At 60.1% G+C, this 57265-nt stretch carries 50 protein-coding genes (2 of these 50 running past the window's edge); 32 read left to right on the top strand and 18 right to left on the bottom strand.

Going from position 1 to position 57265, the window contains the following annotated elements:
- Positions 1-607 carry the 3' portion of an enoyl-CoA hydratase/isomerase family protein gene (locus E2F43_RS17180; protein ID WP_133214965.1) on the top strand. The gene continues 182 nt to the left of window position 1, outside the view, so only the last 607 of its 789 coding nucleotides appear in the window; the start codon falls outside the window, past its left edge; it ends in the stop codon at positions 605-607.
- A 62-nt stretch (positions 608-669) separates the two neighbouring features.
- Positions 670-2529, top strand: a complete 1860-nt coding sequence (locus E2F43_RS17175) for a DUF3604 domain-containing protein (protein ID WP_133214963.1) — start codon at positions 670-672, stop codon at positions 2527-2529.
- Here the strand turns inward: E2F43_RS17175 and E2F43_RS17170 are convergent, their stop codons facing one another.
- Positions 2530-5793 carry a mechanosensitive ion channel domain-containing protein gene (locus E2F43_RS17170; protein WP_165954374.1) on the bottom strand — a complete coding sequence of 1088 codons (3264 nt, stop codon included), beginning with the start codon at positions 5791-5793 and terminating at the stop codon, positions 2530-2532.
- Positions 5794-5880: 87 nt separating this feature from the next.
- Here E2F43_RS17170 and E2F43_RS17165 point away from each other — a divergent pair, with 87 nt between their 5' ends.
- Genes E2F43_RS17165 through E2F43_RS17150 form a run of 4 tightly spaced genes read left to right on the top strand, consistent with a single transcriptional unit; the run spans position 5881 to position 10155 of the window.
- Positions 5881-6822: an MBL fold metallo-hydrolase gene (locus E2F43_RS17165; protein WP_133214959.1), complete on the top strand. Its 942-nt coding sequence runs from the start codon at positions 5881-5883 to the stop codon at positions 6820-6822.
- Positions 6819-7568 (top strand): alpha/beta hydrolase, encoded by a 750-nt coding sequence (locus E2F43_RS17160; protein ID WP_133214957.1) that lies wholly within the window; start codon positions 6819-6821, stop codon positions 7566-7568. The genes E2F43_RS17165 and E2F43_RS17160 overlap by 4 nt, the downstream gene beginning before the upstream one ends.
- Entirely contained in the window at positions 7565-9442 is a 1878-nt protein-coding gene (locus tag E2F43_RS17155) for a TIGR00341 family protein (RefSeq protein ID WP_133214955.1), read from the top strand. The genes E2F43_RS17160 and E2F43_RS17155 overlap by 4 nt, the downstream gene beginning before the upstream one ends.
- A 44-nt stretch (positions 9443-9486) precedes the next feature.
- Complete coding sequence (locus tag E2F43_RS17150; RefSeq protein WP_238946995.1) at positions 9487-10155, top strand: hypothetical protein; 669 nt, start codon at positions 9487-9489, stop codon at positions 10153-10155.
- A 24-nt stretch (positions 10156-10179) separates the two neighbouring features.
- Here E2F43_RS17150 and rapA read toward each other — a convergent pair whose 3' ends face one another.
- The 4 genes from rapA to E2F43_RS17130 form a co-directional block, all read right to left on the bottom strand.
- Positions 10180-12942: an RNA polymerase-associated protein RapA gene (gene rapA, locus E2F43_RS17145; RefSeq protein ID WP_133214953.1), complete on the bottom strand. Its 2763-nt coding sequence runs from the start codon at positions 12940-12942 to the stop codon at positions 10180-10182.
- Positions 12942-13757, bottom strand: coding sequence for a TatD family hydrolase (locus E2F43_RS17140; RefSeq protein WP_133214951.1), 816 nt, complete (start codon positions 13755-13757; stop codon positions 12942-12944). Before E2F43_RS17140 ends, rapA begins: the two co-directional genes overlap by 1 nt.
- A gap of 21 nt (positions 13758-13778) precedes the next feature.
- Entirely contained in the window at positions 13779-14762 is a 984-nt protein-coding gene (locus E2F43_RS17135; RefSeq protein WP_133214949.1) for a LysR family transcriptional regulator, read from the bottom strand.
- A 369-nt stretch (positions 14763-15131) separates the two neighbouring features.
- Positions 15132-16856 carry a WS/DGAT/MGAT family O-acyltransferase gene (locus E2F43_RS17130; RefSeq protein WP_133214947.1) on the bottom strand — a complete coding sequence of 575 codons (1725 nt, stop codon included), beginning with the start codon at positions 16854-16856 and terminating at the stop codon, positions 15132-15134.
- Between the two features lie 110 nt (positions 16857-16966).
- Here E2F43_RS17130 and E2F43_RS17125 point away from each other — a divergent pair, with 110 nt between their 5' ends.
- The gene (locus E2F43_RS17125) at positions 16967-18247 is read left to right on the top strand and encodes a tetratricopeptide repeat protein (RefSeq protein ID WP_133214945.1); all 1281 of its coding nucleotides are present in this window, start codon (positions 16967-16969) and stop codon (positions 18245-18247) included.
- 2 nt (positions 18248-18249) lie between these two features.
- Here E2F43_RS17125 and E2F43_RS17120 read toward each other — a convergent pair whose 3' ends face one another.
- Complete coding sequence (locus tag E2F43_RS17120; RefSeq protein ID WP_238946994.1) at positions 18250-18870, bottom strand: class I SAM-dependent methyltransferase; 621 nt, start codon at positions 18868-18870, stop codon at positions 18250-18252.
- 2 nt (positions 18871-18872) lie between these two features.
- Entirely contained in the window at positions 18873-20894 is a 2022-nt protein-coding gene (locus E2F43_RS17115) for a DUF3604 domain-containing protein (protein WP_238946993.1), read from the bottom strand.
- A gap of 299 nt (positions 20895-21193) precedes the next feature.
- Between E2F43_RS17115 and E2F43_RS17110 the strand changes: the two genes are divergently transcribed.
- The 3 genes from E2F43_RS17110 to E2F43_RS17100 all read left to right on the top strand — a co-directional run bounded on the left by E2F43_RS17110 (position 21194) and on the right by E2F43_RS17100 (position 25028).
- Complete coding sequence (locus tag E2F43_RS17110) at positions 21194-22831, top strand: DUF1302 domain-containing protein (RefSeq protein ID WP_133214943.1); 1638 nt, start codon at positions 21194-21196, stop codon at positions 22829-22831.
- A 29-nt stretch (positions 22832-22860) separates the two neighbouring features.
- The gene (locus tag E2F43_RS17105) at positions 22861-24240 is read left to right on the top strand and encodes a DUF1329 domain-containing protein (protein WP_165954373.1); all 1380 of its coding nucleotides are present in this window, start codon (positions 22861-22863) and stop codon (positions 24238-24240) included.
- Between the two features lie 125 nt (positions 24241-24365).
- Entirely contained in the window at positions 24366-25028 is a 663-nt protein-coding gene (locus E2F43_RS17100; RefSeq protein WP_133214939.1) for a TetR/AcrR family transcriptional regulator, read from the top strand.
- Here the strand turns inward: E2F43_RS17100 and E2F43_RS19620 are convergent.
- From E2F43_RS19620 to E2F43_RS17075, 5 genes are all read right to left on the bottom strand, one after another.
- Entirely contained in the window at positions 25025-25441 is a 417-nt protein-coding gene (locus E2F43_RS19620) for a cold-shock protein (RefSeq protein ID WP_133214937.1), read from the bottom strand. The two genes, E2F43_RS17100 and E2F43_RS19620, sit on opposite strands and share 4 nt — an antisense overlap.
- Before the next feature lie 161 nt (positions 25442-25602).
- Positions 25603-25815: a cold-shock protein gene (locus E2F43_RS17090; protein ID WP_133214935.1), complete on the bottom strand. Its 213-nt coding sequence runs from the start codon at positions 25813-25815 to the stop codon at positions 25603-25605.
- A 114-nt stretch (positions 25816-25929) separates the two neighbouring features.
- Positions 25930-28698 (bottom strand): valine--tRNA ligase, encoded by a 2769-nt coding sequence (locus E2F43_RS17085; RefSeq protein ID WP_133214933.1) that lies wholly within the window; start codon positions 28696-28698, stop codon positions 25930-25932.
- Positions 28699-28792: 94 nt separating this feature from the next.
- On the bottom strand, positions 28793-29212 hold the full coding sequence (locus tag E2F43_RS17080; protein ID WP_133214931.1) for a DNA polymerase III subunit chi: 420 nt from the start codon (positions 29210-29212) through the stop codon (positions 28793-28795).
- Positions 29209-30696 carry a leucyl aminopeptidase gene (locus tag E2F43_RS17075; RefSeq protein ID WP_133214929.1) on the bottom strand — a complete coding sequence of 496 codons (1488 nt, stop codon included), beginning with the start codon at positions 30694-30696 and terminating at the stop codon, positions 29209-29211. Before E2F43_RS17075 ends, E2F43_RS17080 begins: the two co-directional genes overlap by 4 nt.
- A 92-nt stretch (positions 30697-30788) precedes the next feature.
- Here E2F43_RS17075 and lptF point away from each other — a divergent pair, with 92 nt between their 5' ends.
- Positions 30789-31898, top strand: coding sequence for an LPS export ABC transporter permease LptF (lptF, locus tag E2F43_RS17070; RefSeq protein WP_133214927.1), 1110 nt, complete (start codon positions 30789-30791; stop codon positions 31896-31898).
- Complete coding sequence (gene lptG / locus E2F43_RS17065; RefSeq protein WP_133214925.1) at positions 31885-32946, top strand: LPS export ABC transporter permease LptG; 1062 nt, start codon at positions 31885-31887, stop codon at positions 32944-32946. The genes lptF and lptG overlap by 14 nt, the downstream gene beginning before the upstream one ends.
- On the opposite strand, the gene E2F43_RS17060 is transcribed toward lptG, so the two are convergent.
- Entirely contained in the window at positions 32947-33402 is a 456-nt protein-coding gene (locus E2F43_RS17060) for an RDD family protein (RefSeq protein ID WP_133214923.1), read from the bottom strand.
- A 122-nt stretch (positions 33403-33524) separates the two neighbouring features.
- On the opposite strand from E2F43_RS17060, the gene E2F43_RS17055 reads away from it, so the two are divergent.
- Positions 33525-34208 carry a response regulator transcription factor gene (locus tag E2F43_RS17055; RefSeq protein ID WP_133214921.1) on the top strand — a complete coding sequence of 228 codons (684 nt, stop codon included), beginning with the start codon at positions 33525-33527 and terminating at the stop codon, positions 34206-34208.
- A complete protein-coding gene (locus E2F43_RS17050; RefSeq protein WP_133214919.1) occupies positions 34208-35578 on the top strand; it encodes a sensor histidine kinase in 1371 nt (456 codons plus the stop codon). The genes E2F43_RS17055 and E2F43_RS17050 overlap by 1 nt, the downstream gene beginning before the upstream one ends.
- Before the next feature lie 18 nt (positions 35579-35596).
- Here the strand turns inward: E2F43_RS17050 and E2F43_RS17045 are convergent, their stop codons facing one another.
- On the bottom strand, positions 35597-36400 hold the full coding sequence (locus tag E2F43_RS17045) for a hypothetical protein (protein WP_133214917.1): 804 nt from the start codon (positions 36398-36400) through the stop codon (positions 35597-35599).
- A 108-nt stretch (positions 36401-36508) separates the two neighbouring features.
- On the opposite strand from E2F43_RS17045, the gene E2F43_RS17040 reads away from it, so the two are divergent.
- From E2F43_RS17040 to trhO, 4 genes are all read left to right on the top strand, one after another.
- Entirely contained in the window at positions 36509-37579 is a 1071-nt protein-coding gene (locus E2F43_RS17040) for an AraC family transcriptional regulator (RefSeq protein WP_238946992.1), read from the top strand.
- Positions 37580-37603: 24 nt separating this feature from the next.
- Positions 37604-37873, top strand: coding sequence for a hypothetical protein (locus E2F43_RS17035; RefSeq protein ID WP_165954372.1), 270 nt, complete (start codon positions 37604-37606; stop codon positions 37871-37873).
- A gap of 84 nt (positions 37874-37957) precedes the next feature.
- Complete coding sequence (locus E2F43_RS17030; RefSeq protein WP_133214913.1) at positions 37958-38281, top strand: BolA family protein; 324 nt, start codon at positions 37958-37960, stop codon at positions 38279-38281.
- Between the two features lie 3 nt (positions 38282-38284).
- Positions 38285-39220, top strand: coding sequence for an oxygen-dependent tRNA uridine(34) hydroxylase TrhO (gene trhO, locus E2F43_RS17025; protein WP_133214911.1), 936 nt, complete (start codon positions 38285-38287; stop codon positions 39218-39220).
- Here the strand turns inward: trhO and E2F43_RS17020 are convergent.
- Positions 39217-39972 carry a trypsin-like serine peptidase gene (locus E2F43_RS17020; protein ID WP_133214909.1) on the bottom strand — a complete coding sequence of 252 codons (756 nt, stop codon included), beginning with the start codon at positions 39970-39972 and terminating at the stop codon, positions 39217-39219. The two genes, trhO and E2F43_RS17020, sit on opposite strands and share 4 nt — an antisense overlap.
- Before the next feature lie 94 nt (positions 39973-40066).
- Here E2F43_RS17020 and E2F43_RS17015 point away from each other — a divergent pair, with 94 nt between their 5' ends.
- From E2F43_RS17015 to E2F43_RS16960, 12 genes are all read left to right on the top strand, one after another.
- Positions 40067-40927 (top strand): SDR family NAD(P)-dependent oxidoreductase, encoded by an 861-nt coding sequence (locus E2F43_RS17015; RefSeq protein WP_133214907.1) that lies wholly within the window; start codon positions 40067-40069, stop codon positions 40925-40927.
- Positions 40928-41036: 109 nt separating this feature from the next.
- On the top strand, positions 41037-42227 hold the full coding sequence (locus tag E2F43_RS17010; protein WP_133214905.1) for an acyl-CoA dehydrogenase family protein: 1191 nt from the start codon (positions 41037-41039) through the stop codon (positions 42225-42227).
- 102 nt (positions 42228-42329) lie between these two features.
- Positions 42330-43163: an alpha/beta fold hydrolase gene (locus E2F43_RS17005; RefSeq protein WP_133214903.1), complete on the top strand. Its 834-nt coding sequence runs from the start codon at positions 42330-42332 to the stop codon at positions 43161-43163.
- A gap of 77 nt (positions 43164-43240) precedes the next feature.
- Positions 43241-44032 carry a fumarylacetoacetate hydrolase family protein gene (locus E2F43_RS17000; RefSeq protein WP_476707504.1) on the top strand — a complete coding sequence of 264 codons (792 nt, stop codon included), beginning with the start codon at positions 43241-43243 and terminating at the stop codon, positions 44030-44032.
- A gap of 67 nt (positions 44033-44099) precedes the next feature.
- A complete protein-coding gene (locus E2F43_RS16995) occupies positions 44100-45008 on the top strand; it encodes an acetaldehyde dehydrogenase (acetylating) (protein WP_133214901.1) in 909 nt (302 codons plus the stop codon).
- Positions 45009-45122: 114 nt separating this feature from the next.
- Positions 45123-46154 carry a 4-hydroxy-2-oxovalerate aldolase gene (gene dmpG / locus E2F43_RS16990; RefSeq protein WP_133214899.1) on the top strand — a complete coding sequence of 344 codons (1032 nt, stop codon included), beginning with the start codon at positions 45123-45125 and terminating at the stop codon, positions 46152-46154.
- 115 nt (positions 46155-46269) lie between these two features.
- Positions 46270-47391 carry an AI-2E family transporter gene (locus E2F43_RS16985; protein WP_238946991.1) on the top strand — a complete coding sequence of 374 codons (1122 nt, stop codon included), beginning with the start codon at positions 46270-46272 and terminating at the stop codon, positions 47389-47391.
- A complete protein-coding gene (locus tag E2F43_RS16980) occupies positions 47388-48917 on the top strand; it encodes an efflux transporter outer membrane subunit (RefSeq protein WP_133214897.1) in 1530 nt (509 codons plus the stop codon). Before E2F43_RS16985 ends, E2F43_RS16980 begins: the two co-directional genes overlap by 4 nt.
- 11 nt (positions 48918-48928) lie before the next feature.
- Entirely contained in the window at positions 48929-50065 is a 1137-nt protein-coding gene (locus E2F43_RS16975) for an HlyD family secretion protein (RefSeq protein WP_238946990.1), read from the top strand.
- A 16-nt stretch (positions 50066-50081) separates the two neighbouring features.
- Positions 50082-51101 carry a DUF2955 domain-containing protein gene (locus tag E2F43_RS16970; RefSeq protein WP_133214893.1) on the top strand — a complete coding sequence of 340 codons (1020 nt, stop codon included), beginning with the start codon at positions 50082-50084 and terminating at the stop codon, positions 51099-51101.
- Positions 51102-51115: 14 nt separating this feature from the next.
- A complete protein-coding gene (locus E2F43_RS16965; protein WP_133214891.1) occupies positions 51116-51565 on the top strand; it encodes an ion channel in 450 nt (149 codons plus the stop codon).
- 76 nt (positions 51566-51641) lie between these two features.
- Positions 51642-51914, top strand: coding sequence for a TMEM165/GDT1 family protein (locus E2F43_RS16960; RefSeq protein ID WP_133214889.1), 273 nt, complete (start codon positions 51642-51644; stop codon positions 51912-51914).
- A 23-nt stretch (positions 51915-51937) separates the two neighbouring features.
- On the opposite strand, the gene E2F43_RS16955 is transcribed toward E2F43_RS16960, so the two are convergent.
- The 3 genes from E2F43_RS16955 to E2F43_RS16945 all read right to left on the bottom strand — a co-directional run bounded on the left by E2F43_RS16955 (position 51938) and on the right by E2F43_RS16945 (position 54419).
- Entirely contained in the window at positions 51938-52960 is a 1023-nt protein-coding gene (locus E2F43_RS16955) for an AraC family transcriptional regulator (RefSeq protein WP_133214887.1), read from the bottom strand.
- A 168-nt stretch (positions 52961-53128) separates the two neighbouring features.
- Positions 53129-54109 carry an LLM class flavin-dependent oxidoreductase gene (locus E2F43_RS16950; RefSeq protein ID WP_133214885.1) on the bottom strand — a complete coding sequence of 327 codons (981 nt, stop codon included), beginning with the start codon at positions 54107-54109 and terminating at the stop codon, positions 53129-53131.
- Between the two features lies 1 nt (position 54110).
- Entirely contained in the window at positions 54111-54419 is a 309-nt protein-coding gene (locus E2F43_RS16945) for an antibiotic biosynthesis monooxygenase family protein (protein ID WP_133214883.1), read from the bottom strand.
- Positions 54420-54539: 120 nt separating this feature from the next.
- Here E2F43_RS16945 and E2F43_RS16940 point away from each other — a divergent pair, with 120 nt between their 5' ends.
- Together E2F43_RS16940 and E2F43_RS16935 are read left to right on the top strand one after the other, a co-directional pair.
- Positions 54540-57011, top strand: coding sequence for a penicillin acylase family protein (locus E2F43_RS16940; RefSeq protein ID WP_133214881.1), 2472 nt, complete (start codon positions 54540-54542; stop codon positions 57009-57011).
- Between the two features lie 18 nt (positions 57012-57029).
- Positions 57030-57265: the beginning of a glucose 1-dehydrogenase gene (locus E2F43_RS16935; RefSeq protein ID WP_133214879.1), read on the top strand. 562 nt of this gene lie beyond the right edge of the window; 236 of the gene's 798 nt are visible here — the first part of the coding sequence; the start codon lies at positions 57030-57032; its stop codon lies off the right edge, out of view.

Here is a 57265-nt window from a genome sequence, read left to right as displayed (position 1 = left end):
TTTCGGCGCCGGGGCGGATTTGTCGGAAATGCCGATGGCTGACCCTAACTGGCGTGTAGAAGACCAGCTGAATCTGGAATACAAACCGGTAATGCTCGAGATCTACAATGCACCCAAGCCGTGGATCAGTGCGGTACATGGACCCGCAGCGGGAGTTTCCAGCGCTTTCGCCATGGTTTGTGACCTCACTGTGATGGCAGAGAGCGCCTATATTTACCAGGCCTTCGCCGCCATAGGCCTGGTGCCCGACGGCGGTGCAACCTGGCACCTCGTGCGCTCTATCGGACGCAAGCGCGCCTACGAGATCATCGCCACCGGAGAAAAGCTGTCTGCCAGAAAGTGCCTTGACTGGGGACTCTGCAATCGCGTGGTAGCCGACGAGCAACTGCTGGACGAGACCCTGGCCTGGGCCGGGGAACTGGCAGCAAGGGCGCCGCTTTCCCTGCGTTATGCCAAGCAGGCTGTGGCCCAGGCCTGTGAAGCAGACCTGGCGCAGACGATATCCGACGAGGCCGTACTGCAGGGGATCTGTAGCAGCAGTGAAGACGCAGCGGAGGGGACTGCCTCCTTTCTGGAAAAGCGTCCACCGGTCTGGAAAGGGCGTTAGTTGGGGCAGGCAGGGGCGCATGTTAGTATCCGCTGAAGCTGAAAATGATAAAGAGAGCGGATATGCGCAAGCTGCTACTGGCGGTCGTTCTGCTGGCGGCGTCGACAGCCGTGACTGCAGAAAAGCAGTTATTCTGGGGTGATACCCACCTTCATACCAATAATTCCTTTGATGCCATAACGATCGGTAACAAGAGTATCGGTCCCGCCCAGGCCTATCGTTATGCGCGAGGGCTGCCGGTCGTGCATCCTTACCACGGTGCCCGGGTGCAGATCGGCACACCGCTGGACTTCCTCGTTGTTTCTGACCACGCGGAATTTCTCGGCCTGGTACGCTATGTCTACGAACAGGGCGCACCCACCGACGGGCTGGGCCCCGTGGACACCCTTTACGCCTGGCTATCCTCCCTGGCAATCAGGGTCGGTATCGATAGCCGCTGGGGATCTCTGCTCTTCGCGTCCCGGCTGCCTGATGCCGAGGACCCCAAAACCGCTGGAGAACGGGTGGCGGAACAGGGCTTGAAACTGGGTGGGATAGCGGCAAATCCGGAAATTTCACGAAAGGTCTGGGCAGAGATTACTGCCGCGGCGGACGCCTATAACACGCCGGGAGAATTTACCGCATTTATCGGCTGGGAGTGGAGTTCCAACGGCGGCGGTGCCAACCTGCACCGGATTGTGATTACCGACGGTGATGCAGCCAGTGCCAGCCAGTACCTGCCTTACAGTTTTCTCGACAGTTCCTTTCCGGTGGACCTCTGGGCCTGGCTGGATGCGACCAGTGCCGGCACCGGGGCTGATTTTATCGCAATTCCACACAACTCCAATATCTCCAAGGGCTATATGTTCGGGACCCGAAGCCTGCGAGGAAACGCCTTCAGCGATGAATATATCGCCGCCCGCAGTCGCTGGGAAAAAGTCGTTGAAGTCACCCAGATCAAGGGTGATTCCGAAACTCATCCCCAGCTTTCACCCCGGGATGAGTTCGCGGATTTCGAAACTTTCGATTTTTACATTCAGCGAGACGAGAGCTCCTACACGGTGTCCGCCGGCGATTACATCCGCTCTGCGCTGCGTACCGGGCTGGCGCTGGAGGCGCAGCAGGGCGAGAATCCCTACCGGTTTGGGCTGATTGGATCCAGTGATGCCCACTCGGGCCTGGCCGGTGCTGAAGAAGACAATTTTCACGGCAAGTTCGCGGCCGACAGTATTCCGGCCAACAAGCAGGGCCTGGTCGATGTCAGCGACAGGAGAACGCCTCGGGGTTGGGATATGTCCGCCTCCGGGCTGGCGGCGGTATGGGCAGAAGAAAATACCCGGGAGGCGCTACTCGCCGCACTGAAACGGCGCGAGGTCTATGCCACCACGGGACCCCGGATAGCGCTTCAATTTTTCGCCGGAGAGGCCTGGCCCGAGGACATTCTCGACAGCGCGTCCCTGTACCAGGATGCAGTGGCCAGTGGTGTTCCCATGGGCGGTGTCCTGGAAGGCCGCCGGTCGGTCTCGCCGGAATTCTTCGTGATTGCGGAGCGTGATGCTAGAGGCGCCAATCTCGACAGGATCCAAATCGTCAAGGGCTGGCTGGACGAAGACGGCCAGACGCGGGAGAAAGTCTACGATGTTGCCTGGTCGGGCGAGCGTAGTCCCGATGCTGCCGGCAGGCTGCCCCCGGTGGGTGACAGCGTGGATCGGGCCAGCGCCGGTTACCAGAACAGCATTGGTGCTCCAGCCCTCCGGGTACGCTGGCAGGACCCGGACTTCGATCCGCGGCAATCGGCATTTTACTACGTGAGGGTTCTGCAAATTCCGACGCCTCGGCATTCTCTCTATGATGCGGTTGCGCTGGAACTGGATAGCGCCGAGGGCTATCCCGACGTGATCCAGGAGCGCGCCTACAGTTCTCCCATATGGTATCGCCCCTGATCAGTCGCCCCGGATCTGGTCCAGGTTGCGGATTTCCAGCTGCAGCGGCTCGAGCGTGTCCAGGTGTACATCCCGTTGCGGGAAGGAGATAACAATGCCGGCATCGTTGAACTTGTCGTTGATGCGGGTGCGCAATTCCGTCCAGGTGCCGATGCGGTCCTCGCTGACATAGCAGCGCAACCACAGTATCAGCGAGTTGTCGCCAAAGTCTTCAAAGGTGGCCCTGGGTTCCGGGTCAGGTAGCACGTTGGCGACTTCCCCGGCGGCCTCCAGTATCAGCGCCAGGGCCTCGCGCACGTCCGATCCGTAGGCGATGCCGACAGGAATGATAACTCTCACCGCCGCGTCTGAAAGTGTCCAGTTCACCACCTGGCCGGTAATCAGTTCCTTGTTGGGAATCAGGTGTTCCTTGCGGTCAAAGGTTTCGATAATGGTGGCCCGGGGATTGATTTTTTTCACCACGCCCTCCGCCCCACCGGCGCTGATGATGTCGCCCACACGCACCGGCCTCTCGAAAAGAATAATGATGCCGCTGATAAAGTTGGCGACGATTTCCTGCAGGCCGAAGCCGATGCCCACCCCCATAGCGGCCACCAGCCACTGCACCTTGCTCCATTCCCAGCCGATTGAGGTGAGGAAAATGGAACCGCCGATGGCGATCACCAGGTACTGCATCAGGATGCTGCTGGCGTAACGCGCGCCGGCGCTCATGTTAAACCACTCACGCATGAATACTTCGCTCAGTGAGGGCAGGTGCCGGGTCAGTAGCGCGGTAACAATCAGCACCAGTGCACTGTAGCAAAGGTCGAACAGGGTGATGTCCCGCAGCGTGCCGGTGCTGGTGCTGACCGTCCACAGGGTGATCGATTGCAACAGGTTGAGGGCTGGCAGGCTCGGTGACCAGATCCACCAGAGGACTGTCAGTGTTGCCACAATGCGGGCCATGTTAAGCAGCTTGGTGTGCGCCTCGGACAGTGACATCACGTCGAGAGCCGCTTCCTGGGCGCTCTCCGCCGGCTCTTCCGGCTGCGCTTTCATTGACTCCCTGGCTTCGCGCTCCATGCGAGCGCGCAGAATCAGCAACCAGCGTTCCATGACGTCGCCGGTCGTCTTGATGATGATAATCCAGGCAATGCTGCGCGCCAGGGCTGCCATGTAGATATCGGCAGCGTACATCAGCCCCATGGCCTGCAGGATGAGGGTGACTGCGGCGATAAATACGCCCAGGCGAAGGCTGAAACGAACCACTTTTGACTCCCCGGCCATCCCCCTGCGCAGCAGTCGGATAAAAAAGATACTCACGGTAACGGCGGCCGCGGCTGTGCTGATAGCCCCCAGGGGGCCGCCGCTGGTGAAGGGGTCCAGTTCATAGGCGAATATGTCCAGCAGAATGGCGCTGCACATGACCGGTCCGACCCAGTTGAGCTCTTCGCGAAGGCAGTCAAGGCGTCGTCCGTCCCATTTGAGATAGCGCCTGCCCACGCCCTTGCGATTGGCGATCATCCTCGTTAGCAGCAGCAGATACAGGATGCGCGAGGTGAACATAAGTGCGGGAGCCAGGGACTGGGAAAACTGGTTGCCGTTTTCAGCCTGTTGCAGGAAGTGGCCCAACAGATAGAGGCACACTGGCCAGGGCAGGACCAGGAACAGCGACAGCCCCAGGGCGGCGAGAATATTCCACAACGTTGCAGTGCTCAGCAGCATCGGCCTCGTGATCAGGCTATCGTACACCGGCATCAACAGCCGGCGGCCGATAAACAACAGCAGTGCCAGCACCAAAATTGACGCCGACCAATCGGCCTCGTTATAGCCGGAGGCAAGTTGCGCGGGCAGTTGCAACCAGTTCCCGGGGCTCGCAAGCATACCGAGCTGTCTTCCGAGTTCGACCAGGTCCAGGTGGTTGAAGTTGCGTATCCACAGCAGGTTCCCCAGCAGGAAGCGGTGAAACTCCTCGCTGGCAGCGATCAATTCGCCAGCCCGGTCATTATTGTCCAGCAACAGGCGCAGCAGCGAACCCAGGCTGTTCAGGTTTTTTTCCAGCAGATCCAGGCGCTGTTGCACCAATTGCCGGACCAGGGAGGCGGTGTCGTCATTGCGCTGGTCCAGGTCAGCGATCAGGCGCTCTATGTAGACACTGCCCTCGTTGAGAGCGCGAAAGTCCTCCTCAACATCTATCTGCGCCATGGACGTATCGGCAATCAACGCATTGCGCCGTTCGATCTCCTGTTTGATTGTCCTGGTCTCAGGAAGACTGTCGAGGCGGGTGATCATCACTTGCCCGAGAATCTCCTTGCGCCCCGCAACCTCCAGTCGTCGGTGCATCAACTGTGAGTCCTGTCTGATGCTCTCCAGTTGTTCAGTGGTCAGGTGGCCTTCGCGGCGTGCGCGGTCGCTCAGGTTGGCGGTATCCTGCAGTTGGCGCGCCAGTTGTCGGTTCTTCTCGGCGAACTGCTGCAATTTAGGATCCTGGCTTTGCAGCTTTTGCTGTAACTCGGCGGTGACTTGCAACTGCTCACGGGTTGCACTCGCCCTGGCGCTTTCCAGTCCCCGGCTGAGTGCTTCGAGCCGGGCTTCGGCCTCAGACACCGCCTGGCCCAGCCAGGCCCGCTCCGCGGCGTTGACCTGGGTGATGGCCGGCTCCCCCGTTATCCGCGTTTCCAGGTATTGCTTTTCCGCTTCTGCGGCTTTCAGACGGGCCTGGGATAGAACCCAGGCGGTATTGAGGTCACTGGATGAGCTCGCGGGGGCTTGCGCCTCGCTCTCACTGTTGATGATATTCTGGACCGTTGTCAGGCGCTGTCTGGTCTCCGCACGCAGTTGGGGGAGTTCATCGACGGCCTGGATCAATTCGTTACGCCGCTCTGTGAGTGCCCTGAGTTGGGCGGTTTCCAGGGTGATCTGGCTCTCGACTTCAGCGACGCTGCTGTCGTCAGTGACCAGATCGCTGTAGTCTTCGTCGCTGGCCTTGGCCTGCCGCAGCTGCTCTTCGAAGCGGGCCGCCTGCCCCGGCGCGCCCTCTATCTCGGCCTTGAGGTTAGCGGTGCGACTGCGAAATTCTGCGGCGGCCTGTAACTGGCTCTGGGCGCGGTCCAGTTGTTCGTCAAGCTGTGCCCGGGACTCATCGTCCAGGGTAGTGTCATTGCTCACTGCGTTGCGCTGGTTCTCGATGTCTGCCAAAGTCACGGCAAGCGCCGGATGCGCCAGCAAAAGACCCAGCAGGCACAGCAGGGCGACGATAGACGGAGGTACTGGGTAATCTTTCATGAGCCCTGAGTTCTGTTCCCGGTGGCTGTAGGTGATAATTCGGTTACCCTGATGATGCGCAGGTAACTTACAGCAGGAGATTAGCACATGGAGCCGCCAGTCACAGAGTCTCTGGGCTTCGGCATTACCCGCATAGACGCCGGTTATATTGAACCGGGCACCGCCAGCTTTTACCTGTTGCAAGCAGGGACGGAGTGCGCGGTGATAGACACCGGCACAGTTCATGGTCTGCCGCCCCTGTTGCGCCTGTTACAGGACCGTGAAATTTCTCCGGGGCGTGTGCGCTATGTCATCCCGACACACGTGCACCTCGATCACGCCGGAGGTGCAGGGCTGATGATGCAGCACTTCCCGGAGGCGAAGCTGGTGGTGCATCCGCGGGGCGCACGTCACCTGATAGACCCGCAAAAGCTGGTGTCGGCATCGCGCCAGGTTTTCGGCGAGGCCCGTTTCGACCGCCTGTACGGCGATATAGTCCCGGTGCCGGAGGGGCGGGTCATCGCCGCCGAAGACGGTCATCCCCTGGACCTGGGCGGCAGGGAACTGGTGTTGCGGCACACGCCCGGTCATGCCGATCATCATCTGTGTGTGTGGGACAAGGTCAGTCGCGGCTGGTTCAGTGGTGACGTGTTCGGACTCTCCTACCAGTGGTTCCGCACCGCCAGGGCTGACTATTGTATGCCTACCACCACACCCAGCCAGTTTCGCCCCGAGGCTTTAAAGAAGTCCATTGATCTGTTGGCCGCCGCTTCCCCGGAGCGTATTTTCCTCACTCACTACAGTGAACTGGCATATAGCGACAGATTGCGGCAGTCTCTGCAGGAGCAGATCGATCACTATGTCGTCCTTGCCGCAGAACACGGCGGACAGGTACCACAGCTTGAGGAGGCCATTATCGACTATTCCCTCGAATGTTTCAGCGCACTGAACCCCGGCATGGAGGTCGCCGAACTGCGAGAACGGTTCCGCCATGACGCACAGTTGAACGCCCAGGGTCTGGCGTACTGGCACAACAGGCAGTTGGCATGAATCTTCAGCGGGAGGGTGGGGAGTATCTTGCCTATCATCACCTCGAGGGGGATGGCCCGGGGATTCTTTTTCTGAGTGGCTTCAACTCCAACATGCAGGGCGACAAGGCATTGGCGCTGGAAGCCTGGTGTCAGGGTATGGGCAGGCAGTACACCCGGTTCGACTACCAGGGGCACGGTGAATCCAGCGGGCGGTTTGAGGACGGCACAATCGGGCGCTGGATCAACGACGCGCAGGCAATACTGGACGAGGTGACAAGCGGGCCACAACTGCTGGTTGGCTCATCCATGGGGGGGTGGCTCATGCTGCACCTGGCCCTTGCGCGGCCCGACCGGGTGTGTGGCCTGGTCGGTATTGCGGCGGCGCCGGACTTCACCGAGGCCCTGGCCAGCGGCAGGCTGTCACCGGAGCAGCTGTTACAGTTGGAACTCTCGGGCTTTTGCGCCATTGACAACTGCTATGACGACGGCGAGCCCTATCACATCGCCAAGGCTTTGTTGGAGGAGGGCAGCCAGCATTGTCTGCTACAGCAGGATCGAATTGCCATTGCCCAACCGGTGCGGCTGTTGCACGGGCAGCGTGATGACGATGTGCCCTGGGAACGGTCCCTGCTGCTGGCGGAGAAGCTGGCCAGCGAGGACGTGGAGATACAGCTGGTGAAGGACGGTGATCATCGCCTGTCGCGACCGCGTGACCTGCAGCGCCTGCAGCGCACCATTGCTGCCCTGCTGGAGTCGATCGCTTGACTACCCGGGAACCCTGTTACCTGGTGCACGACTCCACCTTTGATCCGGAGCGCGCCGCCGAATGGCTGCAGAGCAATGAGATCACTCTGGTACCCTACGCTGATCGGGAGAGTGTCGATTCCGGGGCGCGCGTGCTTTTGTGGTTGGGTGATGAGCAGGTAAGAGATCTTGCGCCCCTGGGTGTCGAGCGCCAGTGGCGAATTGGCCTGCTGGCTCACCCCGAAGCCAGGGAAGCCTGTACCGCGCTCGGGGTAAAGGGCGAGCCCGGGCAGTTGGCGGCGCACTACCGCGACATTGAACCGGTGGCCGCGGACGCCCTGAGTTGCAACGGCGAGCTGGTTTTTTCTTCTGTGGTGATTGGCTCGGTCCTCAGCCTCAGGCCGCAGGACATCAATCGACGCTCCACCAACTGGAGCCTGTTTCGGGGGGCGCTGCGCGGACTCGGGAAACTCAGCCTGCGCAGTTTCCGGCTGGTTACCGCCAAGGAGCAGACGGTGGATTTCGCCGCGCTGGGCATGGTCGCGGTAGCGCATACCCGCAGCTCTCTGGTCAGTCGCCGTTTTGATGACAACCTCAGCATTGCCGATGGCCGTGTCTCGCTGCTGGCCACGGCTCCACGCAGTATTCTCGGCTATCTCTGGTTTGTGTTTCGTTTGTTGCTGCCGGGCAAGATAAGCCTTTCCCGGCTACCCGAATCCCTGGCTCTCGTCCAGAGTGAACACCTGCATCTTGAGGCTGCTGGCGGCTTCGAGTACCTGTTGGACAACAAGCCGGTATATGCCCAGGCGCTGGAGCTCGAGGTCAAGGCCCAGGCCCTGTCGCTGCTTCCGGGGCCGGCCTTGCAGGGCACAGCAACAACCAGCGTGAGTACCAAGGAAACCGTACGCCTCAATCATGTACCGGTGAACGATGCAGCCACCGCCATGAGCGGAAAACACCTGCCCCTGTTTAACCACGCCACTGAGGATGAATACCGGGACCTGTTTGTGGCCTTGCGGGACAACGCTCGTGCATCGTCGTCTTTCCAGGTGCTCATGGTGCTGTCAGTGATGCTGTCCCTGGCCGGTCTGTACGCCAACTCCGCCCCGGTGATCATTGGCGCCATGATCCTGGCCCCGCTGATGGCGCCTATTATCTCCTTTTCAATGGGGCTGGCGCGCTCCCATGCTGGCCTCATTCGTGGATCACTGAAAACCCTGACTATCGGGATTGCCTGGGGACTGGGTTGTGCAGTGTTGCTGGCATGGGTGATGCCTTTTGATATCGCTACGGAGGAAATGCGTTCGCGGATGTCGCCGACGCTGCTGGATCTTTACATTGCGGTGATATCCGGCATAGCCGGCGCCTACGCCCACGCCAAGGAGGAAATCGCCAAGAGCCTGGCGGGCGTTGCCATTGCCGTTGCCCTGGTGCCGCCGCTGAGCGTTGCCGGCATAGGCCTGGGATGGGGCGACTGGCCCATGGCGCGGGGCGCGCTGCTACTGTTGACCACCAACCTGGTGGGTATTTCCCTGGCGGCGAGTGCGACTTTCCTGGTACTGGGCTTCGCCCCGCTAACCCGGGCTCGCAAGGGTCTGCTTATTTCACTGTTGCCGCTGGCGGTGATCAGTATTCCGCTTTACATTGCCTACGATCATCTGGTGGAACAGGGCAGGTTGGAGGAGCGGGTTCCGGCGGGCGAACTGCGGCTGCTGGACCAGCGTGTGCAGGTATCCACCGTCAGGGTCGCCCTGGATGAGCCACCGCTGGTGTCAGTGGTGGTCAGTTCCGCGGAGCGGCTGGAAAACCGGCATATCGACGAGCTAAAGCGCATCATCGGTGAACAGGTGGGGCGCGAGATACAGCTGGAAGCACAGCTTAATATCCGGCGATGACCGTCATCTGGCGACCATCTCGGTTAATTGGTTAGACTGTTGCCATGCGTTACCTTTGTTGTCTTCTGCTGTGTTCGTTGCTCGCTGGCTGTGGCGGTTATGAGCTGAAGAATCTGGCCAAGTCCGATGTGGATCTGGTCACCGACGAGTTTATCGATGAAACCCGGCGGCTGGTGCGGGAACTCACCGTGAAGTTGTACCGACGCAACCCTGCGGAGTTGTCCAAGATCCCCGGCATGACAATTGAGGGGCGGCTGGCTCAGTTGCGGGCTGCCAGCGGACAGCTGGATTTTGTCGAGCTGGCCGGCAGGCAGGAAACCGATGCCCTGGAACTTGTCTTCAACCCGCACTTCGACGGCGACCGGGTATTCGCCCTGGTGGTGGGCCTGGGGGGAATGCTGCGTCACGCCTATGGTTACAACGAGGAGTCTTTCCTGTTCGACTCGCTGCGGCCAGAGCCGCTGTGGGCCAGCGCCCACAATGTGGAAGTGCTGGCCTGGAAATTGCGCAATAACCGCAGGGTCAACGGCGATCCTTGGCTGGTCACCAGCGAATATCGCGGAGTGACCGACAACCTCAGCTTCGAGCGTTTGTTTGGCAAACTCATCGTGTTGCAGGAAATGATGGCGCGAATTGCCGGTGATGCTGATGACCGCCGGCTGACCAAGGCGGTCCACACCGCCGGCTCGGTCTTTATTCCCCTGCCGATCTGACCCGCTGCCCCGATTGCGCCTCGCTCAGGTGGTGATGATCAAGCGCAGGGCCTGTAACTGCAGATTGGCGTGCTGGATATGGATCGCGCATTCCTCGATGCGGTAGCGCAGGTGTTCCAGTTCTTCCTCGCGGATCGCAGGGTTGAGTTCCCGCAATGCCTCCAGACGGCTGAGCTCCGCGCCCAGGTCATTGCGCATGTCCTGTTCAGCCGCAGTCAGGATTTCTTCCAGCCTGGCCTCGGCCTGCTGGTTGGCGATGGCCATCTTGGCATCAACCTCCTGGTGCACCTGTTTGATGATCGCCAGCGCGGTCGGTTTTTTAACCCGTTCCACCAGGCTGTTGAGGCGGGCGTGGGGAACCAGGTCTGCCAGTTGCTTACCGCGCGCATCCACCAGCAGGCGGATGGGTGACAGCGGCAGGAAGCGTTCGACCTGAAGCGCCCGCGGAGCCACGCAGTTGACCGTATACAGGGCTTCGAGCAGCATGGTGCCAGGAGGTACACCCTTGAGCTTGAGGGTTCCCAGGGCTGCATTGCCGAGCTCCGTTGAGAGCACCATGTCCATGGCCTCCTGGATCATGGGGTGCTCCCAGGTGATGAATTCCATGTCTTCGCGGCTGAGGCCTTTTTCCCGCTCAAAGGTCACGGTCGTGCCTTCTTCCGAAACTCCGGGGAAGTGCCCGGTCAGCATATGTTCCGAAGGCCTGAGGATCAGCGTGTGCTCGGAATGAAATTCCTGGTCCACGCCGAAAGCGTCACACAGGGCCTCGAGATAGTGCTCCAGAGTTTCGCCGGACTCCAGCGAACGGATTTCCTCTACCAGTTTATCGGCGACTTCCCGCTTGCAGGAGTTGCGTTCCAGCAGCCGATCCCGGCCCTCGCGCAGCTCGTCACGGGTACGCAGGGTGAATTCGGCAGAATCGGTCAGCAGGGTTTCGAATTGTTCGGTCCGCTGTTCCAGCTCCGGCAGCAGGCGCTCGCGAAAGTTCTGGAAAATCATGTAGCCCGCCGAGCAGGAGTCGCGGAACAGGTCCAGGCCCCGGTCGTACCAGTCCAGCAGTGTCTCCTGGGCGCTGTCCTCCAGGTAGGGCACGTGGATTTCCACATCCTGCTGTTGGCCGATACGGTCCAGGCGGCCTATGCGCTGTTCCAGCAGGTCCGGGTTGAGGGGCAGGTCGAACAGGATCAGGTGATGGGCAAACTGGAAGTTGCGGCCCTCGCTGCCGATTTCCGAGCACACCAGGGTCTGGGCGCCGCCGGTCTCGTCCGCGAAGTAGGCAGCGGCCCGATCCCGCTCGATGATGGACAAACCCTCATAGAAAGCTGCGGATCGTATTCCCGCGCGCATGTGCAGATGGTGTTCCAGGGCGACAGCGGTAGCGGCGTGGGCGCAGATGACCAGCACCTTGGCGGGGCGCAGGGTTTTCAGGGTTCGCTCCAGCCATTCCACCCGGGGGTCGAAATCGAGCCAGCTGTCATCCACGTAGGGCAGTTCCGGATGCAGGCGCTCTGCCAGATCCACCTGGGCCAGGGCGTAGGGTTCGGGCTGGGGCAGGGGGTAGCGATGCAGGATGCGCTGCGGAAATCCGGCTACCGCGTCCCGGGTGTTGCGAAACAACACACGGCCTGTCCCGTGGCGGTCCAGCAACTGCTCAATCAGTTCCTCCGGCGGGTCGTTGGGGTCCAGGTCGGCGGGTAGTTCGGCGGGAATCTTGCCCCGTTCCAGGCTGTCAGCCATGGCACTGAGGGCCCGGTATTGCTGTTCTTCCGCCTTGAAGGTTGCCAGGTCGTGGAAACGTGACGGATCCAGCAACCTGAGCCGGGCAAAGTGGCTGGCCTGGCCGATTTGTTCCGGGGTGGCGGTGAGCAGCAGCAGACCCGCGCTGCAGGCGGACAGGGACTCAACAAAACGGTAATCCTCACCCACTGCATCCTCCGACCAGTGCAGGTGGTGTGCTTCGTCGATCACCACCAGGTCCCAGCCTGCAGCCAGTGCCAGCTGTTGCAGCTCCTGGCGCCCCTCGAACAGTTCCCGACTGCAGAGCACCAGCTGTTCCGCCTCAAAGGGGTTGCCATCTGGCATCTCTGCCAGCCGGTCGGCGTCGAACAGGGAAAAGTGCAGGTTGAAGCGACGCAGCATCTCCACCAGCCACTGGTGCAGCAGGCTGGGCGGTACCAGTATCAGGACACGACTGGCCCGGCCGGTGAGCAACTGCTGATGGATGATCATGCCCGCTTCAATGGTCTTGCCGAGGCCGACCTCGTCCGCCAGCAACACCCGGGGCGCAAAGCGTTGCCCGACTTCATTGGCGATGTAGAGCTGGTGGTGCAACAGGCTGGTGCGCGAGCCCATCAGGCCGCGAGCAGGGCTGCCCTGCAGGCGACTGGCGTGTTCCAGGGTGGCCACCCGTAGGGCAAAATCCTCGTTTTTGTCAAAGTGGCCGTTGAGCAGACGCTGCTGGGGTGTGGTCAGCTGGACAAAGGCATCCAGTTCCAGTTCGGATACTGTGACTGAAGCCTCGTGGTGGTCGGTACCGGTATACATCAGCAGGCCATGGTGTTCCTCGATGTCGGTGACCAGCAGTTCGACACCGTCCACCGTGCTGATATGGTCGCCAATCTTGAACCTGAGGCGGGTGAGGGGCGCACTATCGATTGCGTAGGTGCGCTCTTCGCCGACGGCGGGAAAACTGAGGGTGATGCGACGGGGTTCGATTTCCACCACCACCCCCAGTCCTAACTGCGCATCAGCGTGACTCACCCAGCGCTGGCCAACGAGGTATTCCATCAAGCGTCCCTGAAAAATAAAGCCTGGCTATTACGGTAGACCTGTCGCAACAGTTCTTCCACCTCCAGCTGCATGGTTGCGGCGACCTGCTCGGCAATAAACGGCAGATAGTAGGAAGCATTGGGTCGGCCGCGGTAGGGCACCGGCGTCAGGTAGGGCGCGTCGGTTTCAAGCAGGGTCTGGGTGAGCGGTGTCGTGGCGATCACCTCACGCACGTTGTCCGCCCGGTTAAAGGTGGCGATTCCGTTAAAGCCCAGCATAAAACCTTCGCTCAGGCAGTATTGGGCCAGGGCCATGCCCGAGGTAAAACTGTGGATGACGCCTCCGCGGGGTAGTTTGCCGCTGAAATTGGCGAGTATCGCCCGGGTATCGTCGTCAGCCTCACGGGTGTGGATGACGACCGGCAGCTGCAGGTCCACGGCAATCTGCAGTTGCTGCTCGAAAACCCGTCGCTGGGTCCCGCGGTCGGCGTGGTCGTAAAAGTAGTCGAGGCCGATTTCACCCACCGCCAGCAATCGCGGATCTTCCTCAAGGGATTGACGGATCCTGGCGTCAACGTCATCGCTGTAGGATGCCGCCTCGTGGGGATGAACGCCCTGGGTGCCCCAGATGTCATCACCTTGGTTGGCGAGCGCCCTGACGGTGTCCAGGTTGCCGGGTGAGACCGCGATGGTAATGATTTTCTCTATCCCGACCTCCCGGGATTTGGCCAGCACGGTTTCCAGTTCGTCGCCCTGTAAATAGTCCAGGTGACAGTGCGTCTCGATAATGGGGGTTTGAAAGCGGGGGATTTCCCGCCGTTTTTTCTTGCTCATGGATCGCCTGTTTGGCCTCTGTTACCTGTGCTCTGCGGCCCCCGCCGCAACACGCTGGCGCAGCTTGCGGGGCTGGGTCGGGCGCAGCTCGCGGATAGTACAGGTGATCTGCTCCCATAGCCAGTTGTGCAGCGGAGAGTTTTCGGTCCGTTGGTGTGCTACCAGCACATAATCCGCGCTCATGTCGGCGCTGCCTGGCACCGTCCGTGCGGTAATGCCCTGGCTGATGCTCTCGTTCTGTAACAGGAACGCAGGACCCGGCATGATGTAATCACTGCTGCGCAGGACTTCCATGGCGGTCATCAGGTGGGAGATTTCCAGGGAACCGCGGGCGCCGCCGCCCAGGTATTCGAACAGGTCCTCGCCGGTTTGCGCGTCCAGCTGTTCCCGGTCCGAGACATAAAGCCGGATTACCGGATACTCGGCCAACGCGGCGATCGAGATATCCCTCCCGCTCAGGGGATGGTCCTCGCGCAATAGCAGGACGGGCGGGCTGCCGCCCAGGTCAGCGATACGAAACTCCGGCCCATAGTGTTGCTGGCGAAAGTGAATGGCGAAATCCAGGTTGCCCAGGGCCAGTTGCTCGCGCTGGTTCTCGACCCGGGTAACCACCCGCAAGTGAAGCCTGGGTGCCTGGGCCTGCAGCCGTGGCACCAGTGTGGGCAGGAGTGCGACGCCAATGTATTCCGACAGCGCCAGGGTAACTTCGGTTTCGACCTCCGCCGGGTCAAAGGCCTGTCGGCTGACCAGCTGGCTGATGCCGGAGAGGATCTCGGCCAGTGGCCCGGCCAGTTCGAGGGCCCTCGGGGTGGGCTGCATGCCGTGGCTGGAGCGGGTAAAAAGCTGGTCGTCGAACACGGACCGCAGTCTTGAAAGGGTTTTGGACATGGCCGGCTGGGTGATGAACAGGCGTTCAGCGGCCCGCGAGACATTTCGCTCCTCAAGCAATACTTGCAATGAAATCAACAAGTTGAGATCGATTTTGGCGAGATCTTTGGTGTCCATAGGTCTGATATGAATCTAATTTATGAAGATCATAATAATAATACATTGGAAACATATCAAAGTGATGCCTACGATTGATCCAACTCGATATATGAGCCCCGATGCCGGGGTTGGCGCGCCGTCTCCGCGGTGACGTCGATGGCATTCCATCCAGGTCCAACGCAGAGTTATTTTCAAACCCACCGCCATGGTGGGTTTTTTTATGGTCGTCCGTTATGGTCGCTCGCGACGTGGCGATTGGCGTGGCGGCGTCAGCGGCCAGGCGGTGATCGCCTGGCTATGATCCTGAGGTGCCGGTCCGGTGGTAGAGCGACTGCCAGGCGGCTATTGTCATCGCTTGCAGGCTCAGGAGGCTTAACCCAAACGGGATTACGCTTGCAGTTTGGGTTTCACCTTGGGCCGTGCTTTGGTCGCGGCCTTGCGCTTTGCGGGCGCTTTCTTTTTGGCCGGCGCTTTCTTTTTCGCGGCCGCTGCCTTTTCCTTCGCGACTGCTTTTTTCTTTGCCGGGGACTTGGCTTTGGCCTTCGCTTTGGTGCCCGCGGCCGGTTTGGCTTTCGCGCCTGTCCTTTTTTTCGCGGCTTTGGTGCCGCCTGCTGCCTTGGGCGAAGGGCTCACTACCCGTTTGCGACGTGACGCATCAACCTGGGCTTTGGGATTCTTGCTGCCGGGCCTGGATTTGTAGGCGGCAGCATAAAGCTCTTCGTAGGCTTCCAGCAGGCAGGTGTGATAGAACTCCGGGTCGGGCATGATGTTACGGTCGGCCAGGACCGACAGGGTGATCTTGCCTGCGTAGCTGAACACGGCGTGGAATAACCCCACACCCGGGGTCAATACGCCAAGCCCATAGTAGTCCACCATCCTGGCGCCGGCACAGTAAAGATCGAAATCAGGGCCCTGTACGTTGGTGACTACCGTGGAGATGTTCACCGGCAGGTAGGAGGAGATATGATTTCGGGACCAGATCCCGGCCACGGTCTTGACCACGAACGGCGAGAAGGCGCCGGCAATTTTCAGCGAGTCGACCAGCGGGCTCTTTTCGCCCGCCACCTTGGCATCTGCCGTGGATTGGGCAATGGCCTGCAGGCGTTCCAGCGGGTCTTCGATGTCCGTGTGCAGTGAGGCGAATATCGAACCGACCTGGTTGTTGTCTTCAGTCACTTCCCGGCGGGTGCGCATGTTCAGCGGTATGCCCGCAGCCAGAGACCCCTCCTCGGGGGCTTCCCCCTTGTCGAGCAGGTAACGGCGCAATGCTCCCCCGACAACGGCCAGGGCCACGTCATTAATGGAAACGTCTGCGGCGTTCTTGATGTCCTTGAACCCGTCCAGCGGAAACTCGGCAGCGTCGAATACGCGGTGAGGGCCCACCGATTGGTTGAGGATGGTTTTGGGCGCGGAAATGTCCGGCGCCGGAATTTCATCGCGAATCGTATCCAGCGCATACCGCCCCAGTTGCAGGGTGTTTTTCACCGTCCCGCGAATGAGGCTGACGCTGTTCTTGACGCCATTGACGGAGGCTTTGGAGAGCAGTTCGGCCATGCTTGGTTCGACATCCACCAGGCGGGGTTCCTCGGCATCTTCGTCGACCGCGGGCGGGTCGGGCACCAGGTCGTGGATCAGTGCCATGAACGAGGAGCCACCGGCACCATCCACCAGGGCATGGTGCATTTTGGTGTATATGGCGAAACAGCCCTTGGGTAGTCCGGGTATATTGTCCAGCCCCTCGATAATATAGGCCTCCCACAGCGGCCTGGACATATCCAGCGGGCGCGCGTGCAAGCGCGCTATCTGGATGCACAACTGGCGCCAGTCACCGGGTTCCGGCAGGGCGATATGGCGCAGGTGAAATTCCACGTCGAAGTTGGCATCCTTGACCCAGTAGGGCCGGTCCAGGCCGCCGGGAACCTCAACCAGCCGGGTGCGGAACAACGGCTGTTTGGACAGCCGTCGCTCGAAACCGGAGATAACATCTTTGAAGCGCACAAAGCCCCCTGGGGCGGTCGAGGGGTCATAGATACCCAGACCACCCACGTGCTGGGGCGTGTTGGTTTGCTCGAGATTGATAAAAGCAGCGTCTAGAATGCCTAACTGTTTCATAATGTTTCCGGGCCCCTTCGGAGCCAGTCAGCTAACGTCGAAATTGTGGCGCCGTTATATCATTGTTGCCCCACAGGTACCAGAAAGGTGATCAAAGATTGTGCAGTAAATTGAATAGTTGGTCTGTGGCTCTCTTCCGGGGGCTGGTGCTGGCGTTACCCGGCCTGGCATTGCAGGCAGCACCGGCGCCCTACGGCGAGGACTTCGTCCGGACTGGCGCCCAGTGGGACGAGGGTGGCCTGGCCTGGCTTGAGCTGTCTGCCAAAACCACTGAACCGCAAGATGTGGAGCCGTTTGTCCGTCAGGTGGAATCCCTGGAGCAGGCAGGTGGACCCTATGCCGATGGCCTCGCAGAACCACTGGCCTCCCTGGGACGCCACTATCGGCAGTCGGGAGATTACCAGCAGGCGGTGTCTCTCTACCGACGCGCCATGCATGTGGTGAGAATCAATGATGGGCTTGGCAGCGCGCGGCAAATTCCCCTGCTGCGCGAACTGCTGTTGTCCTACCGGCAAGCGGGCGACCTGGAGGCACTGGATGAGCGCTACGATTATTACTTCCACCTGTTCGGTAATGGCCGTCCCCCGTTCACTCCGGCGCGGCTGCGGGCAGCCCGGGAGTACATGCGCTGGCAACGGGAGGCGGTGCGCCTGAACCAGGGCGCGAGCGAAAAGCGACTGCTGGAATTGATTGAGCTGAACGAGGACATCTTGCAGGCCATACAGTTACAGGCCGACGTTCCCTACCATTGGCGCCGGGATTTCAGTTATAGCCAGATGCTCAATCACTACCTGCTCCTGCAGCGGTTAGAGCCGACCGTTTCCGAGAGACAGTTGCTTACCTCCAGAGAGTACATGGGGAGCCTGCAGGCTGTGCAGAGTCTGGAGGATCAGAAGCTGGACTTGCGCTTGCGCTCCGCGCCGGCCCGGATAGCCGGGATGCTCGAGGAACTGGCTGTAGCCGCGGCAATTCAGGGTCCGGTTGAGGAAGCGGCTGTTCAGCTCAGTTTGGCGGACTGGTCCTTCTGGACTGGCAATAAGCGGCAGGCAGAAATCGCCTACAGGCAGGTGGTGGAGATACTGAACGGCGCGGGCGAAGATGCACTGCTGCAGCAGTGGCTGGGCGAGCCGGTGGAATTGCCCGACAACGGCGTATTCTGGCAGGCGGAAACCGCCCCCGATGTTGCCACTGTTACCGTGGAGGCACGCTACGATGTATCTGCCCTGGGCAGGGTGAGTGAATTACAGACCCGTATCCCCGACGGAACCGACGATCGCAGCCTGTACCGATTCCGGCGCAAGCTGTTATCAACGCTGTTCAGGCCACGCTGGGTGACGGGTGAGCCGGAAGCCGTCGCCAGTATCGCCCGGCATTATAGAATCCTGGACTGAACTCAGGCGTTTTCCAGCACCATGATTGCGCCCGAAGCCTTGATCGGGCTGCGAGTGCTCCACTCGACCACCTCGGCGCAATGTTTGTCGGCGCAGCGCTCGGCAATTTCAAAGAAGGGTGAGCGCTCGGGATCCGCAATCAGTATCTGTTTAACACCGGCTTTGACCGCCCGGTTCACCATGTTGGTGACGGGCTTGACCAATTCATCCCAGAAGCAGATATCGGCTGCAATCAGCATGTCGTATTGCGACAGTTGCCTGGTCGTGAGCTTTTCAAAGCGCGAGACCAGCGGCTCGGTCTGTACGCCGTTGAGCTCTGCGGTTGCCTGCAGATAGGGAAACACGTCCGGATCGGCGTCCATCGAGGTGACCCGGGAGTTGAAGGTCCGGGCGCACCAGATTCCCGAGACCCCCCAACCGCAACCTACATCGAGTACGCGCTGGCAGTGCTCCGGTGGATTTTTCTGCAGGTAATCGATCAGCAGACAGCTGGATTTCCACAACTTGTTGCCGTGGATAGAGGGCTCAGCGCCCTGCCGTTTGACTTTGCGAATGGCGGGGTGAGATCCGGTGGGCATGATCACGCCGCGGAAACGACGTTCGGTGCGCGGTTTGCTGGCCAAGTTTACTCCTTGTGGGCATTGATCCAGATGGGCGATGTCCACGCCCGTTCCTGAATAGTGGGTGCATAGAACGGCTCCTGTGCCGGGTCCAGGCAGCATCGGCCGAATACATCGCCGATGGCCCCGTCCTGCTGTAATTTGGCCGTTTGCTGGGCGGCCTGTTCGCTGCAGTTGTGTGCAAATGGATTCACCCCGGCAGCCTGACACTGCCGGGTACTCCAGCGGCAGGAGGGGTTCTCCAGCACTCTGGCATAGTAAAATGCCGGCTCGTCGCTATTGTACTGTGGATCATGCCATACGGTGCAGAGGTTTTTGTGTCCGCTACCGGTTGGCGCGCAGGTTTCAGGGTCGACACCGGCATTGTTATCCGCGTTGCCGGCCACATCGTAGACAGTCTCGTGGGTCCTGCCATCGGCGTCCAGCCAGCCCTTGATGATTTGTACCCGCTGCAGGTCAAGGCCTGGATGCCGGGAGGTGCCCGGATCCTTGGCGGCACTGACCAGGAAGGCGGGTGAGTTCTCCGTGGCCGCCAGTTCGCCGCCCATCGGAACGCCACTGGCATAGGCTTTCTCCACCATTTCCGGGTCGGAGCAGAGGTCATCCGGCAAGTCTTTGCCGGCAAAGAAGCGCACCACGGGACGGGTTCCGCTGGTGGCGTAGGCTTCCCGTCGGCGCATGCCATCGAAAATGGCGTCGCGCGAATTTTCCTCGGCCCAGACCACTGCCAGGCCGCCAGGATTATCGAAGAAATGATCCTGAACGTTGCGGTAGCCGGCATCCCGCTGACCGAGGTGGCCGGTGTAGTTGTATTCCTCGGCGCCGCCCGGGGAGGCGCTGTGGGTGTCGGTGCTGCCGATAAAGCCCATTTTAAACGGGTTGATGCCCGAGCGTTGCTCCAGCGCCAGTCCATCCTTCAGCACGTTGCGCACCATATTTCGGCGGCCATATTCCGCCAGCGGCACCGGCTTCGCTTCCTCGATTTGCACCTCGCCGTGTAACGTGCCCAGCATGGCGAGGTTGTCGGCAACCACCTGTTCGAAATCACACAGCTCGTCCTCAGTATCCAGGCCGCGACCCGCCAGGCGATCGAAGCGGCACTCGCTGGCCGCCTTGTGCTGGACCAGTTCCACCAGCGGTTCGAATTCCAGCCGGTCCCGGACTTCCCGGTCATTGGCCGGGTCTGGGAACATCAGCCCCCGGCTGAGGTTGGAGTTATGCGGGATTGACAGGGCATCGCAGTCATTGTCCGCATCGAGACATTGCGCGCGCAGCAGGCGCCACAGTTCCGGTACGTTTCGCGAGCCCGTGTCATAGGTGGAGATGGCCGTGTCGGTGACCTGATCGTTGCGGAATATGACGTTGCGATGAAGGTTCGCGTGGTTGGGGGCGTCGGTATACTCGTAGCCGATAAAGGTCGTGAAGCGGCACTCTTCGCTTCGATCATAATGCGCTTCAGCGGCCTCCTGGATGTCTTGCCAGGCCTGACGGTGAGCGGCGTCACAATCGCCCAGTCTGCAGACCAAAGACTCCGACTTCTGGTTTTCGTCGCCGGTCACACCAATGGTGACCCAGTAGTTCGCCGCCAGCAGGCGGCCGTAGAACCAGTCGCTGCGGCCCATCACACAGGCGGGAAACCAGTACGCCAGCGTCGACGAATCCCCGGTGCAAAGCCTGATCGGGCCAAGAAACTCGGCGTGGTCGGTAACCGCGGTAAAGTCCAGCGGCCGTGAAATCCGGGCGCGCAAGGTTTGCTCACCATCGGCATCCGGCAGGATGATTGGCTCCCCTTTGGCGAAACGATAGGCGTCGGCCGGTTCGTTGCGCTGGTTGGAAACGTGGCTATCGAAGGAGTAGCTGGAATGGACGTGCAAATCGCCGAACATGGGCCTTCGTGTGGGGGTGAAATCCTCGCAGGGCTCACGGGCCTCGGTACGTTCAAAGCTGTCTGCCCTGCCGGGAAACAGGGAAATGCAGGCGGCGAGCGCAATCAGGGCTGCTGTCAGGGCCGGCTTACAGGTAGTCATAGCGTCTGCTCAAACACGAAAATGCGAGGCCAGCATATTAACCTACAGGTCTGGGCCCGTGTTGCCGGGAAACACTTTGCAGCGGCGCGGTATATGAAGTTGATCTCGGTCAAGGTCAGGGAGGGGGGGCAGTGCGCTATAGTGGGCGACACGCCTCAGACGAAAGCGTTTGACAGGATAGTTTTCGCAGCGCGGCCGGTGGCGACGGCCTCGTGCTCGAGCGCTGGTGGACGCTGCCTGTCGGCATCGAGTGGCGCTGTAAACATAAAAGCCCCATGACCTGATCAAAGGTATACGGTATGACGGTCAGACAAAAAACTGCAATGCTGTCGCGCGGTACTGCCGCCGCACTGCTGCTGGGTGCGCTTGTACCTCCCAGTCATGCCCTCCAGTATCAGTGGGACGAGTGGTTGCTCAACATAGACACCACCCTGGGCGCCGGCTGGCAGTGGCGAACCGAGTCGCGTAACGTGGATATCGCCTTCGATGAAGGTGCACTGAATTTTAATGACGGTAACAGCAATTTCGATCCGGGCCTGGTGTCCAACAATCTGAAGTTGATTCTCGAAGTCGGCGGTGAATACCGGGACTTTTCCTTCTTCGTACGCGCTGATGCCTTATACGACTGGGTTTATACCGAGAACAGCACCGATCTCAGCGACCGCGCCTATCCCAGCTATAACAACGGGGTACCCGCAGGCGGCACCCTGTTTCCGGGTGAACTGCCCCGGGACACAATCGCGCAGCATGGTCGCCGAACCCGGCTGCTGGACGCGTTCATAACCTACAATTTCAGTCTGTGGGAGCAGACCGGGGCGTTGCGCTTTGGCAAGCAGGTCATCAGTTGGGGGGAATCGACCTTCTACCCCGGCATCAACGCCCTGCAGAACCCGATAGATGCAGTCACTGCGCTGGCGCCGGGTACTGAAACGCGTGAAATTTTCCTGCCAACCTCGGCCGTAGACCTGAAGTGGGATTTCAGCCCCAGCTTCAGCGGCGAAGTGTATTACAAGACCGACTGGCAGCGATCAACCCTGCCGGGTGTTGGCAGTTTCCTCAGCACCAGCGACACCACCGGCCCCGGGGCTGAACGAGTGTTACTCGGACCGCTGGGCGCGGCACCGGTGATCGCCCGGGATACCCCTGATGATAGTGGTCAGTGGGGTGCTGCGCTGCGGTATCTGACGGATGCTGGCAGTAACCTGGAAATTTACTACGCCAATGCCCATCACAATATTCCCGGCGCCGAAATTGTCATCAACCTGGCTGACCCGCAGCAATCCTATACCCGGGAAGTGTACGCCGGGGATATCCCGCTGTGGGGAGCCAGCTTTTCAACCCTGCTGGGCGAGGCCCAGGTCTACATGGATGGCGTTTATTCGGACGACATGCCCTTTGTCGATGTCACGTCTGAATTCAACGATGATGGCAATTTCGAGCGCAGCAAAATGATCCGTGGTCATTACTGGCAGATTGCCGGCGGGTTCACTGATATTTATACGGCGTTTCCCTGGTTGTCCGAACAGATCACGGTGCTGGGTGAGGTTCTTTTTCAGGGCAGTAATCTCGGTGAGAGTGAAATCCTTCGTCCGCCACTGGGCATTACGCCGCCTCCAGAGCGCAACCTGACGGTGACGGATTCGGCCTGGGGTTACCAGTTTCGTGTACAGCTTAAGTATTACTCCGTGCTCCAGGGCATGGACGTTACCGTGCCCATTACTTTCAAGCATGACGTGGACGGCTACGGCAATGCCAACGGTCTCAACAATGGCCTGGTGGAAGATTTGAAAACGGCCTCTATCGGATTTGATGCCTTCTACCTGACTAATTGGCAGTTCAGTGGGAAGTACGCCTGGTACTGGGACGGCGAGGATCCTGCGGATCGTACCCTGGACGACCGTGACAACCTGTCACTCAGCATAAAATATGTGTTTTAACCAAGAGGTGTAAGCCAATGTGCAGGCGTATGACTCCGTTGAAGGCGGGCCTTCTGTCTATTCTGCTGGCCGTTTCAGTGTCGCAGGCCAAGGTGCCCGAGGAAGAGGCCGCGCGGCTTGAGGGTGGCGACCTGAATCCCTTCGGCGGTGAGGTCGCCGGTAATGCCGATGGTTCAATACCTCCCTGGGAGCCCAAGTGGACCAGCGTGCCGCGGGGGCTGGAGTACGCCGGCCCTGGTGCTCCCCGTCCCAACCCCTATGCGAACGAAAAGCCTCTGCTGGTCATAACCGCTGACAATTATCCCGCGCACCTGGAAAACCTGTCGGAGGGTCAGGTCGCCCTGTTTGAACGTTATCCTGAATTTGAGATCCAGGTTTTCCCCACCCATCGAGATTTCGGGTACCAGGAGCGCATGGCGAAGAAAGCGGCCTGGAACGCACGTCATACCGAGCTGACCGAGGACGGGGAGGGGCTGGTGAATTACAATGGCGGCATTGCCTTCCCGATTCCGCGGAACGATCGGGAAGTGTTATGGAATATGCGCACCTCCGGCTGTACCAATACGCTGCAGGTCTCCTACGATGGATATGGCGTCTTCGCCAACGGGGAACGGGCGCACGATGCCATTAGATTTACCCAGTCGGCGCCCTACAACAATCCCGCCGACCCGGACACCGGGGTGACTGAGGCCGAACGCGGCAGCTACGCTGTCTGGACCGTATCCGAGCGGCTTGCACCGCCGCGGACCAAGGGCCAGATTACCGTTGTCACCGACCCTCTGGACTTCAAGAAAGACAAGCGCAATGCCTGGCAGTACGACCCGGGCACCCGGCGTGTTCGCAAGGCGCCGGCGATCGGCTATGACAATCCGGATGGCCCCGGCGGGATGCAGACTATCGATGACCACAAGGGGTTCAACGGTGCGTTCGATCGCTTTACCTATACTCTGCTGGGTCGCAAGGAAATCTACGTTCCCTTTCACAATTTCAAGTTCAATGACTCCAGGACAGGGGACCTCGACGACCGGCTGACGGTAAACTTCCTCAATCCGGATTACGTGCGTTTCGAAAAGCGCCGGGTCTGGGTGGTGGAGGCGGACCTTGCCCCGGGCAAGCGTCACGCCTACAAAAAGCGTCGCTGGTATATTGAGGAAGACAGCTGGAACCCGGTGATCTCGGAAAACTTCGATAGCAGGGGTAACCTGTGGCGCGTTGGCTTCTTCCTTTCAGACTACGAATATCAGATCAGCTGCTACCAGAAGCATACGCAGGTATTCATGGACCTGCCCTCCGGCGGTTACGTCAGCAACTTCATCACCATTGATCGCCAGGAAGCGGTTCATAACCTGCCATATCTCGACAAGGATTACTTCACGCCCGCCAACCTGAGGAAGCTCGCCAAGCGTTAGCGTTTTTCCGGCTCCGGCGGGCCCTGCCTGCAACCCTCGCCGCGGTGGTTAAAAGATATCAGCTGGGATAGGATTGCGGTAAAGAACTGTGGACCAAGACAGGCGCACAGCAGGTAGGGGACTCAATGACTGTATCGAGAAGGCAGGTAGAACTGCTGGAAAAAAATCGTCCACGTCAGGAGCGGGCGAAGCGCACCTATGAGGCGATCCTGGCCGCAGCCGCCGAATTACTGGTTGAGGTGGGCGTCGAGCGTATCTCAACCAATCTGATAGCGGAGCGCGCCGGCATCACCGTGCCGGCGCTGTACCGCTACTTCCCCAATAAGTACGCGGTAATCAATGCCCTGGGCGCAGGTCTGATGGACCGCCAGAACGAGATTTTCCGGGAATGGGTTGAGACCTACTACAGCGCCAGCCAGCCAGAGCGGCTGCTCTCACATATCTATGAAGTCCTGCGCAAGACCTATGATGTGACCCTGGAGCAGACCGGGGGGCTGGAGATATCCCAGGCCTTGCGAGCCGTCGGTCCGCTACAGGAACTGCGGTTGGACTCGCACCGACTGCTGGCGGATGAACTGGCCATATATCTGGCGGAATTACAGCAGCAGGAGACCAGTGCGGAAACCCTGATGCAGGCCCGGTTGACGGTAGATCTCGGCTACAGTCTGGTTGAAATGGCGCTGGAAGACCCGACGCTGACGCCTGATCTGGTACTGCGCCAGGGGGCCGATATGTTGGCCGCTGCCTGGCAGAATACCATTCCGGGCTCGGCAGTAGATACGCCCTAGAGTGGCTCGACGTCCTCGGCCTGGGGGCCTTTTTCTGTCTGCGCTTCCACAAAACTGACCCGCTGGCCATCGCGCAGGCCGCGGCGACCGTCTCCGCGAATCGAGCGGAAGTGAACGAAGATCTCCTCGCCATCGTCTTTGGTGATAAAACCAAAGCCTTTGGACACGTTGAACCATTTGACCTCACCTTCTTCCCGCGGTCCGCTGACATCGGCCGTGGAGGTGGTTTTCTGGCGGGGTGCCTGTCGCTCCGTGCTGGCGACGGGAGCAGTGGAAATGGATGATAGTAAGGCCGTGGCCAGGGTGGCAATCAGTATGCCCACTGGGGTGGGAATAGCGGGGACGAAGTGAAGCAGTGCCCAGGCTGCCCCGGCAACCAGCAGGGCGATGACGATTTTTCCAACAAGATTCATGAATACCTCTTTTAGCAGTGCCCGCTCGCGGCGGGGATTCTATCACCGAATGTAACGGCTGGATAAAAATACTGAAAACAGCAGCACCGGAGCGTGTCGTGCGCCCCTGCTGTTGTGTTTGTTAAAGGAGTCGTTACCGGGGCTGGTCGACCGGTGCCAGACTACAGTTTGTGGACGTCTTCCGCTTGCAGCCCCTTGGGACCTTCCACCAGGTTGAACTCCACCTGCTGCCCTTCGTTCAGGGTGCGATAGCCGTCGCCCTGGATGGAGCGGAAGTGTACGAAGACGTCAGCGTCCCCTTCTTCCCGGGTGATGAAGCCAAATCCCTTGGCGTTATTGAACCACTTTACCGTGCCGCTTACACGATCACTCATACCACTTTCCTCGGTTTTAGCGTATTGCTTTTATTATGCTGCGCCTCTCGCGGGAGAGGCCCAGACTTGAAACCGTTGTTACTGTTGGCGTTGCCGCTGGCCCCGCCAGGGTGGTTACATTTGCCGGATACGCCGTTCCTGCTCCTGTAACTGTTGCAGGGCCTGTTCCTGGGCCTGCATTTTCTCCCGTTCTTTTTCTACGACTGCCGCGGGAGCCTTGTCGACAAAGGCGCTGTTACTCAGCTTGCCCTGCACGCGCTTTAATTCTTGTTCCAGCCTGTCCACCTCTTTGGCAAGGCGGGCCAGCTCAGCATCCTTGTCGATCAGTCCGGCCATGGGCACAAGGATTTCGAGCTCTCCAACCAGTGCCGTCGCGGCAACGGGAGCTTCATCCGTAGCGGCCAGCCAGGTCACCTCTTTGAGCCGGGCGAGCTTTTTCAGGAACGGCGCGTTTTCTGTCAGTCGCCGCTGATCCTCGTCACTGCCGTTCTTCATCAGCACCGTGAGCTCTTTACCCGGGGGAATATTCATCTCCCCGCGAATATTGCGAATGCCCACGATGACACCCTTGAGCCATTCTATATCTGCGTTTGCAGCGCTGTCCATAGCGCCGGGATCGGCCACAGGATAGGGTTGGAGCATAATCGTCTCACCTGACTTGCCCGCCAGCGGGGCGACCGTCTGCCAGATTTCCTCGGTGATGAAGGGCATCATTGGATGTAGCAGTCGCAACCATGTCTCCAGCACCCGGATCAGGGTGCGGCGTGTGCCGCGCTTGGCCTCAGGACTGGCATTCTCGTCCCACAGTACCGGTTTGGACAGTTCCAGGTACCAGTCGCAGTATTCGTTCCAGATGAATTCGTACAGGGCCTGTGACGCAAGGTCGAAGCGGTAACTGGCAAAAGCCCTGGCGACGTCGGCCTCGGTTTCCTGCAGTTTGCTGACAATCCAGCGGTCGGCCAGGCTGCGTTCAATGGGGAGGCTTTCATCCTGGCCACAATCCTCGCCCTCGCAGTTCATCATCACGTAGCGAGCGGCGTTCCAGATCTTGTTGCAGAAATTCCTGTAACCCTCGATGCGGCCGATGTCGAATTTTACATCCCGCCCGGTGGAAGCCAGCGAAAAGTAGGTGAAGCGGAGGGCGTCGGTACCGTAAGGTGCGATACCGTCGGGAAACTGCTTGCGCGTCGTTTTCTCGATCTTGGCGGCGAGTTGGGGCTGCATCATACCCGCGGTGCGCTTTTGCACCAGCTCTTCCAGTTCGATGCCATCGATCAGGTCTATGGGATCCAGCACATTGCCTTTGGATTTAGACATTTTCTGTCCTTCCGCGTCGCGCACCAGGCCATGAACGTAGACCGTGTGGAAGGGAACTTCCTTGCGAAAGTGCAGGGTCATCATGATCATCCGGGCGACCCAGAAGAAAATGATGTCGAACCCTGTGACCAGCACAGAACTCGGATGGAATATCTTCAGTTCCTCGGTTTCTTCCGGCCAGCCCAGGGTGGAAAAGGTCCACAGGGCGGAGGAGAACCAGGTGTCCAGGACGTCCTCGTCACGGTGCAGGCTCATTTCGTCGGCCAGGTGGTTCTCGGCCCGGACCGATTCTTCCGATTCGCCCACGTAGACATTGCCCTTGTCGTCATACCAGGCGGGGATGCGGTGCCCCCACCAGAGCTGGCGACTGATGCACCAGTCCTGAATGTCGCGCATCCAGGCAAAATAGGTGTTTTCCCACTGCTTGGGCACGAATGTTATATCGCCGTTCTCGACGGCTGCGATGGCGGGCTTGGCGAGCTCCCGGGCATCCACGTACCACTGGTCGGTCAGGTAAGGCTCGATAACAATCCCGGAGCGATCACCGCGGGGCACCTTGAGGGTGTGGTCTTCGATCTTCTCCAGCAGTCCGAGGGCGTCCAGGTCGGCGACGATTTTCCTGCGTGCCTCGAAACGATCCATTCCCAGGTAGGCCTCGGGCGCTTCGCCACCGATGGCTGCGTCATCGTCGAGAATGTTGATCATCGGCAGCCCGTGACGCTTGCCCATCTCGTAGTCGTTGAAGTCGTGTGCCGGGGTGATTTTCACGCACCCGGTACCGAACTCGCGATCCACATAATCGTCGGCGATGACCGGGATCTCCCTGCCGGTCAGCGGCAGCTCCACCATGCGCCCGATCAGGTGGGCGTATCGCTCATCCTCCGGATGCACCGCCACGGCGGCGTCGCCAAGCATGGTCTCCGGTCGCGTGGTGGCCACGGTAAGGTGACCCTCACCGCCGGCCAGCGGGTAGTTGAAGTGCCACAGGTGGCCCTGCTCCTCTTCCGAAATCACTTCCAGATCTGAGATTGCGGTGTGCAGGACCGGGTCCCAGTTCACCAGCCGCTTGCCGCGGTAGATCAGTCCCTCCCGATACAGCCGGATGAACACTTCCTGTACCGCATTGGACAGACCTTCGTCCATGGTAAAACGTTCACGCGACCAGTCCAGGGATGAACCCAACCGGCGCAGCTGTCGGGTGATGGTGCCTCCAGACTGCTCCTTCCACTCCCAGACTTTCTCGACGAATTTCTCCCGGCCAAGTTCGTGGCGGCTGATGCCTTGCGCCTCCAGCTGGCGTTCCACCACCATCTGGGTGGCGATTCCGGCGTGGTCCGTGCCCACTTGCCAGAGGGTGTTGTAGCCGGCCATACGGTGATAGCGTATGAGGGCGTCCATTATCGCTTCCTGAAAGCCGTGGCCCATGTGCAGGCTGCCGGTGACATTGGGCGGCGGGATCATGATGCTGTAGGCTTTCTCGCCGCCCTGGGGAGCGAAATAACCCCTGGCCTCCCACTCGTCGTACCAGCGGGTTTCGATCTCGGCGGGTTGGAACGTCTTTTCCATCAGTTGCTGAATCCGGGTGTCATCGTTGGGGGCGCGATTATACGCCAAGCACCCAACCCATGGTAGGAGCTGAACCGGGTCCGGGGCAGGGTGGCTAGAGGTCGTGCTTTTCCAGGTGGTAGCCGCGTTCCTTGTAGAATCGCCAGGAGTTGCGCAGGGCGGCCAGGCTGGCTTCATCCTGGGTGACCACCTCGGCGACACGGGCAAAACGGGAGAAAAACGCGGGGATATCCAGCTGCAGATTAATCAGCAGGTCCGAGTGCCGGCCCGGATCCTGGCCCCAGCCTATGGCAATCTGGTCTGCGTGGGGCTCGCCCGCGAGAGCGTGGGGCAGGAAACTGGTTGGCCGAAAATCCCACAGCAGTTCATCGAGTGCCTGGGCCTGGGGCTTGTCGGCAGCGTTGATATAAATGTTGTGGCCCTGCCGGTAAGCCTTGTCGGCCAGTCGTGCCGCCACCTGCAGGCGCTGGCCTGCGGCAGCGGCCTGCACGACATAAAAGCCGACCCGGGTCACTTGCTGGCGCGGTCCATCAGGTAGCGGGTGAGCAGGCTGACCGGGCGTCCCGTGGCTCCCTTGGGCGAGCTGTCCCAGGCGGTGCCGGCGATGTCCAGGTGCGCCCAGTCGTAGGCGCCGGCAAACTCGGCCAGGAAACAGGCGGCGGTGACGCTGCCGCCACCGGGACCGCCGAGGTTGGCCAGGTCGGCAAAATCACTCTTCAGTTGTTTGCTGTAGTCCTCCCACAACGGCATGTGCCAGGCCCGGTCATGGGTTTCAGTACCGGCGTCCAGCAGCTGTTGCGCCAGTTCGTCCTTGTTAGCGTAAAGGCCGGTGGCGTGGGCGCCGAGGGCGACCACACAGGCGCCGGTGAGGGTGGCGATGTCGATCACCGCGGCGGGCTTGAAGCGCTCGACGTAGGTCAGGGCGTCGCAGAGTACCAGCCGACCCTCGGCATCGGTGTTGAGCACTTCAATGGTTTTCCCGGACATGCTGGTGACCACGTCTCCGGGTTTGGTCGCCTTACCACCGGGCATGTTTTCCGCTGCTGCCACCACCGCAATCACGTTCAGCGGTAGTTCCATGCGAGTGACGGCATCCAGGGTGCCGAAAACACTGGCCGCGCCGCCCATATCAAATTTCATTTCATCCATCTTGGCGCCGGGCTTGAGCGATATGCCGCCGCTGTCGAAGGTGATGCCCTTTCCTACCAGCACATAGGGCTTGTCGCTTTTCTTGCCACCCTGGTAGTTCATGACGATCAGCTTGGCTGGCTGGTCAGTGCCGGCAGTGACCGACAGCAGGGAGCCCATGCCCAACTCGCGCATTTTTTTCTCTTCCAGTACCTGTACGCCGAGTTTCTTGTTACCGCGTCCCAGCTTGCGGGCCTGTGCCGCCAGGTAGGTGGGTGTACAGATATTGCCGGGCAGGTTGGCCAGGTTGCGCGCGGTGTTGATGCCGCTGGCGGTGGCTGCGCCCTGGTCGAGCGCTTTCTGGGCGCTGGCCTTGCCGGCAGCGGAACTGACAACGACACGGGAGAGTTTGAATTCAGGTTTTGGTTTGGCCACCGTCTCGGTGTAGCGGTAGCTGCTGCTTACCAGGCTGCGGGCGAGCATTTCCAGCAGCCAGTCGGTGTCCGCATCCTGCACCTTGATGTCATCCAGGTGCAGCAGGGCGTCCCCGGCAGTGGTAGCGCTCAGTGCCTTGTAGAGGGTCTGGGCAAATTCCCGCGCGGCGGCGCGGTCGAACTTTTTCCTGTCTCCGCAGCCGACCAGCAGCAGGCGCTTGGACCTGGCGGCGCCGGGCAGCAGGCAGCTCTGGCGGCTTTTGCCACTGAAATCGCCGAGATCCAGGGTGGACTTGATGGCCCCACCCGACGCCTTGTTCAATGCCGCGGCGGCACCGGCTTGCTTGCCGTCACTGAATAGGGGAATAACCGCACACTGGCTGGTAGCGGTCGCGGCATCGCTGACTTTGCGTGCAGTAAATTTGATGGCAGTCATGCTCAATAACCTCGCTGAGTTGGCAGGCCCTAGTGTATGATGACGGGCTCTTAAACCCAACCGGTATAGGCGGATTTCTACCCGGGCATGGCATGAAAATACTTCGTTACCTGGCAGTGGATGTGCTGTTGCACATGATCGCCGTAAGTTTTGTCCTTCTGGTGATCATTATCAGTGGCCGGTTCGTGAAATACCTGGCCGAGGCGGCGGTGGGTGACCTGGCCGCGGATATCCTGCTGCCAGTGCTGTTTTTTCGCCTGCCGGGCTTCCTCGAGCTTATTTTACCGCTGGGCCTCTTTATCGGCATTCTGATGTCCTACGGGCGCCTCTATGTCGAGAGTGAGATGGTGATATTTACCGCCACCGGCATCAGTCCCAACCGACTGGCAGCCTACACCCTGGTGCCGGCGCTGCTGGTAGCCCTGGTGGTAGGAGCCCTTAGCCTGCTGGTCTCTCCCCTGGGCGCGGCCCGCTCGGAGGTACTACTCAATGCCCCGGAATCCACCCAGGGACTCAACGCCATGGCAGCCGGCCGGTTCCAGACCCGGCGCAGTTCCGACATGGTCAGTTACGCCCAGTCCGTGACCGCCGAAGGGGTCATGCGTTCGGTGTTCCTGTCACAGGCGCGGCGCGATGACGACGGTGAATTGACCATGCTGCTGACTATCGCCGAAGAAGGCGAGGTTAAATTCGACCCCGAGTCCGGCGCGCGCTATCTGGAACTGCGCGATGGACTGCGTTACGAGGGCTATCCCGGGGAGCTGGATTACCAGGTGGTACAGTTCGAGCAATTCGGAGAGCTGATACCGGAACCGGAAGGTGGCATTCGCACCGCCGACCCGGTGGATGGCCGTTCCACCCGGCAGCTGCTGGCATCTGATCGGCTGGAGGATATGGCCGCCCTGCACTGGCGTTTATCGATCCCGGTCATGGTGCCTATTGTGGCGATAATCGCCATGTGCATGAGCGCAACCGACCACCGGCGCGGACGCTACATCAAGATGGCGCCGGCCTTTGTGCTGTATCTTGGATACCTGACCCTGCTTGCCAACGGCCGCTCGGCGATTGGTTCCGGAGAGGGTGGCCCCTGGCATATCTGGGGGGTGCACCTGGTGTTCCTGGCAGTTGCCCTGGCGATGTTGCTGGGCCCGCCCTGGCTCGGCCGGCTCCGGCACCGGAGGTATCTCAGTGCGAAAACTTGACCGCCACGTAGGGTGGACCGTATTCACCGCCATTTTGCTGGTACTGGCAATTATCGTCGGACTGGACGCCATTGCCGCCTTCATCGATGAAGCGGACGATATCTCGGAGAGCTACACCTTTGCCAGGGTGGGTCTGTATATCCTGTTGACGCTGCCGGGGAGGCTTTACGAATTTGTGCCCTTTGCCGCGCTGATAGGTTGCATGCTGGGTCTGGGCCAACTGGCCACTTCCAGCGAGCTGGTAGTGATGCGCGCCGCCGGAGTGTCCATCGGCCGACTGGTCTGGATCGCCATGAAACCGGCCCTGCTGGTCGCCGTGCTGGGCTTTGCCCTGGGCGAGCAGGTGGCCCCGCGCACCGAGCAACTGGCGGAAACCAACCGGGCCATGGCGCAGAACCCGGGCGAAAGTTTTGGCGGTCGTCACGGTATCTGGAATCGCGAGGGGAATACCTTTCTTCACTTCAACGCCCTCGAAGCCGATGGTGTCGTACACGGTATTACCATGCTCCAGTTCGACCGGGACCTGGTCATGGAATATGCCCTGCGCGCTCAGCGCGCGACCTTCGAGGGTGATTACTGGACCATGGAGGAGGTCGTCATCACCCGTCTCAGTAGCTGGCAGGCGCTACGGGAAACGCACCAGACGATGCGCTGGGATACCGGTATAACGCCGGAACTACTCACGGTGGTCGCCGTCGAACCGGAATACCTGCCCATACCCGATCTCTATCGCTACAGTCGCTACCTGCAGTCACAGGGCCTGGATTCCGACGACTACCAGCTGGCCCTGTGGCGCAAGATCCTGCAGCCGGCGGCCATCGGAGCCCTGGTGTTGGTGGCGATTTCCTTTATTTTCGGGCCGCTGCGCGAAGGCACGATGGGTTTTCGAATCTTCGCCGGGGTGATCGTCGGCATTGTATTCCAAACCAGCCAGGACCTGCTCGGTCCGGCCAGTCTGGTGTTCGGCTTTGCGCCGCTGTACGCCGCCCTGGCCCCAATTTTATTGTGTGCGGTGGCCGGGGTGCTGTTGCTGGCCAGGGCGCGCTGATCAGTCCTTGCCGCGGCTGGTCTTTGGCAGCAGCACCAGCTCGGTACCCGACATGTAGTCGTGCCAGTAACGCTGGTTGCGGTCGACCAGCTTCCATAAGTAACCCAGTCCCAGGCAGCCCGCGGAAATAGCGGCTCCGGCGCAGCGCAGCAACGCCTGTGGCCAGCGCAGCGGATTGCCATCGATACTGACCAGCTTGATCCGCCAGGCCTGCATCCCCAGGGTCTGGCCGCTCTTGAGCCAGAATGCGCTGTAAAAGCCAACAATCGACAGAACGATCAGCAGCTGCCCCAGAAGCGGGTTCAGTACTTCCTGTTCACCGCCGCTCAGCTGGACGATCACTGCCAGGGCAATACCGTTTACCACGAATATCAGGGCAATCACCAGCAGAGCGTCGTAGATCATCGAAACGAGGTGGCGCAGTAAAGAGGGATGTTGTACCTGGGTATCTTCCATGGGCGGCGAGTCTATCACTGTCGGGCTCTATTAAGGATTGGTAATGATACCTGCGCATCAGGCCGGGCGCATTGGTTGGCAACTGCCTGCGTGCTACATTGCGCCCAAATACGGAAACCCATATGAACGTACTGTTAGTAGAAGACGATGAGGGCGTTGCCCGCTTTATCTGCAGCGAGCTGGAGCGCGCCGGTGTTGCCTGCATCCACTGTGTCGATGGTGACGAGGCCTTTACCACTGCCAGGGACCAGGCATTTGATGTCTGGATTGTCGACCGCATGCTGCCCTCTCGCGACGGACTCAGCCTGATTCAGGACCTTCGTGAAAGCGGTAATGAGACCCCCGCGCTGATACTGAGTGCCCTGGGTGAGGTGGATGACCGGGTCCAGGGGCTGCGCAGTGGCGCCGATGACTACCTGGTGAAACCCTTCGCCATGGAGGAATTGCTGGCTCGCCTGCAGGTGCTGTCCCGGCGTGCCGCCAGTAGTGGTGATGGCAGCACCCGGCTGCAGGTCGGGGATCTGGTGATGGACCTGTTGCGACAGGAAGTGTCCCGGCAGGGACAGCCGTTGCCACTCCAGCCCAGGGAATACAAATTGCTGGAATACCTGATGCGCCACGCCGGCCAGGTGGTCACCCGGGCCATGCTGCTGGAACACGTCTGGGGTTATAACTTCGATCCCCAGACCAATGTCATCGATGTACACGTTTCCCGCCTGCGCCAGAAAATCGACAGGGGCTTTGACGTGCCGCTGCTGCTTACCGTGCGTGGCGCCGGATATCGACTGGGTCCTGAGTCAGACTGATGCGCGAGGTCATCAGCAGCCTGACGTTTCGGTACATTGCCAAATACCTGCTGGTGCTAAGCGCCACGGTGTTCCTGGTGATGGCGGGGCTCTACCTGCTGTTCAGTTATAACTATTTCCGGCAACTGTCCGCCAGCATCGTCGAAGAGCAGCAGACCCTGGAGCTGGTTTATCGTGGCCAGGGGCTTGCCGGGGTGAGCCAGTACATCAACGATCAGCGGGAAACGCAGCTGTTGGACCGTTTCCACTACCTGGTCAGCGACCAGGCGGGCAATAAGGTTGCCGGCGATTTACCCGAAGGTACCTCCTACCAGGAATTTGAGCGCGGTTGGCTGGGGTTCGAGCTGGCATTGCTGAAATGGGGTGAGTCGGTGGAGGTGGACTTTATCGCCCGGGGACAGGACCTGGGCGGTGGTTACCGGGCGATCATCGCCCGCAGTTTTGAGCAGGCGGTATACCAGGGGCGACTGGTGCTGGCGACCCTGGTGCGGACCATGGTCGTCACTATTCTGCTGGGGCTGATCGGGGGCTATTTTGCCGCTGCCAGAAGCCTGCAACGGGTGGAATGGCTGGGCAGGGAAATGGGACGGATCTTCCGCGGTAATCCGTCCCAGCGCCTCGATGCGGAGCGAGAGAAGGGCCAGGTCAGGGAGCTGGCACAGATCATGAACAAGATGCTCGACCAGACCGAGTCGTTAATGCACGGCGTGCGCAGTGTCTCGGATAACATTGCCCATGACCTGCGAACGCCGCTCAGCCGCATGCGCAACCAATTGAGCCAGTTACACCAGGACTTGCCGGCGGGCGGCCGGGAAGATGTCCAGCAACTGATTGCCGATTGCGATAGCCTGCTGACCTCCTTTAACGCCGTACTAAGGATTTCAACCCTGGAATCGGGCAGTCGCTACGCCGGCGCAACTGAGGTTGACCTGCGCCAGTTGCTTGAGGATGTGGTCGAGCTTTACGAACCGGTAGCGCAGGAGTGTGGCGTGGAACTGCAACTCGCCAGTCTGCCTGCGGCATCCTGCCGCGGTGAGGCCGACCTGTTGTTCCAGATGTTTGCCAATGTGCTGGACAATGCCATCAAGTACACGCCGGATGGGGGGGCGGTGCGTGTGGAACTGGTGCCAACGACCGTCGATGGAGCCCCCGGACACCGGGTCACCATAGCGGATACCGGCCCAGGTATTTCAGCGGAGCACTGGGAAGATGTGTTCCGGCGGTTTTACCGGGTGGAGCCCAGCCGCTCCTCGCAACCGGGACACGGACTCGGCCTCAGCATGGCCCAGGCCATTGCCCATTACCACGGCGGCAAGGTTGACCTGCAGGATAATAATCCCGGGCTGCGGGTGCTGATTACCCTGCCCTGACAGCCCTGCCCGTCAAGGTCACTCCTGCAGCGTGATGTGACCGGTATCCGGCGCGGGGGGGTGGGAGTGCTTGCGTTGCTCTTCGTCAAGGACATCGGTGCCTGGCGGGGATACCTCCAGCGCTGAAAGATCGAGCTCCGGCGGCGCGGCCTCGGGCCGGGCGCAGTCGGAGAAATCGGTACCTTCCGGAGCCAGGTCCAGGGCGTCGGTATTGGGAGTAACCGGGTCCTCGGTGGTCGCCAGGGTCGGTATTTCCTCCCCGACCGCGCCCATGCTCAGGTGGCTGGTATCGGGTGCTGGCGGAGGTGCCGGCGGTTCGGCCGAGAGCCGCTCTGCGGGTGGGTCAATATCCAGGGCTGAGGTGTCGATGTCGACCGACACCTGCTGTGGCCGCTCCTCGGGTTTGAGCACCTCGGTGCCCTCCGGTTCCAGGTCGAGCCCGGGGTCGTCGTCGCTGGCTGCGGGTGCTGCCGGTTTTGGCTTGTCTGCCACCCGGGCGGTCGCGTCTGGCGCGGCTGCCATGGCCGCAATGCGCTCGGCGGCAGTGAGGGGTCGGGTGGCCTGGGGGTCGTCAGCCGCGGCCGAGGGTGTCTTGACTGACCTGATCAGCGGCTTCGCGCCGGCTTTTTCCATCGCCTGCTTGTATTTCAGCGCGGTGGGCTTGTCGCATTCGCGCTTCACCAGCTGTGGGGTACCGCTGAACAATTTTTCCAGAGTGGCGTCTCCCGCCTTGAACAACGCCCCCAGGCTGGCCCGCACCTGACGAGTATCGAAGCCATCCAGTACCTCGCCTGCATAATAGATGTTGTAGAGCGGTTCCATCCACGTTCTCCATCGCCAACCCCCTGACAGTATACGCCCATGTCAGCCGCTTTGCTGTACCGGCAAGTCTGTTAATATTCGCAGCCCCTATGGCTAACCGTTGAAGCAATGAGCGATCGCGTCCCCACACGTTTTATGAGAACCCTGCTGCGCATGGTGGGTGACCGGGGTTACGACTTTTCCGCCATTCTGCAGGAAGCCGGGCTGGATTTTGATCCGCTGGACGAGGGCTCCCCGCGCTACCGGGCAGAAGTCAGCGCGATGCAGTATTCCCGCGTATACCAGCAGGTGCTCAGCCTGCTGCAGGACGAGACCTTCGGAGTGACCGGCAGCGAACTGGTGGCACCCGGTGCTTTCCGGATGATGTGTTATTGCGTGATTTCCTGCGAGAACCTGGGCCAGGCCATTCAGCGCGCGTCGGAGTTTTATCGCACGTTTTTTGATGAGCGCAGCCAGCTGTACACCAATTTCAGCCAGGAATTTGCCCGGGTTGGCTATCGCACCATGGACAGGACGAGCCGGCCGCAGGTAGGGGCGGCCGATGCCTACGGCCTGTCCATGTGGCACCGCTTTTTCGGTTGGCTGTGCGGCCGCCCGATAGAGCTGAAACGGGTGGATTTTACCGGCGATCCCCCGGCCAACCTGAGCAAGTACGAGGACCTTTTCTGCTGCCCCCTGTACTTTAACCAGAGTAAGGACCTGCTGTACTTTGACAGCGCCTGCCTGGCCTGGCCGGTGGTCCACACCCAGCACTCCCTGCGCGAGTTCTTGCGGACCGCTCCCTACCAGATGTTGCTGATGGAAAACGACAGTTCAGGCAATAACCTGTCCGCTCAGGTGAGGGCGATGATAGGTCACGATTTCAGCGAGGGGTTTCCCAGTTTTGAAATGATAAGCAGCGCGCTGAATATGTCTGCACCTACCCTGCGTCGCAGGCTCAAGCGTGAGGGCACCACGTTCCAGGAAATCAAGGACAAGGCACGCTGCGAAGCCGCCAAGCTGTGCCTGAATCGCCATGAATTGTCGATTAATGAGGTGGCTCTGCAAATGGGATTTACCGACCCCAGCGCCTTTCATCGCTCATTCAAGAAATGGACCGGGGAAACCCCGGGCCAGTTTCGCCAGGGGTGCGCAGGCGCCGGTAATTTGCGGACCCGGAGTCCGGGTGGAGACCGCTGATTGCCGACGTTGACCCTGCAGTGATTGGCCTGGGACAGCTTTTTCCAGCAGCAGCTCAGTCTCCAGAAGGAGGAGTCGCTCTACCCTGTGCGCGTCCTGGCACAGCACCGAGATCAACTCGATACCCCCGGGATGCGTGAACTGCATGAACGGTGCCTGGACAATTTCCGCAAGCTCCAGCGGGAGCAGGCGTTAAATAGCGCGACGCTCGCCGAAAAGCGCTCTCGGGACAGGGCCCAGGGCAAACTGTACAAACGCGCCAAGGCGCAATCCGCGAAAGATAAACCGCGTTAGCGGACTGCGGCCTCGCCGGTCGCAGAAGATGCACGCAGGGCCTGCATTGCCGTATAATATGCCGCTGTTTTTCGAGGCATCCGCATGAACACACAAACTGAAATCGAACAGCTGCTCAATGCCGGGCTGGCGCCGGAGCACCTGCTGGTGGTCAACGAGAGCCACATGCACAGCGTTCCCCCCAACTCCGAAACCCATTTCAAGGTTGTGCTGGTCTCCGCCGCGTTTGAGGGCAAGCGCAAGGTAGCCCGGCATCAGCAGGTCTATGCCATTCTCGCAGACCAGCTGGCGGGTCCGGTTCATGCGCTGGCCCTGCATACCTACACCCCCGAAGAGTGGGCCCAGCGTCAGCAGGCCGCGCCCGCGTCACCCGATTGCCTGGGCGGTTCCAAGGCGGAGGCCTCCTGAGTCATGTCTTCCGTTGTTGTCGCTGCGCTTTACCACTTCTGTACCCTGGACGATTTTCACGAACTGCGTGAGCCGCTGCTGGATGTTTGTCGACAAGCGGGAGTCAGGGGCACCCTTTTGCTTGCTCATGAGGGCATCAACGGAACCATTGCCGGACCCCGCGAGGGTATTGATACGGTTCTGGCCTATCTGCGGTCGGATCCGCGGCTGGCCGCACTGGATCACAAGGAATCCTTCGACGAGGAAATGCCGTTCTACCGCATGAAGGTAAAACTCAAGCGGGAAATCGTCACCATGGGAGTGGAGGGCATCGATCCCAATCTGGTGGTGGGAACTTACGTCAGGCCCGAGGACTGGAACGAGCTGGTGAATGATCCCGACGTTTTACTCATCGATACCCGCAACGACTACGAGTACAGCATCGGCACCTTCAAGGGCGCCGTGGACCCTCATACCACTACTTTCCGCCAGTTCCCCGAGTACGTGCGTAATAACCTGGATCCGCAGAAGCAGAAAAAGGTCGCCATGTTCTGCACTGGCGGGATCCGCTGTGAAAAAGCCTCTGCATTCATGTTGCAGGAGGGTTTTGAAGAGGTCTACCACCTGCAGGGCGGTATCCTCAAATACCTGGAGGAGGTGCCCGAAACGGAGAGCACCTGGGAAGGTGAGTGTTTTGTCTTCGATAACCGGGTGGCGGTGAATCACCGCCTGGAAAAAGGGCATTACGACCAGTGCTATGGTTGCCGCATGCCAATTACCGAGGAAGACAAACGCTCGGAAAAATATCGCAAGGGAGTCTGCTGCCCGCACTGTTACGACAATCTGTCCCCGGACCAGATCGCGCGTTTCAGTGAACGCCAGAAGCAGATAGAGCTTGCCCGCGCCCGGGGTGAAACCCATGTTGGAGAGCAGGACACACCCCGTCGCCAGGACGCCTAGTTGAGGTACTGGTCCAGCGGGCGGCGGAAATAGGCGACGGGCACATAGATGCTTGTCCCCTCGCTGTCGCCCCGTGAAATAACACCGGTGAGCTGTGCGCGGCCCTGATCTGTTAGCTGGATCACGGCGCCGCCAGAGGCTCCCTTGTAGGCGCTGCAGTCGGTTTCGCTGCCCTGTCGGTTCTGGCGGGTAATCCGGCAGTTGTCGTGGTAAGTCAGTAGGGCGCCATCCTGTCCCAGTCCGTTGTCACCGGAAAACCCGGCCATGGTGACAGGTCGCCGGAGGTCGCCCGGCGCCGGGTTCAATTCCATGGCAGGAATGGCCCCGGTATCCACCGGTCTGGAGAGTCTGAGTAGTGCCCAATCCGCATCCATGCCACCGCCATCGGCCAGCCGGTGCGCCTCGCGCCGGATCGCCCGGTCGCTCCCTGGCAACAGCGTGAAGGTGATGGATTGGCTCAGGTCGCGATAAAACTCCAGGCAGTGCCAGGCCGTTACCACGATGTCAGCCAGCCGTTTTCCGGCCGGTGCTACCAGGGTGCCGCTGCAGCTCTCCCGCTGGTGCCGCCGCCGTCCCTGTTCGAACTGTATGCCCGGTACGTCCAGTTTTCCCACCGATTGCAGCCACCGCGGCGAGTGCTCTGTATAGACAAGCCGCTGCTCGTCCGCGACGCTGCCGCTCGCGCCCGGCAGCAGCCAGAACAGGAGTATTGGAGGGATTGCCAGGGTGAAATTCATGGATTGGATCAACATGGTGGTCTGCGCCCATGGTAATCAGCTTGGCCCACGCCGTCACCCTCATTAGGATAGGCGCTGTACTGTCCTTAAAGCTCAGGAGTCAGCGGGTATGGAGATGAAAGACCGGATAGTGGTGGTAACCGGTGCCAGTCGCGGCGCGGGCAAGGGCATTGCCGTGGCCCTGGGCGCCAGTGGTGCCACGGTGTACGTCACCGGGAGAACGCGGCAGGAAGGCGACGCGCCGCTACCGGGAAACCTGGCCGCAACCGCCGACGCGGTGACCGAGGCGGGTGGCAAGGGGATCCCGCTGTACTGTGACCACGCCGACGACGATGAGGTCAAGCGAGCCTTTGAGCAGGTGCAACGGGAACAGGGAAGGCTGGATATCCTGGTCAACAATGCCACCGCCCTCAATGATGCCCTGACCCGCAAGGGGCCTTTCTGGGAAAAACCCCTGGCGCTGACCGAAATCTGGAACGTGGGTATGCGCTCGCACTATGTGGCGACCCATATGGCTGCACCGCTGTTGCTGGCGAGCGACAGGGCGCTGGTCGTCCATACCTCTTCCTTTGGCGGACGAATCTACATGCACGGGCCCGCCTATGGCGCCGGCAAGGCGGCGGTGGACAAAATGGCCCACGACATGGCGGTGGATTTCCGTCCTCACCAGGTGGCGGTGGTGTCAATCTGGATGGGCCTGCTGCTGACCGAGCGTACCCGGCGGGTATTCGAGGCGGAACCGGAGAAGTACGCCGGACTCGCAGAGACCTGTGAAACACCACAATTTACCGGCAGGGTGATCGAGGCCCTCTACTGCGACCCGGAACTGATGGCCCGTTCAGGAAAGGTCTGGATCGGTGCCGAACTCGGGGAACAATACGGCTTGACCGATGTTAATGGCAGGCGGCCACCTTCCCACCGGGCCATGTTCGGTGAAACCACGAGTTTTGGTGATGCGGTGGTGGAATAGGGTATAGCCCAAATGGAGGATGCGGCTGGCTCCCGGGCTGGATTTAATACAGCCTCGCCGCGGAATCAACGGCATCGCGTTACCCAAAAGACAGACCACAGGTGGATATATGTACGAATACGGACTGGAATCACCCCGGGCACAGGAACTGATAGCCGCTGCCAGAGCGATGGGGCCGGCACTGGTGCAGCGTCGGGCACAATGTAAGGCGCAGCGAAAAGTACCCGAGGAAACGGTTGCCGATTTCCACAAGGCCGGTTTTTTCAAGATTTTGCAGCCGGAGCAGTGGGGCGGTTATGCCATGGATCCGCAGGTGTTTTACATGGTGGGCTGCGAGATTGCCCGCTTCTGTCCCTCCAGTGCCTGGATCCTCGGTGTGATCGCGGTGCATAACTGGCAGTTGGCGGTGTTCGATGACCAGGCCGCGCAGGACGTTTGGGCCGACGATCCTACGGTATTGATTTCCTCGTCCTATGCCCCGGTGGGTAAGGTCAAGGTAGTGGATGGCGGCTTCCGCCTCAGTGGTCGCTGGAGCTTCTCCAGTGGATCGGAACACTGCAAGTGGGCGTTTCTCGGTGCGGTCGTGCCCACGCCGGAGGCCCCCTTCGACATGGCCAATTACCGCACCTTCCTGGTGCCCATCGAGGACTACGAGATTGTCGATCACTGGGACGTGGTGGGTCTGCAGGGCACCGGTTCCCACGACATCGTGGTGGACGACGTGTTTGTCCCCGAACATCGCACTCACAAGTCCATGGACGGGTTTCTCTGCGACAATCCCGGGAACGCGGTCAACGACGCCCCCCTGTACCGCATGCCCTTTATGCAGGTCTTCGTGCGCGCCGTGTGTACCGCCACACTGGGCGCCTGTGAAGGAGCACTGCAGGCGTTCATCGATGTAGCCAAAACCCGCCAGGTCGGACCGAACAAAATGAAGAACGACCCCCATGCCCGAGAGCTGGCCGCCGAGGTGCGTGCTGCCATTGAAGAGATGAAGCTGACCATGATCCGCAACTTCGACGCGATGATGGAAAAGTGCCGGGCCGGCGAGCCGATTCCGGTTGAGGACCGGGTGCGTTACCGCTACGACTCCGCGGTGGTGGCCGATCGTTGCCTCGAGCTCTCCAGCCGCATGCTCAAGGCTGCTGGCAGTGGTGGCATTCGTAGCGGTAGCGAGTTGCTGGACTTCCACCTGGATATGCTGGCGAGCCAGGCCCATGTGGCCAATCATTCAACGCCATTCGCCAACAACATGGGGGCTATCATGTTTGGGGAGGAAAACGTCGATTACGCGATTTAGTGCTGTCCGCAAAGCCGATCATCACCAGCCGGTTCGGCCGCACGGTGAAGTCGGCCAACCACTGTGGTTAAAACCTGCCGTAGTCCAGCGAGGAACAATAATATGGGAAAAATAGGCCTGCTGCCCGAGGGTAAATACGCCCATTGCGCCAATGGTTACAAAATCCATTACCTGGATGAGGGCACGGGTGAGGTGGTGGTCTTCCTTCACGGCTCCGGCCCCGGTGCCAGCGGCTACTCCAACTTCAAGGGCAATTACCCGATGTTGGTTGAGGCCGGGTATCGCTGCATCATCCCTGATCACATCGGCTACGGCTTTTCTGACAAGCCGGATGACGTGGACCACCCACTGTCATTCTTTGTCGAGTGTATCAAACAGACCCTGGATTGCGCGGGCGTGGACAAGTGTACTCTGGTGGGCAATTCCCTGGGAGGCGCCATCGCCATTGGGCTCACGCTGGACTATCCGGAACTGGTAGAGAAACTGATCCTGATGGCGCCGGGGGGGCTCAGCGAGCTGGCGGAGTACCAGAAAATGCCAGGGATGCAGAAGGTCTTCCAGGTGTTTGGCTCCGGGGAACCGGTAACGCCGGCCGTGATGAAGGACCTGTTTGCAACCGGCCTGATGCACAACGCTCAATTGGCCACCGATGAATTGGTGGCGGAACGCATGCAGATTATGGAAATCATGAATGGCCATGTGATGGCCACCATGGATATTCCCGTGCTGGTCGACAGGTTGGGTGAAATCGGCTGTCCCACCCTCGGGTTCTGGGGTATGGACGAAAAGATGATGCCCGAGGAGGGCATCATGGCCATGGTCAGGAACATTCGGCACATGCGTACCATACTGGTCAACGAATGCGGCCACTGGGTGATGGTGGAGCACGAAGGCATGTTCAATCGGGCCTGCCTGGACTTTCTGCAGAACGGCTGAACAGCCAATCAATTTAAACCGGGTAGCCGCCCCGGCAGTGTAGAATTACGCCTGCATTTCTCAAGGTAGTGAACCGGATGATGGATCCCAGCAAGATCGAGCAGTTAGGTGATGAGCTGTATCAGGCGATGCGCAAGTGCAACTCCCTGCCCCCGCTCACCGATCGCGAAACCGATATCACGATTGAAGACGCCTACCATATCAGCCTGCGCATGCTGAAACGCCGGCAGCAGGACGACGGCGAGCGCGTAGTCGGCAAGAAGATTGGCGTGACCAGCAAGCCGGTCCAGGACATGCTGGGCGTGTTCCAGCCCGACTTTGGTTTTCTCACGGATGCGATGGCCTACCCTGACGGTGCCGACATTCCGATTGCGGGCCACCTGATCGCGCCGCGAGCCGAGGGCGAGATTGCTTTCCGTCTGAAGAAAGACCTGGTGGGGCCGGGCGTGACGGAGCAGGATGTGCTTGCGGCCACCGAGACCATCATGCCCTGTTTCGAAATCGTCGACTCGCGCATCGATGACTGGAACATCAAGATTCAGGATACCGTGGCGGACAACGCCTCCTGCGGTGTCTACGTGCTGGGTGAAAACGAGGTCGATCCCCGCGACTACGACCTGCCGAACCTGAAGATGACCATCTACAAGAATGGCGAGTTCCACTCCGAGGGACTCGGCAGTGCCGTGCAGGGCAACCCGCTGACAGCGGTGGCCTGGCTGGCCAACACCCTCGGTGAGTTCGGGATTCCGTTCAAGGCGGGTGAGGTGATTTTATCGGGTTCGCTGGCGCCGCTGATACCGGTGGTGGCCGGTGATGAGATGCGCCTGGAAATCGAGGGCATTGGCGGCTGCAGCTGTAAGTTCGTCTAGGTGATTTGGTCACGCCAACAGAGGTTAACTGGATTCCGGCCGCCGCCGGGATGAAGTGGGAGATTCAATGAGCAAGAAAATCAAAGCGGCCATTATTGGCCCCGGCAATATCGGTACCGATCTGCTGATGAAGGCCATGCGCAGCGACGTGGTGGAACCGGTGTGGATGGTGGGGGTGGATCCGGATTCTCCGGGCTTGGCCCGGGCAAAGGACATGGGCCTGAAGACCACCGCCGAGGGTGTCGACGGGATGTTGCCGACCATGAAGGAAGACGGGGTACAAATTTGCTTCGACGCCACCTCGGCCTATGTACACGCCGAGAACAGCCGCAAGGTCAACGAGCAGGGTGCGGTCATGATAGACCTCACCCCCGCGGCCATCGGCCCCTTTTGCGTGCCGCCGGTGAACCTGGCCAGCGCGGTTGAGCAGAAAGCGATGAACGTCAATATGGTGACCTGTGGCGGCCAGGCGACGATTCCCCTGGTGGCGGCGGTGAGCCGGGTGCAGAAGGTGGCCTATGGTGAAATCGTCGCAACCGTGAGTTCCAAATCCGCCGGCCCGGGAACGCGCAAGAATATCGATGAGTTTACCCGCACCACCTCAAGAGGTATCGAGCTGGTGGGCGGTGCCGACAGCGGCAAGGCCATCATCATCATCAACCCGGCAGAACCGCCGCTGATCATGCGCGATACGGTGCATTGCCTGACCGTGGATGAACCCGACCAGGAGGCCATCACCCGCTCGGTGCACGAGATGATTGCAGATGTGCAGCAATATGTGCCGGGCTACCTGCTTAAAAATGGCCCCGTATTCGATGGCAAGCGGGTCTCCATTTACATGGAGGTCGAGGGACTGGGCGATTTCCTGCCGAAATACGCGGGTAACCTGGATATCATGACCGCCGCCGGACTGCGCACCGCCGAGATGTACGCAGAGGAAATGCTGGCGGGTAATTTCGTGCCCACGGCGGCTTGAGGCTCTAGCGCTAACACAACGCCGGGATGACAGACGAGTTGGCCGGAATGTCAGAGGAATCATCTGGCTTGAGCCCGCGTTTGCAGGAACTGGCCCGACATTTGGAGAAAGACAATGGATCTGAAAGGCAAGCAAATTACCGTACACGATATGTGCCTGCGCGACGGGATGCACCCCAAGCGGCACCAGATTACGGTGGAGGAAATGGTGACTGTGGCCAGGGCCATGGACGACGCCGGTGTCCCCCTGATTGAAGTGACCCATGGCGATGGCCTGGGTGGGGCCTCGGTCAACTATGGCTTCCCGGCCGCCAGCGACGAGGATTACCTCAGCGCGGTCTGTAAGGAAATGAACAATACCAGAGTGTCGGCCCTGCTATTGCCTGGAATCGGTACGGTTGACCACCTGAAAATGGCCGTGGATTGCGGTATCTCCACCATCCGGGTGGCCACCCACTGCACCGAGGCGGATGTGTCCGAGCAGCACATCAGCGCGGCGGCCGCTATGGACGGGCTGGATACCGTGGGCTTTCTGATGATGGCGCACATGATCGAGCCGGAAGAATTGCTGACCCAACTGAAACTGATGGAAGACTACGGTGCCAACTGTGTTTACATCACCGACTCCGCGGGCTACATGCTGCCGGACGATGTCACTGCCCGGGTGGCACTGGCCCGCGCCGAGCTCAAGCCGGAAACGGAGCTGGGCTTTCACGGCCACCACAACCTGGCCATGGGGGTCGCCAACTCCATTGCTGCGGTGGCAGCAGGGGCCAACCGCATCGATGGTTCCATGGCTGGTCTTGGCGCCGGCGCCGGTAATACGCCACTGGAGGTGTTTATCGCGGTGTGCGACCGGATGGGCATAGAAACCGGGGTCGATACTTTCAAGGCCATGGATATCGCCGAGGACCTGATCACCCCGCTGATGGATGAGCAGGTGCGCATAGACCGGGATGCCCTGACCCTGGGGTACGCCGGTGTCTACTCCTCCTTCCTGTTGTTTGCCAAGCGCTCGGCGGCCAAATACAACCTGTCCAGCCGGGATATCCTGGTGGAACTCGGCAGGCGCCGCACCGTCGGGGGCCAGGAAGACATGATTGAAGACCTGGCCCTGGATATGGCCAGGGAACGCGGGACTATCTGACGCGCCCGCGCTGGCGGCCCTGAACGCCGCTCCTGCATAGAAAATTTGTTCCGATATGCTACTCTGCTAGGGCTGGAGCCTCCTTGCCCGGCCATATCAAACCTAGGGATGTAGCATGGAAAATAACGAAATTGAGTCTCACCCCATGACCGCCAAGGAATTTACTGACGTAATTATCAGGGTCAGTATTGTCTTCCTGCTGGTGGTGATGTGTTTTCGCGTATTCAGTCCGTTTTTGAACCTGATGCTCTGGGCACTGATTCTCGGGGTCACGCTATACCCAATGCACCAGAAGCTGGCTGACAAATTTGCCGGCAAGCAGGGGCGCGCGGCTACCGTCATTGTGCTGTCCGGGCTATTGCTCATCGGTGTTCCCGCCGTGAAACTCGCCGGATCAATGGCCGAGGAACTGAGGTACCTGCACGAGGCCTATAACGCCGGTACCCTGGGCCTGCGACCGCCAAAAGAAGCTGTCGCCGAGTGGCCGGTGGTGGGCAAGCAGGTTTACGCCGCCTGGACCGAGGCCAGCGAAAATCTCCCCGCCTTCATCGCCAAATACAGGACCAATGTCGAATCGGTGATGAGGGGCGTGCTGGCCATGGCCAGGAATACGGCCGGGGGTATTGCCCTGTTGCTCGGCGCCCTTATCGTCGCCGGTATCATGATGGCCTACGGCAAGGGTGGCAGTGGTGCGACCCTGAACATTTTCAGTCGTATCGCCGGGCCGGAGCAGGGACCCAGGGTACATAACCTGGTGACCATGACGACACGCTCCGTGGCTGTGGGCGTGCTCGGCGTGGCCGCTATCCAGGCGGTATTGATGGGGCTCGTTTTTCTGCTGGCAGGGGTGCCCGCTGCGGGTATCCTCGCCCTGGTGGTGTTACTGATGGCAATCATGCAGTTGCCCGCAATGTTAATCGGTATCCCGGTCATCATCTGGATCTGGAACGGCGGCGATTCCGGGACGGTGATGAATACGGTGTGGACGGTTGCGGTGATTATCACAGCCCTGGCCGACAATGTACTCAAGCCGCTGTTACTCGGGCGCGGGGTAGAGGCGCCCATGCCGGTCATACTGATTGGTGCTCTGGGCGGTATGGTCTCTTCCGGATTCGTCGGGCTGTTCACTGGCGCGGTTGTATTGGCAGTCGGTTACCAGGTATTTATGCAGTGGGTTTCCGTCCATACGCATTCGCCAGAGGAGGTTGTTGCGGCGACGGATCAGGCTGGAGAATGAGTTTGATCACCAGGGCGCTGGCCATGGCCGGCGCTTCACTGCTCCTGCAGGCCTGCACCAACCTGGGACCGGATTACGAGGAACCCGAGGTTGCCTGGCTGGAACAGTGGCAGACTGATCTCTATGGCCAGGTGAACCCCGCGTCACCGGCGGAGGAAGACCTGCAGTTCTGGTGGCAGGCCTTCGGTGATCCGCTGTTGAATCAATTCATCGAGATTGCCCGCCGGGAGAACTACAACCTGCGCCTGGCCGGCCTGGCGGTACTTGAAAGCAGGGCGCTGCTGGGTATTGCAACCGGCAGTCAGTATCCGCAGGTCCAGCAAGCGAGCGGCAGTTGGGCGAGAGCCGACCGCTGGCCGACCGAGGGCCGCAAGTCGGGCGATCACTCGAATCTCAACGCCTATGACCTTGGGTTTGATATCGGCTGGGAGCTGGATTTCTGGGGGCGCTGGCGGCGCGGGGTGGAGTCTGCCGACGCGGCTTTCTTCGCCTCCATCAGCAATCAGCAAAATGCCCAGGTGCTGTTGGCGGCACAGGTGGCCCAGGCCTATTACAGTTACCTGACTATCGCCCGCCAGATCGAGATTGCCCGGGAGAACGCTGACCTGCAGCATCGCAGTCTGGAAATCACCACCCGGCTGTTCGAGAGTGGCCAGTCGTCGGAACTGGACGTGCAACAGGCGCGAACCCAGTACCTGGCGACCGTGTCCACCATTCCTGAACTTGAATCCAGCCTCAGGCAGGTAGAAAACGGATTAGGCGTACTGCTGGGACGCTCGCCTGGCGAGCTGCCGGAGTTGAACACGGCGGCCAGCGAACTGCCGGCACTGAACCCGGTTTACATCAATGCGTTTCCTGCGACTTTGCTGCTCCGTCGCCCCGATGTTCGCAGCGCCGCCTTCAGCGTCGCCGCCCAGTCGGCACAAATCGGCATCGCCCGGGCAGACCTCTACCCCTCAATTTCCCTGTTTGGAACCATCGGCTGGTCGGGCAATTCCCTGGACCTGACTGCCGACGCCCTGGCTACCGGTGTCGGGCCGGGATTTACCTGGAACCTGTTCAACTACGACCGGATTGAAAATCGGGTCCGGGTGCAGGACGTGCGCCTGCAGCAATTGATAGAAGGCTACCAGTTGACGGTACTGGCCGCCGCCGCTGAAATCGACAGTGCCGCCATCGCCGTGGTGAAAACCCGTGAGCAGCAGCAGGTACTGGCCGAGGCACTACAGGCGGCAGAGCGTTCGCTGGCGCTGTCCACCAAGCGCTATCGGGAGGGTTATTCCGACTTCCAGCGGGTACTCACTGCACAGCAGTCGCGGGCTGCGCGGTCCGCCGCCTACGTGGCTAACCAGGGAGCCCACATCAACGGGGTTATCGCGTTTTACAAGGCGCTGGGGGGCGGATGGCGTCCCGCCCAGGCGCAAGATCTGGTGCCGGACGCGGTCCGGGAGATTATGGAACAGCGCACGGACTGGGACGGCATGCTGGATGACCCGGTGCCCGCAATCGAACAGAAACGGCCTTGATGGGGAACACCATGAGCGACGCAGACAGTAAGGACGAAGCCGGGCAGGTCGACGAACAGGACGCGGCCTCGAAAACGGTAAAACGCGGTGGACAGGCCGTGGCACTGGTCATTCTCCTGACCCTTTGCTGGTACCTGGCCAGTGACAGGTACACGCCCTACACCACCCAGGCCCGGGTGCAGGGTTATGTGATCGGCGTGGCGCCCCAGGTGTCCGGTAATGTCACCGAGGTATTTGTTGCCAATAACCAGGAGGTGGAAGCGGGTCAGCCGCTGTTCCAGATCGATCCCTCCCAGTATGAAATAGCGCTCGCCAAGGCCCGCTCCGATTACCGCAACGCCCTGAGCCAGGTAGAGGCCGGTGATGCCGCAGTCGAAGCGGCCCGGGCCAACCTGCGTTCGGCGCTGGCGAATCTCGACAAGGCGCAAAAAGATACCAATCGCCTCGAGCGTTTGTACCAGGAAGACCCGGGAACCATATCGACCCGTCGCCTGGAGATATCCCGGGCCACCCTGGCCCAGAGCAAGGCAGCTGTGTCCGCGGCAGAAGCAGGCATCAAACAGGCGACTGAGGCCAAGGGTGGGGATTCCAGTGAACAACTGAACACGATTCTTGCCATTGCCAGAACCGGCGTGGAGAAAGCCGAACTGGACCTGGAACGCACCACGGTGAGGGCGGGCGATCGCGGCGTGATTACTGATTTGCGCACTGATGTCGGTTCCTTCGCGGGCATGGGGCATCCAGTCATTACCCTGCTTTCCCTGAGTGATGTCTGGATAGAAGCGCAATACACCGAAAACAACCTCGGTCATCTGCTAACCGGTACGCCGGTACAAATCCTGTTTGATTCCCTGCCTGGCGAGGTTTTCCACGGCGTTATCGACAATATCGGCATGGGAGTCAGTTCCGGCCGCACCCCCCAGCCCGGAACCCTGCCGACCGTCAATAATGATCGCAACTGGCTGCGACCAGCGCAGCGGTTTCCGGTCAGGGTGAGGTTTGACCCACAGCAGGCAGAGCAATTGCGAACCCAGCTGCGCATGGGGGGACAGGCCTCCGTCATGGCCTATACCGAGGGCGCCTGGCTGACCCGGATTCTTGGAAGACTCTATATGCGTTTTATGAGCATCGTCTCCTACGCATACTAGGGCCGATAGAGTGAGCATGCCGATAGCAGCGCGACGGGTATTCAGGCTGAGCCTGGCAATGAGTATCGCCCTCGCGACCAGTTATGGGATGGATGCAAACCTGCCTTTCATCGCGCCGCTGTTTGCCTTTTTGCTGGGGGCCGACCCCAAGCCGCCCATGGGGCTGAAGGGTCTTTTGGGGCTGATTCTGGTGCTGTCCCTGATGCTCGGCAGTGGCCTGTTGTTGATCCCGATACTGACCTACCACACGATGACCGGGCTGATTATTGTCTTGCTGGGTCTGTTCTTTGCGAATTACCTGTCCCTGAACAAGGGCAAGGGGCCGGTGGGGTTGTTGCTGACCATTGGCATTACGCTTATTTCTGCCCTGGGTGTGATGGGGCCATCACTGGCGATGATGATCATCTCGGCATTGCTACTGAACATTGCCATTGCCGTGGTCTGCCAGTGGCTGGTCTACCCCTGGTTTCCCGAGGACAATGTATCGACAGCGCCGCCCCCTCACTCGGAACCCCTGCAGTCGAGCTGGTTGGCCCTGCGCGCTACGTTGGTGGTTTTTCCAAGTTACCTGCTGGTGCTTTACAACCCGACCGCATATGCGCCGATTGTCATGAAGTCAGTCGCTCTGGGCCAGCAGGCCAACGAGACTGCGGCAAAGCATGCGGGGGTCGAACTGTTGGGTTCTACCTGTCTGGCGGCCGTGTTCGCCATGGTATTCTGGTTTTGCCTGAAGCTGGTGCCCAACCTGTTTATGTTCTGGCTGTGGACGCTGTTATTCAGCGGTTTTCTGCTGGCCAAGTTCTATGGCGTTCTGGCCAGCGCATTCGGTCCCACCTTCTGGCAGAATGTCACGGTCACCCTGTTTATCCTGGTGGGTCCGGCGGTTGAGGATACGATCAATGGCAAGGACCCGTACGTCGCATCTGCGGTGCGTATCGCGTTGTTTATCGGTGTCACCCTGTATGCCTGGATGATGTTGTTATTACTTGAAAATCTGCGCAAACGGCAGGCGCTGAAAAGGCAGCCTGCGGTGTAGATGGAGGCGGGAACATGTTTCAAAATGTCATTCTGGGACTGCTGGTCATGGTCGGGTGCCTGTTCGTGCAGGCCTTGCTGGTTACCGCCGCTATGCGAACCTATGCCCGCCACAGCGCAGCCGTGGAACGCGGGTCCTTTGGTAGTACGATGCTGGTAATCTGCGGCGTGATGATTGTGCTCGTGGTCGGTAACTTCCTGCAGGTTTGCATCTGGGGGGCGCTGTTTATACAGTTGGGTGAATTTGAAGATTTCCAGGTGGCGGTGTACCACTCTGCGGTCAATTTCGCGACCCTGGGTTACGGCGATATCGTGATGTCAGCGAGGCACCGGATCCTCGGTCCCATGCAGTCCCTGAATGGCATTCTTATGATGGGGGTCTCCACCGCCGTGGTTATGTCGGCCCTGCAGGATGCCCTGCAGCGCATGAGGTCGGCGCGTCTCGATAATGGCAATACAGACTGAAGGTCTATTCAGGGAGCCGTCTGCCGCTGCGTCCACGTCAAGGCAGTGATCAATTTATTACAGCAGTGAGAAGAAATTGGAAATTAAAATATTCGCAACCATTTTTACAGCGGTGTTTATTGCTGAGTTGGGTGACAAGACTCAACTGGCGACGATGTTGTTTGCTGCTGACAAAGACGTCAGCAAAATGACGGTATTTCTGGCGGCCTCTTTGGCGTTAGTGGTCGCCTCAGCGATCGGGGTTCTGGCGGGTAGTTTGCTGGCAGAATACATCAGCGAGCGGGTACTGAGTTATGTAGCGGGTTTTGGGTTTATCCTGATCGGCGCCTTTACGCTTTACAGCGCCTGAAGGGTCAGCAGGCTCAGAGGGCGTCAGGAAGATCCGGCTGGATTCAGCAGGGTGCTTCTGTATTGACGCGGCGTGAAACCGCTCCATTCCTTGAATGCCCGGCCAAAAGCGCTGGTTTCCGAAAATCCAACAGCTTCCGCCACCTTGCCAATGGGAACTTTCGCGTCGGACAGCATCTTGTACGCCAGTTGCCGGCGCAGTTCCGTCTTGATTTCGGTGTAGTTGGTTGACTCTTCCTGCAATCGCCGGCGCAATGTGGTGCCGCTGACATTCAGTGTGCGGGCCAGTTCCTCGATATCGGGGAAGCAAAGAGGCTCCGCGTTAGTGGGGGTAAGCTGGCTCATTATCTCGCCCTGCAGGGTGCCGTCCGATCCCGGTATGGACAACAGGTTGTAGGGCGAACGCGCCAGAAACAGCTCCGTCTCCTTCTGGCTGCGGACAAGCGGCAGGGCGAGATATTTCGCATCGAACTCCAGTTGGCTGGTTTCGCAGCCATAGTCGTGCTTGCCCGGAAACATATAGTGCAGTTCTTTTTTATAGGCAGGCTGTTGCTGCCTGAATCTCACGTGCCGTAGCGGAATACGTACACCGGACAGCCAGCTGATAAGCCGGTGCCAGATTACCATCCAGAATTCTTCGAAATAGTGCTGGGGGTCGAACTCCGGATAGGCGAAGCGGATGTCGATAGTGGCGATATCGTCCTCCACAATGAGTTGTGTCGCGATGTCGTCCGCCGCCAGGCGATAGAATTCAAACCCGGTGAGGAGGGCGTCGTGCAGGTTGTGCGACTTTCTCATGGTTTGCAGGGCGAAGGAAAAAGCGCCGGATTTACAGGGGTGTTTGGTGAATCCCATAAACTCGTCATCCAGCACCCGCCAGATAGTCCTGGTGAGGCGGGTCATCTGGTGAATGGTAAAACGCTGCTCGGCGCAGTAGTCGACCTGGTCGGGAATACCGGCCTCCAGCAACAGGTTCTGGCGTGACCAGCCTTTGAGCTGGGCTCCGCGCATGACCGCGAGAAAGTGATGGGTAGAGACGCTGGCCATCTGGTTATTTTTTGTTCACCGCTATCGTATATCCAGAGAGTAGATTCAAGTCAGGGCAATGTCGATATTAGCGTACCGCTATCGACAGGCATCGACCTGCCATTGTACGGGTTTCAACCGCGGGGTGTGCCGTCTTCCGCCATTGATTGCTGAAATGGCCCGCAGGTTTCAGTCCGGCCGGTGGCGAATCAGCAGTTCGAAGGAGCGCTTTCGGTCCTCAAAGTAATACATATTGGTCACCGCCATAACTTCGTCGGCGTCGTGGGCGGCGGCCAGTTCCCGCAACTGCTGCCACACCTGGTCCGGTGTTCCCACTGCCCGGCTTTGCGCCCGACTGCGGATAAAAGCACTTTCCCGGGGGCCCAGGGGGTAGGCGACGGCCTCTTCCGGAGTCAGGGATTTGCCGGTGGTCTCGCCGCTGAAAAACCGGAAAAGGTTGAGGTCGTGGGCCAGCAATAGTGCCCGCGCCCTGTCTTCATCGTCGGCACAAAATACACTCAGGGTGAGGATGGCATGCGGCGCCGGCTGCAGGTCACTGGGCTGGAAATGCCGTTTGTAGTGAGCTATCAGTCGGGGATCTGCCTGGGGGTTGATAAACAGGCCCAGGTTATAGGGTAGTCCCAGCCTCGCCGCCAGCACTGCGCTGTCCGGGCTCGAGCCCAGCATCCAGAGGGGGATTCCGGGGGGCGGCTTCGGACTGACCAGGGGCTGGGTACTGTCCTGCCACAGATACTCGCCCAGCCGGGCTGTCAATTCCGGAAACCTGTCGAATCGTGGGTGGCCGTCGGGGGCCAGCGCAACGGCGGTGGACATGTCCGCCCCCGGGGCACGACCAATGCCCAGATCCACCCGCCCCGGGTAAAGATTGGCGAGCAACGAAAAAACCTCGGCGACCTTGTAGGGGCTGTAGTGGGGTAACATGATTCCGCCGGAGCCAATACGTATGGTGTCGGTGGCAGCTCCGATGGCTGCCAGCAGTACCTCGGGCGCGCTGCCGGCCACCGAGGGGAAAGCGTGATGTTCAGACACCCAGAAGCGCCCGTAGCCCAGCTGTTCGCACCACCGGGCCATCTGCAGGGTTTCCTGCAGCGCAACGGGGGCTTCCTCGGGACGGCGTGCCAGGGACTGGTCCAGTACAGACAGCTGCATGTTAGCGGATGACCACTTCCCATTCGGGCGCTTCGTACTCGCCGATGACTTTGACTTCCACAAACTGGGCCTGCTCGCGAATGATGTCCGCCACCTGCTGGTCCGGTGTCGCTTCCATCGCGTCGCGAGCCGCTTTCGACTCCCAGGTCGCGATAGCCAGCAGCACGTTGGGCTCGCCGATTTTGCGATGCAGCCGGGTACCCAGGGCACCCGGCGCCTGCTGGATCAGTTCGCTGGCCTTCACCCACGCCTGGGCATAGCGCTCCGGCGGATAGCCGGGTTTCATGTGGACTTCGAAAATAAAATGCATGGCATCAGTATAGCCTGTTGCGCCGCCGGGAAGGCAGTGAATTCCCCTTGTGTAGATTTCCGGCGAGGTGTTTACGTATGATGAGGCTCATCACAAAGCCCCTGGCGAGAGACCCGAATAATGAAAACGATAGTTGCGGCGGCCTTTCTTGTTCTACCTCTGTTGCTTGCCGGCTGCGGTGACAGTGGTCATTCCCGTCCCGCCCCGCCGGTCACTCCCGACCCCGAGGCGCCGGAAGACTTCACTTACCAGGCAACACTGACCCGCACCGAATATGGTATTCCGCACATCGTGGCGGAGGATTGGGGCAGTCTGGGATATGGTCACGGCTATGCCTTTGCCCAGGATAACTACTGCATGTTGATCACCGAGATCATTCGCGCCAGCGGCCAGTCGCTGGAGTTTTTCGGCGAGGCGCAGGGCAGTGAGGATACCGACTTTATCTTCAGCCTGGTCAATAATAACAGCGAAGGGCAATTGCGGGAGCGCTACCTCAGCCAGCAACCGGAATACATTCTGGAACTGGTGGAGGGCTACGCAGCCGGCTACAACCGCTACCTCCGTGAAACCGGCGTTGATAACCTGCCCGACACCGATCCCGATTGTCGCGGCGCCCACTGGGTGCGCGAGATCCAGGCCATCGACCTGTGGAAATACTTTCGCCGCATCCAGTTGCAGGGCAGTACCGACCAGGGCATTGTTCGTCAGGCCATACTCGATGCCAACGGGCCGGGAGAGGGTAACGCCGCCGGCGCTTCGGCACAGCTGACCGCGGAACAAATGCGGCAGGCCTTTGCCAGTGATGACAAGGGCAGCAATGCGATTGCGCTGGGCAGTCATGCGACCCAGACGGGGAGTGGCATGTTGCTGGGTAATCCCCACCAACCCTGGTATGGCGTGGGCTCGTTTTATCAGGTGCACCTGACCATTCCCGGCGAATACGACGCCATGGGTGCCGCCCTCAAGGGCTTCCCCAAAGTCGCCATCGGGTTCAACCGCGACCTGGCCTGGTCGCATACCGTCAGCGTGGCCAATCGTTTCACCCTCTTCGAGCTGAAACTGAATCCGGATAATCCGCTTCAGTACGAGGTGGATGGGGAATTTCGGGACATTGTTCCGGAGACGGTTCGCATCAGGGTGGCCAGGCCCGATGGTTCGATGGAGGAGCGTGAACACACCTTCTATCACTGGGAACATGGTCTGATTGTCAGCCTCGCTGCCACAGCGGCGGCCATTGCCCCCGATTTCGTTGACCTGTTCTCCGGCTGGCCCACCGCCCGCGGTACGGTGTATGCGCTGCGCGACGCCAACCTGGACAACCTGCGCGGCATCGAGATGTGGGTCAATATCGGCAAGGCCGCGAATGTCGGCGAATTTGCCGAGGCCCTCAAGGTAATCGGCAATCCGCTGTTTCATTCCCTGGCCGCTGATCGCCACGGTGAGGCCTTTTACGGCGAGGTTTCGGCCATACCCCATGTGACCGAAGCGAAGATGGCTGATTGTGTCACCGGTATTAATACCGTGGTCCGTGCCCTGACCAACGCCGCCATTATTGTTCTCGACGGTGACCGCAGTGAGTGTCAGTGGGGTGTGGATAGCGATGCCCCGGAGGACTCGGGCCTGTTCGGTTTCTCCAGCCTGCCCAGTTTCTTTACCCGTAATTATGCCGCCAACAGCAACGACAGCTACTGGTTGACCGACCCGGCGCAGCCTCTGGAAGGGTTTCCCAGCACCATGGGTTTTGTCGGCCATGAGGGCAGGCAGCAGAACCTGCGCACCCAGATCAACCACGCCATGGTGGCCGAACGGCTGGCGGGTGCGGACGGCTTTGACCCCAGCCCGGGGTTTACCCTGGCCAGCCTGCAGCAGCTCATGTATGCCAACCGGGTGTGGGGAGCGGAACTGGTACTGGATGACGTGCTTGAGTTTTGTGCAACGCTGGATGAGGCGAAGGTCGATGCACTGCGGGCCTGCGCCGTGCTCGCTGACTGGGATCGTCGCGCCGAGGTAGACAGCCGCGGGACCCAGGTGTTTACCGAGTTCTGGAAAGCGATCTCTGTAGGCGGCAGCCCGTTTGAAAACGCGATTACCGACCAGTCACTGTGGCGGGAGGACTTTGACCCGCAGCGGCCCCTGCAGACTCCCCGTGGTTTCGATATCGCGGCGGAAGGTAACGCCGTGCGGATTAGCACCGCACTGGCGACCGCGGTCGCCGCGCTCGACGCCGCTGGGGTGCCGCTGGCCGCGCCCTGGGGCGAAGTCCAGGTGCTGCCGCGCAACGGGGTCGATGTGCCGATTCATGGGGGCAGCGGCAGTATGGGCGTGTTCGGGGCGATCAGCGCCGGGTTGGATCAGGGCGGCTATCGCAATATCCGCGCTGGCAACTCCTACATCCAGACGGTGACCTGGGATGAAAGCGAATGTCCCCTTGCCGAGGCAATTATCACCACCTCGCAATCCATCAACCCCGAGTCACCAAACCATGGTGACCAGAGTGAGTTGTACTCCCGTAAGGCGTGGGTTGATATGCCCTACTGCGAGTCCGATATCGAGGCGGCACGCAGCGGCGAGACACTGGAACTGCGGGAATAAGCGACACGGGGAAATAACATGGCACTAATGGACAGATTCAGCCTGCAGGGCAGGGTGGCGATAATTACCGGCGCCGGCAAGGGAATCGGGGCCGGTATTGCTCGCGGTTTTGCCGAGGCCGGGGCCAGCCTGGTGCTGGCGGCTCGCACCGAGAGCGACCTGCAGGCGTTGGCTCAAGAGCTTGCCTCACTCGGTGGCGATATCCTGGTTGTTGCCACCGATGTACTCGACTTTGAGCAACTGCAGGCGCTGGT

The organism is Seongchinamella unica (genome assembly GCF_004354085.1).
In the GTDB taxonomy this organism is placed as follows: Bacteria; Pseudomonadota; Gammaproteobacteria; order Pseudomonadales; family Halieaceae; genus Halioglobus; species Halioglobus unicus.
The sequence above is the reverse complement of the archived record's forward strand: the minus strand, read 5'-3'. Positions and strand labels throughout refer to the sequence as shown.

Excerpts from the sequence above, each read along its gene's own strand:
- E2F43_RS16965 (WP_133214891.1), top strand. The coding sequence starts at position 51,116 with ATGTTTCAAAATGTCATTCTGGGACTGCTGGTCATGGTCGGGTGCCTG.
- E2F43_RS17055 (WP_133214921.1), top strand. The coding sequence starts at position 33,525 with ATGAACGTACTGTTAGTAGAAGACGATGAGGGCGTTGCCCGCTTTATC.
- E2F43_RS16985 (WP_238946991.1), top strand. The coding sequence starts at position 46,270 with ATGGAAAATAACGAAATTGAGTCTCACCCCATGACCGCCAAGGAATTT.
- E2F43_RS17170 (WP_165954374.1), bottom strand. The coding sequence starts at position 5,793 with ATGAAAGATTACCCAGTACCTCCGTCTATCGTCGCCCTGCTGTGCCTG.
- E2F43_RS17000 (WP_476707504.1), top strand. The coding sequence starts at position 43,241 with ATGATGGATCCCAGCAAGATCGAGCAGTTAGGTGATGAGCTGTATCAG.
- dmpG (WP_133214899.1), top strand. The coding sequence starts at position 45,123 with ATGGATCTGAAAGGCAAGCAAATTACCGTACACGATATGTGCCTGCGC.
- E2F43_RS17100 (WP_133214939.1), top strand. The coding sequence starts at position 24,366 with ATGACTGTATCGAGAAGGCAGGTAGAACTGCTGGAAAAAAATCGTCCA.
- E2F43_RS16980 (WP_133214897.1), top strand. The coding sequence starts at position 47,388 with ATGAGTTTGATCACCAGGGCGCTGGCCATGGCCGGCGCTTCACTGCTC.
- E2F43_RS17040 (WP_238946992.1), top strand. The coding sequence starts at position 36,509 with ATGAGCGATCGCGTCCCCACACGTTTTATGAGAACCCTGCTGCGCATG.
- E2F43_RS19620 (WP_133214937.1), bottom strand. The coding sequence starts at position 25,441 with ATGAATCTTGTTGGAAAAATCGTCATCGCCCTGCTGGTTGCCGGGGCA.
- E2F43_RS17110 (WP_133214943.1), top strand. The coding sequence starts at position 21,194 with ATGACGGTCAGACAAAAAACTGCAATGCTGTCGCGCGGTACTGCCGCC.
- E2F43_RS17020 (WP_133214909.1), bottom strand. The coding sequence starts at position 39,972 with ATGTTGATCCAATCCATGAATTTCACCCTGGCAATCCCTCCAATACTC.
- E2F43_RS17175 (WP_133214963.1), top strand. The coding sequence starts at position 670 with ATGCGCAAGCTGCTACTGGCGGTCGTTCTGCTGGCGGCGTCGACAGCC.
- E2F43_RS17075 (WP_133214929.1), bottom strand. The coding sequence starts at position 30,696 with ATGACTGCCATCAAATTTACTGCACGCAAAGTCAGCGATGCCGCGACC.
- E2F43_RS17105 (WP_165954373.1), top strand. The coding sequence starts at position 22,861 with ATGACTCCGTTGAAGGCGGGCCTTCTGTCTATTCTGCTGGCCGTTTCA.
- E2F43_RS17150 (WP_238946995.1), top strand. The coding sequence starts at position 9,487 with ATGCGTTACCTTTGTTGTCTTCTGCTGTGTTCGTTGCTCGCTGGCTGT.
- E2F43_RS17135 (WP_133214949.1), bottom strand. The coding sequence starts at position 14,762 with ATGGACACCAAAGATCTCGCCAAAATCGATCTCAACTTGTTGATTTCA.
- E2F43_RS17010 (WP_133214905.1), top strand. The coding sequence starts at position 41,037 with ATGTACGAATACGGACTGGAATCACCCCGGGCACAGGAACTGATAGCC.
- E2F43_RS17085 (WP_133214933.1), bottom strand. The coding sequence starts at position 28,698 with ATGGAAAAGACGTTCCAACCCGCCGAGATCGAAACCCGCTGGTACGAC.
- E2F43_RS16945 (WP_133214883.1), bottom strand. The coding sequence starts at position 54,419 with ATGCATTTTATTTTCGAAGTCCACATGAAACCCGGCTATCCGCCGGAG.
- E2F43_RS16950 (WP_133214885.1), bottom strand. The coding sequence starts at position 54,109 with ATGCAGCTGTCTGTACTGGACCAGTCCCTGGCACGCCGTCCCGAGGAA.
- rapA (WP_133214953.1), bottom strand. The coding sequence starts at position 12,942 with ATGGAATACCTCGTTGGCCAGCGCTGGGTGAGTCACGCTGATGCGCAG.
- E2F43_RS17005 (WP_133214903.1), top strand. The coding sequence starts at position 42,330 with ATGGGAAAAATAGGCCTGCTGCCCGAGGGTAAATACGCCCATTGCGCC.
- E2F43_RS16940 (WP_133214881.1), top strand. The coding sequence starts at position 54,540 with ATGAAAACGATAGTTGCGGCGGCCTTTCTTGTTCTACCTCTGTTGCTT.
- E2F43_RS16975 (WP_238946990.1), top strand. The coding sequence starts at position 48,929 with ATGAGCGACGCAGACAGTAAGGACGAAGCCGGGCAGGTCGACGAACAG.
- E2F43_RS17045 (WP_133214917.1), bottom strand. The coding sequence starts at position 36,400 with ATGGAACCGCTCTACAACATCTATTATGCAGGCGAGGTACTGGATGGC.
- E2F43_RS17160 (WP_133214957.1), top strand. The coding sequence starts at position 6,819 with ATGAATCTTCAGCGGGAGGGTGGGGAGTATCTTGCCTATCATCACCTC.
- trhO (WP_133214911.1), top strand. The coding sequence starts at position 38,285 with ATGTCTTCCGTTGTTGTCGCTGCGCTTTACCACTTCTGTACCCTGGAC.
- E2F43_RS16955 (WP_133214887.1), bottom strand. The coding sequence starts at position 52,960 with ATGGCCAGCGTCTCTACCCATCACTTTCTCGCGGTCATGCGCGGAGCC.
- E2F43_RS17140 (WP_133214951.1), bottom strand. The coding sequence starts at position 13,757 with ATGAGCAAGAAAAAACGGCGGGAAATCCCCCGCTTTCAAACCCCCATT.
- E2F43_RS17115 (WP_238946993.1), bottom strand. The coding sequence starts at position 20,894 with ATGACTACCTGTAAGCCGGCCCTGACAGCAGCCCTGATTGCGCTCGCC.
- E2F43_RS17165 (WP_133214959.1), top strand. The coding sequence starts at position 5,881 with ATGGAGCCGCCAGTCACAGAGTCTCTGGGCTTCGGCATTACCCGCATA.
- E2F43_RS17130 (WP_133214947.1), bottom strand. The coding sequence starts at position 16,856 with ATGAAACAGTTAGGCATTCTAGACGCTGCTTTTATCAATCTCGAGCAA.
- E2F43_RS17050 (WP_133214919.1), top strand. The coding sequence starts at position 34,208 with ATGCGCGAGGTCATCAGCAGCCTGACGTTTCGGTACATTGCCAAATAC.
- E2F43_RS17060 (WP_133214923.1), bottom strand. The coding sequence starts at position 33,402 with ATGGAAGATACCCAGGTACAACATCCCTCTTTACTGCGCCACCTCGTT.
- E2F43_RS17090 (WP_133214935.1), bottom strand. The coding sequence starts at position 25,815 with ATGAGTGATCGTGTAAGCGGCACGGTAAAGTGGTTCAATAACGCCAAG.
- E2F43_RS17015 (WP_133214907.1), top strand. The coding sequence starts at position 40,067 with ATGGAGATGAAAGACCGGATAGTGGTGGTAACCGGTGCCAGTCGCGGC.
- lptF (WP_133214927.1), top strand. The coding sequence starts at position 30,789 with ATGAAAATACTTCGTTACCTGGCAGTGGATGTGCTGTTGCACATGATC.
- E2F43_RS17030 (WP_133214913.1), top strand. The coding sequence starts at position 37,958 with ATGAACACACAAACTGAAATCGAACAGCTGCTCAATGCCGGGCTGGCG.
- E2F43_RS16970 (WP_133214893.1), top strand. The coding sequence starts at position 50,082 with ATGCCGATAGCAGCGCGACGGGTATTCAGGCTGAGCCTGGCAATGAGT.
- E2F43_RS16995 (WP_133214901.1), top strand. The coding sequence starts at position 44,100 with ATGAGCAAGAAAATCAAAGCGGCCATTATTGGCCCCGGCAATATCGGT.